This is a genomic window from Erwinia mallotivora, assembly GCF_000590885.1.
Classification (GTDB): domain Bacteria; phylum Pseudomonadota; class Gammaproteobacteria; order Enterobacterales; family Enterobacteriaceae; genus Erwinia; species Erwinia mallotivora.
In genome coordinates, this window is the sequence record NZ_JFHN01000054.1 from 1 (window position 1) to 57,671 (window position 57,671).

Annotated in this window: 52 protein-coding genes, 1 rRNA gene and 1 pseudogene (1 of these 54 running past the window's edge); 20 read left to right on the forward strand and 34 right to left on the reverse strand. The window is 52.5% G+C overall.

The window, feature by feature from the left end; genetic code table 11:
* From BG55_RS14235 to pepQ, 5 genes are all read right to left on the reverse strand, one after another.
* A 16S ribosomal RNA gene (locus BG55_RS14235) occupies positions 1 to 186 on the reverse strand; the annotation flags it as partial.
* A gap of 398 nt (positions 187 to 584) precedes the next feature.
* Entirely contained in the window at positions 585 to 1,121 is a 537-nt protein-coding gene (gene hemG, locus BG55_RS14240) for a menaquinone-dependent protoporphyrinogen IX dehydrogenase (protein ID WP_034938783.1), read from the reverse strand.
* Positions 1,122 to 1,139: 18 nt separating this feature from the next.
* Positions 1,140 to 2,591 carry a Trk system potassium transporter TrkH gene (gene trkH / locus BG55_RS14245; RefSeq protein ID WP_034938786.1) on the reverse strand — a complete coding sequence of 484 codons (1,452 nt, stop codon included), beginning with the start codon at positions 2,589 to 2,591 and terminating at the stop codon, positions 1,140 to 1,142.
* Between the two features lie 30 nt (positions 2,592 to 2,621).
* Complete coding sequence (locus BG55_RS14250) at positions 2,622 to 3,233, reverse strand: IMPACT family protein (RefSeq protein ID WP_034938789.1); 612 nt, start codon at positions 3,231 to 3,233, stop codon at positions 2,622 to 2,624.
* Positions 3,233 to 4,564, reverse strand: coding sequence for a Xaa-Pro dipeptidase (gene pepQ / locus BG55_RS14255; RefSeq protein ID WP_034938791.1), 1,332 nt, complete (start codon positions 4,562 to 4,564; stop codon positions 3,233 to 3,235). The genes BG55_RS14250 and pepQ overlap by 1 nt, the downstream gene beginning before the upstream one ends.
* A 177-nt stretch (positions 4,565 to 4,741) precedes the next feature.
* On the opposite strand from pepQ, the gene fadB reads away from it, so the two are divergent.
* Both fadB and fadA read left to right on the forward strand, forming a co-directional pair.
* Positions 4,742 to 6,925, forward strand: coding sequence for a fatty acid oxidation complex subunit alpha FadB (gene fadB, locus BG55_RS14260; protein WP_034938793.1), 2,184 nt, complete (start codon positions 4,742 to 4,744; stop codon positions 6,923 to 6,925).
* A gap of 10 nt (positions 6,926 to 6,935) precedes the next feature.
* On the forward strand, positions 6,936 to 8,099 hold the full coding sequence (fadA, locus tag BG55_RS14265; protein ID WP_034938796.1) for an acetyl-CoA C-acyltransferase FadA: 1,164 nt from the start codon (positions 6,936 to 6,938) through the stop codon (positions 8,097 to 8,099).
* A gap of 91 nt (positions 8,100 to 8,190) precedes the next feature.
* On the opposite strand, the gene fre is transcribed toward fadA, so the two are convergent.
* Together fre and ubiD are read right to left on the reverse strand one after the other, a co-directional pair.
* Positions 8,191 to 8,892 (reverse strand): NAD(P)H-flavin reductase, encoded by a 702-nt coding sequence (fre, locus tag BG55_RS14270; protein WP_034938798.1) that lies wholly within the window; start codon positions 8,890 to 8,892, stop codon positions 8,191 to 8,193.
* A gap of 25 nt (positions 8,893 to 8,917) precedes the next feature.
* The gene (gene ubiD / locus BG55_RS14275) at positions 8,918 to 10,420 is read right to left on the reverse strand and encodes a 4-hydroxy-3-polyprenylbenzoate decarboxylase (protein WP_034938801.1); all 1,503 of its coding nucleotides are present in this window, start codon (positions 10,418 to 10,420) and stop codon (positions 8,918 to 8,920) included.
* Positions 10,421 to 10,698: 278 nt separating this feature from the next.
* On the opposite strand from ubiD, the gene rfaH reads away from it, so the two are divergent.
* Positions 10,699 to 11,187, forward strand: a complete 489-nt coding sequence (gene rfaH, locus BG55_RS14280; protein ID WP_034938803.1) for a transcription/translation regulatory transformer protein RfaH — start codon at positions 10,699 to 10,701, stop codon at positions 11,185 to 11,187.
* Positions 11,188 to 11,211: 24 nt separating this feature from the next.
* Here rfaH and tatD read toward each other — a convergent pair whose 3' ends face one another.
* From tatD to udp, 9 genes are all read right to left on the reverse strand, one after another.
* Positions 11,212 to 12,006: a 3'-5' ssDNA/RNA exonuclease TatD gene (gene tatD / locus BG55_RS14285; RefSeq protein ID WP_034938806.1), complete on the reverse strand. Its 795-nt coding sequence runs from the start codon at positions 12,004 to 12,006 to the stop codon at positions 11,212 to 11,214.
* Positions 12,007 to 12,083: 77 nt separating this feature from the next.
* Positions 12,084 to 12,842, reverse strand: a complete 759-nt coding sequence (gene tatC, locus BG55_RS14290; protein WP_034938809.1) for a Sec-independent protein translocase subunit TatC — start codon at positions 12,840 to 12,842, stop codon at positions 12,084 to 12,086.
* A 2-nt stretch (positions 12,843 to 12,844) separates the two neighbouring features.
* Positions 12,845 to 13,519: a Sec-independent protein translocase protein TatB gene (gene tatB, locus BG55_RS14295; protein ID WP_034938812.1), complete on the reverse strand. Its 675-nt coding sequence runs from the start codon at positions 13,517 to 13,519 to the stop codon at positions 12,845 to 12,847.
* Between the two features lie 3 nt (positions 13,520 to 13,522).
* On the reverse strand, positions 13,523 to 13,768 hold the full coding sequence (gene tatE, locus BG55_RS14300) for a twin-arginine translocase subunit TatE (RefSeq protein WP_034938814.1): 246 nt from the start codon (positions 13,766 to 13,768) through the stop codon (positions 13,523 to 13,525).
* A gap of 115 nt (positions 13,769 to 13,883) precedes the next feature.
* Positions 13,884 to 15,521, reverse strand: a complete 1,638-nt coding sequence (gene ubiB, locus BG55_RS14305; RefSeq protein WP_034938817.1) for a ubiquinone biosynthesis regulatory protein kinase UbiB — start codon at positions 15,519 to 15,521, stop codon at positions 13,884 to 13,886.
* Complete coding sequence (ubiJ, locus tag BG55_RS14310) at positions 15,518 to 16,123, reverse strand: ubiquinone biosynthesis protein UbiJ (protein ID WP_034938819.1); 606 nt, start codon at positions 16,121 to 16,123, stop codon at positions 15,518 to 15,520. Before ubiJ ends, ubiB begins: the two co-directional genes overlap by 4 nt.
* A gap of 12 nt (positions 16,124 to 16,135) precedes the next feature.
* On the reverse strand, positions 16,136 to 16,891 hold the full coding sequence (gene ubiE / locus BG55_RS14315) for a bifunctional demethylmenaquinone methyltransferase/2-methoxy-6-polyprenyl-1,4-benzoquinol methylase UbiE (protein WP_034938822.1): 756 nt from the start codon (positions 16,889 to 16,891) through the stop codon (positions 16,136 to 16,138).
* Positions 16,892 to 16,965: 74 nt separating this feature from the next.
* Entirely contained in the window at positions 16,966 to 18,492 is a 1,527-nt protein-coding gene (gene rmuC / locus BG55_RS14320; protein WP_034938823.1) for a DNA recombination protein RmuC, read from the reverse strand.
* Between the two features lie 280 nt (positions 18,493 to 18,772).
* Positions 18,773 to 19,534, reverse strand: a complete 762-nt coding sequence (udp, locus tag BG55_RS14325; RefSeq protein WP_034938826.1) for a uridine phosphorylase — start codon at positions 19,532 to 19,534, stop codon at positions 18,773 to 18,775.
* Positions 19,535 to 19,811: 277 nt separating this feature from the next.
* Between udp and BG55_RS14330 the strand changes: the two genes are divergently transcribed.
* The 3 genes from BG55_RS14330 (at position 19,812) to BG55_RS14340 (ending at position 22,556) form a co-directional block, all read left to right on the forward strand.
* Positions 19,812 to 20,639, forward strand: coding sequence for a dienelactone hydrolase family protein (locus tag BG55_RS14330; protein WP_034938828.1), 828 nt, complete (start codon positions 19,812 to 19,814; stop codon positions 20,637 to 20,639).
* Between the two features lie 163 nt (positions 20,640 to 20,802).
* Positions 20,803 to 21,957 carry an AAA family ATPase gene (locus BG55_RS14335; RefSeq protein ID WP_034938831.1) on the forward strand — a complete coding sequence of 385 codons (1,155 nt, stop codon included), beginning with the start codon at positions 20,803 to 20,805 and terminating at the stop codon, positions 21,955 to 21,957.
* Positions 21,957 to 22,556 carry a DUF4276 family protein gene (locus BG55_RS14340; protein WP_160170861.1) on the forward strand — a complete coding sequence of 200 codons (600 nt, stop codon included), beginning with the start codon at positions 21,957 to 21,959 and terminating at the stop codon, positions 22,554 to 22,556. Before BG55_RS14335 ends, BG55_RS14340 begins: the two co-directional genes overlap by 1 nt.
* A 31-nt stretch (positions 22,557 to 22,587) precedes the next feature.
* Here the strand turns inward: BG55_RS14340 and metE are convergent, their stop codons facing one another.
* Positions 22,588 to 24,858: a 5-methyltetrahydropteroyltriglutamate--homocysteine S-methyltransferase gene (metE, locus tag BG55_RS14345; protein ID WP_034938836.1), complete on the reverse strand. Its 2,271-nt coding sequence runs from the start codon at positions 24,856 to 24,858 to the stop codon at positions 22,588 to 22,590.
* Positions 24,859 to 24,993: 135 nt separating this feature from the next.
* On the opposite strand from metE, the gene metR reads away from it, so the two are divergent.
* From metR to BG55_RS14360, 3 genes are all read left to right on the forward strand, one after another.
* On the forward strand, positions 24,994 to 25,932 hold the full coding sequence (gene metR, locus BG55_RS14350; RefSeq protein ID WP_034938839.1) for an HTH-type transcriptional regulator MetR: 939 nt from the start codon (positions 24,994 to 24,996) through the stop codon (positions 25,930 to 25,932).
* A 96-nt stretch (positions 25,933 to 26,028) separates the two neighbouring features.
* Entirely contained in the window at positions 26,029 to 26,508 is a 480-nt protein-coding gene (locus BG55_RS14355) for a YehS family protein (protein ID WP_034938906.1), read from the forward strand.
* Positions 26,509 to 26,694: 186 nt separating this feature from the next.
* The gene (locus BG55_RS14360) at positions 26,695 to 26,943 is read left to right on the forward strand and encodes a hypothetical protein (protein ID WP_034938841.1); all 249 of its coding nucleotides are present in this window, start codon (positions 26,695 to 26,697) and stop codon (positions 26,941 to 26,943) included.
* Between the two features lie 63 nt (positions 26,944 to 27,006).
* Here BG55_RS14360 and BG55_RS14365 read toward each other — a convergent pair whose 3' ends face one another.
* A complete protein-coding gene (locus BG55_RS14365) occupies positions 27,007 to 27,861 on the reverse strand; it encodes a carboxylate/amino acid/amine transporter (RefSeq protein ID WP_034938844.1) in 855 nt (284 codons plus the stop codon).
* Between the two features lie 366 nt (positions 27,862 to 28,227).
* Between BG55_RS14365 and glpT the strand changes: the two genes are divergently transcribed.
* Both glpT and glpQ read left to right on the forward strand, forming a co-directional pair.
* Positions 28,228 to 29,574: a glycerol-3-phosphate transporter gene (glpT, locus tag BG55_RS14370; RefSeq protein WP_034938847.1), complete on the forward strand. Its 1,347-nt coding sequence runs from the start codon at positions 28,228 to 28,230 to the stop codon at positions 29,572 to 29,574.
* 1 nt (position 29,575) lies between these two features.
* Positions 29,576 to 30,616, forward strand: a complete 1,041-nt coding sequence (gene glpQ, locus BG55_RS14375) for a glycerophosphodiester phosphodiesterase (RefSeq protein ID WP_235192767.1) — start codon at positions 29,576 to 29,578, stop codon at positions 30,614 to 30,616.
* A gap of 40 nt (positions 30,617 to 30,656) precedes the next feature.
* On the opposite strand, the gene yigL is transcribed toward glpQ, so the two are convergent.
* Together yigL and pldB are read right to left on the reverse strand one after the other, a co-directional pair.
* A complete protein-coding gene (gene yigL / locus BG55_RS14380) occupies positions 30,657 to 31,457 on the reverse strand; it encodes a sugar/pyridoxal phosphate phosphatase YigL (protein WP_034938853.1) in 801 nt (266 codons plus the stop codon).
* A 47-nt stretch (positions 31,458 to 31,504) separates the two neighbouring features.
* Positions 31,505 to 32,548 carry a lysophospholipase L2 gene (gene pldB, locus BG55_RS14385; protein WP_052018864.1) on the reverse strand — a complete coding sequence of 348 codons (1,044 nt, stop codon included), beginning with the start codon at positions 32,546 to 32,548 and terminating at the stop codon, positions 31,505 to 31,507.
* An 85-nt stretch (positions 32,549 to 32,633) separates the two neighbouring features.
* On the opposite strand from pldB, the gene rhtB reads away from it, so the two are divergent.
* Positions 32,634 to 33,257 carry a homoserine/homoserine lactone efflux protein gene (gene rhtB / locus BG55_RS14390; protein ID WP_034938856.1) on the forward strand — a complete coding sequence of 208 codons (624 nt, stop codon included), beginning with the start codon at positions 32,634 to 32,636 and terminating at the stop codon, positions 33,255 to 33,257.
* A 34-nt stretch (positions 33,258 to 33,291) separates the two neighbouring features.
* Here rhtB and rhtC read toward each other — a convergent pair whose 3' ends face one another.
* The 3 genes from rhtC to pldA are packed head-to-tail and all read right to left on the reverse strand — an operon-like array spanning position 33,292 to position 36,699.
* Positions 33,292 to 33,918, reverse strand: a complete 627-nt coding sequence (rhtC, locus tag BG55_RS14395) for a threonine export protein RhtC (protein ID WP_034938858.1) — start codon at positions 33,916 to 33,918, stop codon at positions 33,292 to 33,294.
* Between the two features lie 21 nt (positions 33,919 to 33,939).
* The gene (gene recQ / locus BG55_RS14400; RefSeq protein WP_034938861.1) at positions 33,940 to 35,766 is read right to left on the reverse strand and encodes an ATP-dependent DNA helicase RecQ; all 1,827 of its coding nucleotides are present in this window, start codon (positions 35,764 to 35,766) and stop codon (positions 33,940 to 33,942) included.
* Positions 35,767 to 35,820: 54 nt separating this feature from the next.
* The gene (gene pldA, locus BG55_RS14405; RefSeq protein ID WP_034938864.1) at positions 35,821 to 36,699 is read right to left on the reverse strand and encodes a phospholipase A; all 879 of its coding nucleotides are present in this window, start codon (positions 36,697 to 36,699) and stop codon (positions 35,821 to 35,823) included.
* Between the two features lie 170 nt (positions 36,700 to 36,869).
* Here pldA and BG55_RS14410 point away from each other — a divergent pair, with 170 nt between their 5' ends.
* Together BG55_RS14410 and rarD are read left to right on the forward strand one after the other, a co-directional pair.
* Complete coding sequence (locus BG55_RS14410) at positions 36,870 to 37,343, forward strand: thioesterase family protein (protein WP_200871626.1); 474 nt, start codon at positions 36,870 to 36,872, stop codon at positions 37,341 to 37,343.
* 29 nt (positions 37,344 to 37,372) lie between these two features.
* Complete coding sequence (rarD, locus tag BG55_RS14415; RefSeq protein WP_034938866.1) at positions 37,373 to 38,278, forward strand: EamA family transporter RarD; 906 nt, start codon at positions 37,373 to 37,375, stop codon at positions 38,276 to 38,278.
* Between the two features lie 100 nt (positions 38,279 to 38,378).
* On the opposite strand, the gene corA is transcribed toward rarD, so the two are convergent.
* Positions 38,379 to 39,332 carry a magnesium/cobalt transporter CorA gene (gene corA, locus BG55_RS14420; RefSeq protein ID WP_034938915.1) on the reverse strand — a complete coding sequence of 318 codons (954 nt, stop codon included), beginning with the start codon at positions 39,330 to 39,332 and terminating at the stop codon, positions 38,379 to 38,381.
* A gap of 274 nt (positions 39,333 to 39,606) precedes the next feature.
* On the opposite strand from corA, the gene BG55_RS14425 reads away from it, so the two are divergent.
* Entirely contained in the window at positions 39,607 to 40,080 is a 474-nt protein-coding gene (locus BG55_RS14425; RefSeq protein ID WP_034938869.1) for a WbuC family cupin fold metalloprotein, read from the forward strand.
* Here the strand turns inward: BG55_RS14425 and BG55_RS21945 are convergent.
* The 10 genes and pseudogenes from BG55_RS21945 to BG55_RS14470 form a co-directional block, all read right to left on the reverse strand.
* Positions 40,081 to 40,356, reverse strand: a pseudogene (locus tag BG55_RS21945) (type II toxin-antitoxin system RelE family toxin).
* A complete protein-coding gene (locus BG55_RS14430) occupies positions 40,353 to 40,604 on the reverse strand; it encodes a type II toxin-antitoxin system Phd/YefM family antitoxin (protein ID WP_034938871.1) in 252 nt (83 codons plus the stop codon). Before BG55_RS14430 ends, BG55_RS21945 begins: the two are co-directional and overlap by 4 nt.
* A 124-nt stretch (positions 40,605 to 40,728) precedes the next feature.
* Positions 40,729 to 42,891, reverse strand: a complete 2,163-nt coding sequence (gene uvrD / locus BG55_RS14435; RefSeq protein ID WP_034938874.1) for a DNA helicase II — start codon at positions 42,889 to 42,891, stop codon at positions 40,729 to 40,731.
* Between the two features lie 57 nt (positions 42,892 to 42,948).
* Positions 42,949 to 43,665, reverse strand: coding sequence for a 5-amino-6-(5-phospho-D-ribitylamino)uracil phosphatase YigB (gene yigB, locus BG55_RS14440; RefSeq protein WP_034938876.1), 717 nt, complete (start codon positions 43,663 to 43,665; stop codon positions 42,949 to 42,951).
* The gene (gene xerC / locus BG55_RS14445; RefSeq protein ID WP_034938879.1) at positions 43,665 to 44,564 is read right to left on the reverse strand and encodes a tyrosine recombinase XerC; all 900 of its coding nucleotides are present in this window, start codon (positions 44,562 to 44,564) and stop codon (positions 43,665 to 43,667) included. Before xerC ends, yigB begins: the two co-directional genes overlap by 1 nt.
* Complete coding sequence (locus BG55_RS14450; protein WP_034938881.1) at positions 44,561 to 45,265, reverse strand: DUF484 domain-containing protein; 705 nt, start codon at positions 45,263 to 45,265, stop codon at positions 44,561 to 44,563. Before BG55_RS14450 ends, xerC begins: the two co-directional genes overlap by 4 nt.
* Positions 45,262 to 46,086, reverse strand: coding sequence for a diaminopimelate epimerase (gene dapF / locus BG55_RS14455; RefSeq protein ID WP_034938918.1), 825 nt, complete (start codon positions 46,084 to 46,086; stop codon positions 45,262 to 45,264). The genes BG55_RS14450 and dapF overlap by 4 nt, the downstream gene beginning before the upstream one ends.
* Before the next feature lie 26 nt (positions 46,087 to 46,112).
* Complete coding sequence (lptM, locus tag BG55_RS14460; RefSeq protein WP_034938884.1) at positions 46,113 to 46,313, reverse strand: LPS translocon maturation chaperone LptM; 201 nt, start codon at positions 46,311 to 46,313, stop codon at positions 46,113 to 46,115.
* 213 nt (positions 46,314 to 46,526) lie between these two features.
* Positions 46,527 to 46,847 (reverse strand): cupin domain-containing protein, encoded by a 321-nt coding sequence (locus tag BG55_RS14465; protein WP_034938886.1) that lies wholly within the window; start codon positions 46,845 to 46,847, stop codon positions 46,527 to 46,529.
* 195 nt (positions 46,848 to 47,042) lie between these two features.
* Positions 47,043 to 49,598 carry a class I adenylate cyclase gene (locus tag BG55_RS14470; protein ID WP_034938889.1) on the reverse strand — a complete coding sequence of 852 codons (2,556 nt, stop codon included), beginning with the start codon at positions 49,596 to 49,598 and terminating at the stop codon, positions 47,043 to 47,045.
* A 284-nt stretch (positions 49,599 to 49,882) separates the two neighbouring features.
* Between BG55_RS14470 and hemC the strand changes: the two genes are divergently transcribed.
* From hemC to BG55_RS14500, 5 genes are all read left to right on the forward strand, one after another.
* Positions 49,883 to 50,824 carry a hydroxymethylbilane synthase gene (hemC, locus tag BG55_RS14475; protein ID WP_034938891.1) on the forward strand — a complete coding sequence of 314 codons (942 nt, stop codon included), beginning with the start codon at positions 49,883 to 49,885 and terminating at the stop codon, positions 50,822 to 50,824.
* Positions 50,821 to 51,561, forward strand: a complete 741-nt coding sequence (gene hemD / locus BG55_RS14480) for a uroporphyrinogen-III synthase (protein ID WP_034938894.1) — start codon at positions 50,821 to 50,823, stop codon at positions 51,559 to 51,561. Before hemC ends, hemD begins: the two co-directional genes overlap by 4 nt.
* 23 nt (positions 51,562 to 51,584) lie before the next feature.
* The gene (gene hemX, locus BG55_RS14485; RefSeq protein ID WP_034938896.1) at positions 51,585 to 52,715 is read left to right on the forward strand and encodes a uroporphyrinogen-III C-methyltransferase; all 1,131 of its coding nucleotides are present in this window, start codon (positions 51,585 to 51,587) and stop codon (positions 52,713 to 52,715) included.
* Between the two features lie 2 nt (positions 52,716 to 52,717).
* The gene (gene hemY, locus BG55_RS14490; protein ID WP_034938898.1) at positions 52,718 to 53,908 is read left to right on the forward strand and encodes a protoheme IX biogenesis protein HemY; all 1,191 of its coding nucleotides are present in this window, start codon (positions 52,718 to 52,720) and stop codon (positions 53,906 to 53,908) included.
* 1,060 nt (positions 53,909 to 54,968) lie between these two features.
* Positions 54,969 to 57,671, forward strand: part of the annotated coding region (locus BG55_RS14500) for a non-ribosomal peptide synthetase (RefSeq protein ID WP_034938904.1) (this coding region is incomplete at its 3' end). The annotated region continues 3,886 nt past the right edge of the window; 2,703 of its 6,589 annotated nt are in view.

A 57,671-nucleotide genomic window follows, 5' to 3' on the forward strand; every position in this document is an offset into this window, starting at 1 on the left:
GACGTTATGCGGTATTAGCTACCGTTTCCAGTAGTTATCCCCCTCCATCGGGCAGTTTCCCAGACATTACTCACCCGTCCGCCACTCGTCACCCAAGGAGCAAGCTCCTCTGTGCTACCGTTCGACTTGCATGTGTTAGGCCTGCCGCCAGCGTTCAATCTGAGCCATGATCAAACTCTTCAATTAAAAGTCTGATTTGCTTCAACTCGTGAAGCGGTGCTCAGGAAAAACCGTAATGAATTACGTGTTCACTCTGAGGCTTGATATTTTTTGCATCCGGAGATGCGGATATCAATCCTGTGAGTGCCCACACAGATTGTCTGATAAATTGTTAAAGAGCGGTGCAACCGGCAGCGCTGCTGCTGTTGCGAGGTGGCGTATATTACGCTCTCCTCCTTCAGAGTCAACTTCTTTTTTAAGAGGTTTTCTCCGGCGGCTCAGCGTTGCTGAACCTCCTGACCCGCTGGCTTCTCAGCCGCTGTTCCGTGTCAGTGGTGGCGCATTATAGGGAGTTTTCAGGGCCTGACAAGGCTTTATTACAAATAAATGACCGACAGCGTCATTTTTCATCAAAACGCGTTTTTTTACTGCACTTTGCATGATATTGCAGCGAATTCATGGGCAAAGCGCCCAACCTGATCCCAGTCGGTGTAGTCCACTTCTTTAGTCGTATCCGTTTCTCCGCCGGTAAGGCGCATAATCATCTGGATCATCACACGGTCAAAAAAACCATAACGTGGGTAACGTAATGCCCCTGCGAACACCGTGCAACAGTCAGGCTGCCACGGCGATTGCAGCAGAAACTTACGTGTGTAAGCATTGGTTTGTGGTGTCCGTTTTTCAGGTTTACGCGCAGTCAAATTCACGGAGAAGAAGCCAGAAGGACGCTGACGCAATTCAGCCAGATGCAATTTTATGAACGCCATTAATTCAGAATGAAAATGACCATAACGAATTGAAGCTCCGATCAACACGCGATCGTATTTACTCCACTCGATATTACCGGCATGCAAAATGTTAAAGACATCGCACTCCAGCTTCTCTTTAAGCTGATTAGCAATATAAGAAGCAATCTCACGCGTCTGGCCATCACGGCTGGAATACAGAATTAACGCTTTCATATAAGCACTCAATGTAAGTTATTCGCGCCAGAATGTCGGCGTGAACAGGACTAACAGCGTAAAGACTTCCAGACGACCAAAAAGCATCGTCAGAATCAAAATCCATTTCGCCGTATCGTTCATGGTAGTGAAATTATCCGCTACCACCCCTAACCCTGGTCCCAGATTGTTAAGCGTTGCGGCAACGGCCGCAAAGGCCGAAAAATCATCCACACCCGTGGCAATGATAGCCAGCATACTTAACAAGAACACCAACGCATAGGCTGAGAAGAATCCCCACACCGCTTCAAGGATCCTTTCGGGTAAGGCTCGCTGTCCCAGCTTAATGGTATAAACCGCATTGGGATGGACCAGACGCTTCAGTTCACGGTTCCCCTGTTTGAACAATAACAGGATACGGATAACCTTTAACCCCCCCCCTGTGGAACCCGCACAGCCTCCAATAAAAGCTGAGCAAAGCAGGAGGACTGGCAGAAATAGCGGCCAGCGCGCAATGCTGTCGGTGGTAAAACCAGCCGTTGTCGCCATTGAGACAACCTGAAAGAAAGCCTGATTGATTGTTTGCATACCACTGCTGTAAACATTGTGAAACCACAGCACGACGGTACAGATGACGACCAGCGTAAACTGTACGCCAATAAACATGCGAAATTCCGGGTCACGCCAGTAAACCCGCAGGTTTCTACCGCTAAGTAACGAAAAGTGGAGGCCATAATTACAACCAGAGATCAACAGAAAGACGGCGATAATAGTGTTAATAGTGGGGCTGTTGAAATAGCCGATACTGGCATCATGGGTGGAAACCCCCCCAATCGCAATCGTTGAGAAGCTGTGTCCAATGGCATCAAACAAGGGCATCCCGGCCAGCCACAGGGCGAGTGCGCAGACAACGGTCAGTAATACATAAATCAGCCAGAGCGTTTTAGCCGTTTCCGCAATACGCGGGCGCATTTTGTTATCCTTCAACGGCCCCGGCATTTCCGCCCGATAGAGTTGCATTCCCCCCACCCCAAGGATCGGCAGGATAGCAACGGCCAGCACAATAATTCCCATGCCACCGAGCCACTGCAACATTTGCCGATAAAACAAAATCGCTTTAGGCAATGAATCCAGTCCCACTAACGTAGTGGCACCGGTGGTCGTCAGCCCGGAAAAGGATTCAAAAAAAGCATCGGTGAACGTCAGGTTCGGATGCTCGGCAAAAATGAATGGCATTGCCCCCACGCTGCCCAGCACTGTCCAGAATAGCACCACGATCAAAAAGCCTTCCCGCGGTTTCAGATCACGCTTCTGATTGCGATTTGGCCACCACAATAAAGAACCGATCAGCAGCGCCATGAAAAAAGTCTGAGTAAAGGCTCGCCCGGCACCGTCACGGTAGATTAATGCCACCAGTCCGGGAACGATCATCGTTCCCGAAAACAGAATGACCAGTAAACCCACAATGCGGGTAATAGCACGAAAATGCATGCAGCCGTTCCTTTCCTGACAATTAAAGTGTTATTTAAGCGGGACCAGATGGAGAGCCCCTCTGCTGAAATCGGTAAGATTTTGCGTAAATCCGGCAACCGAGGCATGAGGTAAGGCCAGCGTAAGCGAAACGCATTGCAGAAATTCGCTGTGCTGCAACTGGCCGTGGAACCGGCCAACCATTCTTTCTATCTCTGACAATTGAGCGTAGTCGCAGCACAGTGTAAAGGTCAGCATCGGCACTTTTTGCAAACGAGGCAGCGCTTTCAGCGCCTGCTGCACTCCCCCGCCATAAGCTTTTACCAGGCCGCCGGTGCCCAACTGAATACCCCCGTAGTAACGAACCACCACGGCAGTGATTTCGCCGATATGATTTCCCATCAACTGGGCCAGCATGGGTTTTCCAGCTGTGCCAGAGGGCTCGCCATCATCGGAGAAGCCCAGTTGCTGAGAGTCCGCAGGTGAACCTGCCACCCATGCCCAACAGTGATGGCGCGCAGCAGGATGATCACTTTTAACCTGCTGCACAAAGGCACGCGCTGACTCCACGCCTTCAGTGTGGGCTAACAGCGTAATAAAACGGCTTTTTTTGATTTCCTCACTAAAACTGAACAGCTCTGCGGGGATGTCATAAGCGTCCATCAGTCCAGCTTCAAATCCCGCGTCATGTTTTCCACACCGTGCTGATGGATAACGACATTATCCTCGATACGAATACCGCCGTAAGGCTTCAACGCAGCGATACGTGTCCAGTCAAAGTGCTGGCTGAATTTTCCTTCACGCCACGGGGCAAGCAGTGAATCAATAAAATAGATTCCTGGTTCGATGGTCAGCACCATGCGAGGCTCCAACACCCGAGTACATCGCAGATAAGGATATTTTTGCGGCGCAGCGAGATGTGTGCCCTGATCGTCCTGCATGAAACCAGCCACATCATGCACCTGCAATCCCAGCGGATGGCCAACGCCATGCGGCATAAAGGGCCCGGTAATATCTTCTGCCACCAGCGCTTCTTCGCTCAGCCCTTTTACCAACTGATGCTTAAGCAGTAGCCTGGCAATCCGCTGATGCATTTGCTGATGGTAATCGGTGTAACGCACACCGGCTTTAAGTGTAGCGATCAACGCCAGCTCTTCTGCGTTCATGTCCCTGATTAGCTCGGCATACTCACTATCATTTTTAGCAGCATAAGTGCGTGTTAAATCTGCTGCGTAGCCATGATATTCAGCGCCGGCATCAATCAGGAAGCTGTGGGTTTCCTCGGGTGGCAGAGGGGAAAGTTTGGTGTAGTGCAGCACTGCCGCATGTTCGTTAAGCGCAATGATATTGCCATAGGGCACATCAATGTCACGATGTCCGGTGGCACTGAGGTAAGCATTGTTGATATCAAACTCGCTCAGGCCAGACAGAAACGCTTCTTTTGCCGCACGATGACCGATAACGGCACTCTTTTGCGCTTCACGCATACAATACAGCTCGTAATCGGTTTTGTATGAACGATGGTAGTGCAGGAAGTCGAGCAAGCCTTTGGGGTTGATCTGCCCGGCTTTAATACCCAGCTGAGTCGCGCGTTCAGCTACCGGACCAATGTAGGCCACATTCTCCCGCCGTGAGGGCAGAAGCCTGGCCGCCTCATCAGCATTTCTTAACGGGATGATGTCGATTTCATCCGTCCAGAAGCTTTGCGGCAACGGCTCGACATTATGCCAGTAGTCCACAGGCGACCAGAAATAGAGTTGAGGCTTACTGACACCATCTGTCCACAACCAGCAGTTTGGTACGGAAGTGACCGGAACCCACGCCTTAAACTGCGGATTCACTTTGAACGGGTAGGCATGATCATCAAGAAAAGCCGTCAGCAGCTCGCCGTAGTGGATCAATACAGCATCCAGTTGAAAGCGGGCCAGGGCCTGTCGCGCCCGCGCCTGTAGCGTTTCGATATGCTGCTGATACAGCGTGACCAACGATCCCATCACATGCCTCCATTAACACCAAACTGAGCGCATCTTATCACGGCGATGACGTTTTGCCGTACCTGTGATCTTGTTTGCAAATAAGCAAAGTCTTGTTTGCAAATAATTAACAATAATCCCACACTTTCGCTCATCTGGTACGACCAGATCCCCTAACCGTGGCCTCAGGAGATTATCATGCTTTACCAGAGCGAAACGCTTACTCTGAACTGGCTGGACCAGGGCATCGCTGAGCTGGTCTTCGATACCAGCGGCCCGGTCAATAAACTGGACACCCAAACTGTTGCCAGCCTGGGTGAAGCGATTTCCGTGCTCGAACAGCAATCAGAACTGAAAGGGCTACTGCTCAGCTCAGGTAAACCGGCTTTTATCGTCGGGGCTGATATCACGGAATTTCTCTCGCTGTTTGCTGCCCCGGCAGAAAAACTCACCCAATGGCTCAATTTTGCTAACGACATATTCAATCGCCTTGAGGATTTACCTGTCCCGACCCTTTCTGCCATCAACGGCTATGCCCTTGGCGGCGGGTGTGAATGTGTGCTGGCAACAGATTTTCGCATCGCAACAGCGGATGCACGGATAGGCCTGCCTGAAACCAAATTGGGGATTATGCCTGGCTTTGGCGGTTCGGTACGTTTACCTCGCTTGCTTGGTGCAGACAGTGCGCTGGAAATTATTGCGGGTGGGAAAGATGTGGATGCAGCAAAAGCGCTGGCAATCGGTCTGGTTGATGCCGTAGTCGCCGCTGACAAACTGCGCGATGCCGGTATGAAAATCCTGCTTGAGGCAGTTGAAGGCAAACAGGACTGGCGCGCCCGACGCCATCTTAAGCAACAACCGCTTAAACTGAGCAAAATCGAAGCCGCAATGAGTTTCAACGTTGCCAAAGGCATGGTTTTACAAACGGTGGGTAAACATTATCCGGCCCCTCTGATTGCGGTAAAAACGATTGAAGCCGCCGCACACCTTAATCGTAACGAAGCCCTGCGGCTGGAAACGCAGGCTTTTGTACCACTGGCACGCTCTGATGAGGCCAGAGCGCTGGTCGGCATTTTTCTCAACGATCAGTTGATAAAAGCCAAAGCAAAAAAAATGATCCGTGAGGTGGCAACACCACGGCAGGTCGCGGTATTGGGAGCCGGGATTATGGGTGGCGGCATTGCATATCAGTCAGCATGGAAAGGGGTGCCGGTGATAATGAAAGATATCAGGCCGGAGTCACTCACCCTGGGAATGAATGAGGCGGCTAAGCTGCTTAACAGGCAACTGGAGCGTGGCAAAATTGACGGCATGAAGCTGGCAGGCGTAATGAGCGCCATCCAGCCGACGCTCCACTATGCAGGCTTCGAGCAGGTGGATATGGTGGTGGAAGCCGTGGTGGAAAACCCCACGGTGAAAGCCGGGGTTCTGGCCGAAACCGAGGCCTGTTTGCGTCAGGATGCGATTCTCGCCTCCAACACCTCAACTATCCCCATCAACAGACTTGCCGGGGCGCTTCAACGCCCGGAAAATTTCTGCGGCATGCACTTCTTTAACCCGGTACACCGTATGCCGCTGGTTGAAATCATTCGGGGCGAAAAAACCTCAGAGAGTACTCTGGCAAAGGTGGTGGCCTGGGCCAGTCAGATGGGAAAAACCCCCATTGTAGTCAATGACTGCCCCGGTTTTTTCGTCAACCGGGTGCTGTTTCCCTACTTTGCCGGCTTCAGTCTGCTACTGCGCGACGGTGCAGACTATCGTCAGGTGGATAAAGTGATGGAAAAACAGTTTGGCTGGCCGATGGGGCCCGCCTGGCTGTTGGACGTGGTGGGCATTGATACCGCTCACCATGCACAAAGGGTTATGGAGGAAGGTTTTCCGGAAAGAATGAAAAAAACCTGTCGTGATGCGATTGACGTACTCTTTGCCGCCGGACGCTACGGACAAAAAAATCAGCTTGGCTTTTATCGGTGGGAAACGGACAAAGGTAAGCCAAAAAAAGTGGCCGATTCAGCTACAGACGATCTGCTACGCACTGTCTGTCAGCCATCCAGAGTGTTCAGTGATGATGAAATCATCGCCCGCATGATGATCCCGATGGTCAACGAAGTCATTCGTTGCCTTGAAGAAAAGATTATTGCCTCGCCTGCCGAAGCCGATATGGCACTGGTTTACGGACTGGGTTTTCCACCTTTCCGGGGGGGCGTATTCCGCTACCTCGATACGCTGGGCAACGCCAGCTTCCTGCGCCTGGCAGAATCTTACAGCCAGACGGGCACACTTTATCTTCCGCCCGTCAGCCTGCGGGATAAAGCGCAATGCAATGAAAGCTGGTATCCCCAGGCAACGCCGCATGGCGATGTCACGACTAAAACGGCGTGAGGGTAAAAGAATGGAAAAAGTGGTCATTATTGATGCAGTACGCACGCCGATGGGCCGTTCAAAAGGCGGAGCGTTCCGCCATGTCCGTGCCGAAGACCTCTCTGCTCATCTGATGCGCAGCCTGCTGAGCCGTAATCCTGCTCTGACAGCAGAAAAGCTGGACGACATCTGGTGGGGATGCGTGCAGCAGACGCTGGAACAGGGATTTAATATTGCCCGCAATGCCGCTCTGCTGGCAGAGATTCCGCATCATGTGCCAGCCACTACTGTTAACCGGCTTTGTGGCTCATCGATGCAGGCGTTGCATGATGCAGCAAGAGCCATCATGGTGGGCGATGCCAGTGCCTGCCTGGTCGGTGGCGTGGAGCATATGGGCCATGTTCCGATGAATCACGGCGTCGATTTTCATCCTGGCCTCAGCCGGACCGTTGCCAAAGCTGCCGGGATGATGGGCCTGACAGCTGAAATGCTGGCGAAAATGCACAATATCAGCCGTGAAATGCAGGATCAGTTCGCCGCCCGCTCACACCAGCGAGCCTGGGCAGCCACTCAGTCCGGCCATTTCGCCAGTGAAATTATTGCCACCAGCGGACACGATGTAGAGGGTGTACTCAGGCGTTATGATTTCGATGAAGTGATTCGCCCGGACACCACCGTCCAGGGACTGGCGGCGTTACGCCCTGCCTTTGATCCGCTGAATGGCACAGTGACCGCTGCCAGTTCATCAGCACTATCAGATGGTGCTGCCGCCATGCTGGTGATGAGTGAATCGCACGCCAGTAGGCTCGGCCTCAGGCCGCGAGCTTATATTCGCGCTATGGCGGTTGTCGGCTGCGATCCTTCCATCATGGGATATGGTCCGGTGCCAGCCTCAAAACTGGCATTGCAAAAAGCCGGATTGAGCGTCAGTGATATCGATATATTTGAACTGAACGAAGCCTTCGCGGCACAAACACTGCCCTGCATTAAGGACCTGGGGCTGATGGAAAAACTGGATGAGAAGGTGAATCTTAATGGTGGCGCGATTGCGCTGGGCCACCCACTGGGATGCTCGGGTGCACGGATCAGTACCACGTTACTGAATCTTTTAGAACAGCGCGACGCTCACTTTGGCCTGGCAACCATGTGTATTGGTCTGGGTCAGGGGATTGCCACTGTTTTTGAGAGAGTCTGAAAGGTTGTGCTGGAAGTCTGACTGCTATTTTTCCCGCCTGTCAGGGGCGGTTTTGTGATCGGGGGCAGAGTGCTTTCTGCCCCCTGGTCTTTCAGATAAAAGCGAAAGCATCGCTGTACATCTGATCGACTTTCGCGCCACGTTCTGCGCAAAAACGTTCACGGGCAATTTTTGCCATCTCGAAACGTCCGGCGAGATAAATATCGTGCTCGCTGAGGCTACCATAATCATTCATCACTGCCGTTAACACTGTACCGCTGCGGCCTTGCCAGTCTGGCTCAGGTTGTTCGACAACCGGAATAATTTTCAGGTTGGGATGTTTCACCGCCAGCGCATTCAGCTCCTCAAGATCATAAAGGTGCTTCAGTTCGCGACCGCCCCAGTACAGCGCAATATTACGATCCGGCTGCTGTGACAGCGCCGTTAACAGGATTGAACGCGCATACGAAAAGCCCGTCCCACCTGCGACCAGGATCAACGGACGGCTGCTTTCTTCCCTCAGCCAGGCATCACCATGGGGAATATCCACGGTAATGCTGCGCTGCTGCTGGATACGTTCCATTACCGCCATCGCGTAAAGATTAAGCTCTGAAGCACCAATATGCAGCTCAATGATATCCTTTTCCATTGGCGTGGAGGCCAGAGAAAACGGTCGTTTATCCCGCTCATCCATCACTACCATCAGGTACTGACCGGCCCGGAAACTGAAGTCAGCTTCCGGCACCATGCGCACCCGGTAAACAGTTTCGGTAATCGTCTCTACCGAGATCACTTTACAGCTTAACGTTGTCATGCGTTCTCTCTGTCGGGTCGAACATTTATTTGCCAGACGCCGTGTTGCGTCCGGACGAGTCACTGAATATACCTAATTGATCCCAGATTTCATCGATGCGCTTAGTCACGGCCGGATCTTTGCGGATTGGCCGTCCCCATTCGCGCTGAGTTTCACCCGGCCATTTGTTCGTGGCGTCCAGGCCCATCTTTGAACCCAGACCTGAAACCGGCGAAGCAAAATCTAGATAATCAATCGGCGTATTTTCAACCAGAACGGTATCTCTGGCCGGATCCATGCGGGTAGTTATTGCCCAAATCACGTCATTCCAGTCACGAGCATTTACATCATCATCGCAGACGATAACAAACTTGGTATACATAAACTGACGAAGAAAAGACCAGACGCCCATCATCACGCGTTTAGCGTGACCAGCATACTGCTTTTTCATCGTCACCACCGCCAGTCGATATGAGCAACCTTCCGGCGGCAGATAGAAATCAACAATTTCAGGAAACTGCTTTTGCAGTATCGGTACAAACACCTCATTTAACGCCACCCCCAGCACCGCAGGCTCATCCGGTGGACGGCCAGTATAGGTTGAATGATAGATGGCATCACGACGCTGAGTAATATGGGTCACGGTAAATACCGGGAAGTTATCCACCTCATTATAGTAACCTGTATGGTCACCATAGGGACCTTCCGCTGCCATTTCCCCCGCCTCAATATAGCCTTCCAGCACAATTTCGGCGCTGGCCGGAACTTCCAGATCGTTAGAGATGCACTTTACCACCTCGGTTTTAGTACCGCGCAGTAATCCGGCGAAAGCGTATTCTGACAGTGTGTCTGGCACTGGCGTAACCGCGCCAAGAATGGTTGCCGGGTCTGCCCCCAGCGCCACCGCAACCGGAAAACGTTCACCGGGACGTTGCTGGGACCACTCCTGAAAATCCAGCGCACCACCCCGATGCGATAACCAGCGCATAATCAGCTTGTTCTTGCCTGTCACCTGCTGGCGATAAATCCCAAGGTTTTGCCGTTCTTTATGCGGCCCCCTGGTCACCGTCAGTCCCCAGGTAATCAGGGGTGCCGCATCTTCAGGCCAGCACTTCATCACCGGAATTCGGGACAAATCAACCTCATCCCCCTGCCAGATTTGCTGTTGACACGGCGCATCCCGCAGACGTTTGGTAGGCATATTTAATACCTGTTTCCACTGCGGCATTTTATCGAAAAAATCACGGAATCCACGCGGCGGTTCAGGCTCTTTCAAAAAGGCCAGCAGCCTGCCCACATCGCGAAGCGCGCTAACCTCTTCCTGTCCCATACCCAGAGCAACCCGCTGCGGCGTACCAAACAGGTTACAAAGCACAGGCATAGAGTGGCCTTTGGGGTTTTCGAATAACAGCGCAGGACCACCAGCTCGCAGAGTGCGGTCGGCAATCTCCGTCATCTCAAGATCGGTATCGATCTCCATGGTGATACGTTTTAATTCTCCGCGCTGTTCCAACAGAGAAATAAAGTCGCGTAAGTCGTGGTATTTCATGACTTCTCATCAATACGGTCAGTGAATCGGCCATTATAAGGAGGATTGTCACAGGATGCTTAATTTTTCGCTGCATCATGGGCCGGAATGCAGTCATTTTGCCAGAAAAAGTTACAATTGATACCAATAACTCTCCCGGCAAACAGAGCAAACTGCCTGTAGAGCATTCTGGTTCTGCTGTTGAAGTAAGCCTGAGTACCGCGTCTGACAGGGATGCCGCTATAACTCTTGTATCAATTTTGTTATTCTTACTGCCCCTGAAATTGTAAAGTGACGTTATGGAATCCTGGTACTTACTTTATTGCAAACGTGGTCAGTTGCTTCGCGCCAAAGAACACCTTGAACGCCAGGCAGTGCATTGTCTCAGCCCAATGATTGCGATAGAGAAACTGGTCCGGGGAAAACGCACCCAGGTGAGTGAACCCCTGTTCCCCAACTATCTGTTTATTGAGTTCGATCCCGAAGCCATTCACACCACCACGATCAGTGCAACCAGAGGCGTGAGTCATTTTGTACGCTTTGGCAACCTGCCAGCCACTGTACCAGAGGATGTCATTGCCGCTTTACAGACGGAAAGAACCGAAACGCTGGACGATCCGGACCTTCCACAGCCCGGCGATCAGGTCGTCATTACGGCGGGAGCTTTTGAAGGGCTGAAAGCCATTTTCACTGAACCTGACGGTGAAGCACGCTCAATGCTGTTGCTGAAGCTGCTTAACAAACAGATAGTACGTAGTCTGGACAACAAACAGTTCCAGAAAATCTGAAAGATTCCCCACCGCCATTGATGCTTAAGCAGGCTGCTCACCCAGCCTGAACAGCATCCTGGCATTACTCTCGCTCTGCCGTCCAAGGTCTGATGCCTCTTCTCCCCGTAATGCTGCAACCTGCCCGACAATATGCGGCAGAAAACAGGGTTCATTACGTCGGGAAGGAGGACGGGGACGCAGATCACGCGGTATAAGATAGGGCGCATCGGTTTCCAACAGCAACCGGTTCGCCGGGATCAAATGCACCAGCTCACGCAGTTCCTGCCCGCGACGTTCATCGCATACCCAGCCGGTGATCCCAATGGATAAACCTGCTGCCAGACAAGCTTCGAGCTCGGTTTTTGTGCCAGTAAAACAGTGGACAACCGCGCCGCTGAGTTCAGGTAGCCAGGGGGTGAGAATAGCCATAAAGCGTTCATGAGCTTCACGGCAATGGAGAAATACGGGCAAACTCAGTTCGGCAGCCAGCTCCAGCTGCGCGTTAAAGGCGTAAGCCTGCTGATCGGGATCGGAAACATTACGGTTGAAATCCAGGCCACATTCACCGATTGCCACAACCTGCGGGCTTTCAGCCAGGCGTTTTAGCGTCGCCGCTGTTTCGGCCGACCATTCACTGGCATGGTGAGGATGTACTCCCGCAGTCGACCAGCAATACCCCGGACTACGGGCAGCCAGGCTTTGTGCCTGCTGACTCTCCAGTGCATTAGTACCGGTGATCAATAAGCCGGTCACGCCAGCCTCTTTTGCACGTTTAACGACCCTGTCGCGATCTTTCGCAAACTGCGTGCTGGTCAGGTTAACCCCTATATCAAACATAACGTGTTCCAGACGGTAACCGCCCTTTCGGGCGGTTAATTCACTTCAACTGAACGCAAAGCGCATTTCACGCGTAGCTATTCTGTTCCGGATTCTTCCTTTTCATCATTTTCGCGCCCCTTGCCCACATAAAAACGGGAGAAAAACACCCCCACTTCAAACAGGCAGTACATCGGAATGGCCAGCAGCGTTTGGGAGAAAACATCCGGAGGCGTCAGCAACATACCTACAACGAAAGCCCCAACCAGAACGTAAGGACGCTTCTTTTTCAGCTCTTCAGGACCGGTTACCCCTGTCCAGCACAGCAGCACAATCGCCACCGGAACTTCAAAAGAAACACCAAACGCCATAAACAAGGTCATAACAAAATCGAGATATTTGTTAATGTCAGTGGCGATCTGGACACCCTGTGGAGCCGTTTTGGCAAAAAAGCCAAAGGCCAGGGGGAAAACAACAAAGTAGGCGAAGGCCATCCCCAGATAGAATAGGAAAGAACTGGAAAACAGTAATGGCATCACCAGCCGACGCTCATGACGGTACAGGGCAGGTGCGACAAATGCCCAAATCTGATGAAGGATCACCGGCACCGCAAGGAATACCGAAACGATCATCGTCAATTTAACTGGCGTAAAGAACGGCGAGGCAACATCCGTTGCAATCATACTTGCCCCGGCGGGCATCTGACTGATTAGCGGTGCAGCGATCAGGTGATAAATATCGTTAGAAAAATAGGCAAGACAAAGAAATATCGCCACAACGGCGATAATACAGTTCAACAGCCGCTTACGGAGTTCAATCAGATGACTGATCAGCGGTTGGGTATCTTCAACAGCCATGTTTAACGTTGCTCTCCTGGTTGAGTGGTGGAAACAGGAGCACGGCTGGAAAGAATCGACGTTGTAGCACTCACTGTCGTCACCGGTTCAGTGTCACTGACCGCCGATGTCGTTTTAACCACCGGAGGGCTGGCAGCCTGAGAGACATGGACTACAGGCGCAGGCTCCTCTGTCAGAGGTTGAGAGGCCGATAGCTGATCGGACGGCTGAACAGCAGCAGAGGATAAACCAGCTTGTGGATGCTCAGAGGCTAAGGGGGCCTGAACGGGCGAACTGGCCTGATGATCGGCAGTGGCTGGTGTCGCGCCATCATGAGCATCCGCAGGATTTTTCACCAGTGGATTATGGATAGTATGTGCTTCATCATCGGCTTTTTCGTTTTCACCCAGATAAGAGCGCTTCATCGATGCAGCCGACTGCTTGAGTTCTTCCATCGAAGCCTTCAGTTCTGGCGTCAGACTGTTTTTACTGGCCTCTTCAACTTTCTTCAGGCTGTCCTGTAACTCCTGCAATTTAAGTTCCTGAGCCAGCTCATTCTGAACGTTAGCCGCCAGTGAGCGCATCGCGCGAATCCAACCCACTACGGTTCTGACCGCCACAGGCAGGCGCTGGGGTCCGAGAACGACAAGCCCGATAACGAACACCAATATCAGTTCACTAAAGCCTATATCGAACACGGTTTATACCTTGTCGTTTCTGGATTCTTCTTTCGACGCATCTGCGGGCTTCTGGTCAGCCAGCCTGGCATTGAAGTCCGCATCATTAGCATGATTTTTTTCTTTCTCATCGTCATCGCTCATCGCCTTTTTGAAGCCTTTGATCGAAGAACCGAGATCGGAACCCAGTGTCCGTAACTTATTTGTACCGAAAAGAAGAACAACAATTACCGCAATAATTAACAATTGCCAGATGCTGATACCGCCCATGTTTCACCTCTGATAATTCGTTGTAATGTCAGCGATACCTGTATGCTGTCGCGCTATCGCTGCCGATAAAAAAATCAAACGACCGTTTCTACTGACCATTCCCCGTAGACCACTTTCAGACAGTCTTTTGCCATCCCACCAGCCATGTTACCAGCCCTGCTGCGATCATCCCCGCAGAGATGAGGTCCCATTGTGGTCGGGTTAAAAGAATAGCCGTGCCGCTCAGTAACAGTGTCGCACCAACACCAAACAGATAGCGTGACTGATGCTGTCTGACGCGCTCCCCTTTCAGATCGCTGGCCAGTTTATCAACGCTGTGCTGCAAATGTTTGTGCTGACGGAGGCTGTCATAAAACAGCTCGGGTAGTTCAGGCAATTTTTCTGCCCAGAATGGTGCCTTTTCCTTTAATGCCCGCACAATGGCCGGAATACCGATCTGATCTTTGATCCAGTCCTCAAGGAATGGCTTTGCGGTTTTCCACAAATCAAGCTGCGGATACAACTGCCGCCCAACGCCTTCAACATACAGCAATGTTTTCTGAAGGAGAACCAACTGTGGCTGAACTTCCATATTAAAGCGACGCGCAGTGTTGAACAGGTTCAGCAATACGTGGCCGAAGGAGATTTCCGCAAGCGGTTTTTCGAAGATAGGCTCACACACCGTGCGGATAGCAAATTCAAAATCTTCGACATTGGTATCGGGTGGTACCCAACCGGAATCCACATGCAGTTCCGCCACTTTGCGATAGTCGCGGTTAAAGAAAGCGATGAAGTTCTCAGCAAGATAGCGTTTGTCGCCCTTATTCAGAGAACCAACAATGCCACAGTCAATGCCGATATACTGAGGATCTTCCGGATGTTCATAGCTGACAAAAATATTGCCGGGATGCATATCTGCATGAAAAAAACTGTCGCGAAACACCTGAGTGAAGAACACCTGAACGCCACGTTCTGCCAGCAGTTTCATGTTGACCCCATGCTGTTCAAGCTGCACCACATCATTAACGGGAATACCGTAGATGCGCTCCATCACCAGCATGGTTTCGCTGCAATAATCAGAAAAAATTTCCGGAATGTAGAGCATCTTGTTGTTATCAAAATTGCGACGCAGCTGGATAGCATTTGCCGCTTCACGTAACAGGTTCAGCTCATCAATCAGTGTTTTTTCATAATCGGCAACAACTTCCTGCGGGCGCAGACGACGGCCATCGGGTAAAAGTCTGGGAACCCAGCGCGCCATCCGTTTGATCAGCTTCATGTCCGCTTTAATCACCGGCAATATATCCGGACGAATCACCTTAATGACCACCTGTCTCCCATTTTCTTTCAGAGTGGCAGTGTGAACCTGGGCAATAGAAGCGGAAGCCAACGGGGTGATGACAAAGTCATCAAAAAACTTTTCCAGCGGACATCCAAGCGACAGTTCGATCTGTTGCCTGGCCTTTACACCATCGAATGGCGCAACACGATCCTGTAGCATAGCCAGCTGATCGGCAATGTGCGGCGGAAAAAGGTCACGCCGGGTCGACATCATCTGTCCAAACTTAATCCATACCGGACCCAGCTGTTCCAGCGCCAGCCGCAAACGCTCACCGAGCGGCTGTTTTTTGTGTCTGTTTGGCATCCAGAACAGACACTTGCGCCACAGCCTGACAGGTATAGTGAGCCGGGTTTTAGGGATCAGCTCATCAAGACCGTAGCTAAGAAAAACACGAATAATAAAATAGAGGCGCCGCAATTCTCCGAAGGTCATTTTCCCTCCAGTGCTTCAAGTCGACTTTGCAGGGCAGTCAGATGAGCGGCAGTCGCATCAACTTCTTCGGCAAACCAGGCCAGCTCAAGTCCGCCAGGCGCCATTCGCCACTCTTCGGTCAGTGCCTGGCTGATATACCCCTGCTTACGCGTAAGATTAAGGCGAAAGAGCTGCATCCCCTTGCGGGCAAACTGGCCGATTCCCTGGGCCGCAATATCGCCAATCCACGGAGCCAGATATTCAGCCGGCTCAAGTTCAGCAAGGTCAATCAGGGCAGAAAACTGCTGTACAACCTGCAAATCCCCTTCGACTTCCAGCTCGCCACTGCGCAGCATACTGGTTAACAGTTGACGATCCCGCAATTTGTGCAATGTGCTTAAACGGGTTTTCACCAGACAATCAGGCGCGTCGTGCCATTCGCCCATTACATCGAGCTGTTTTTCACCAAAGATTAAGATAACTGGCTGAGCCAGTTCAGCCAGCTCGATCGCCAGACTTTTACCTGTAAGCCGTTGACGCGCCGCTTTCAGGCCGCGATCACGGTATAAAACCCGGTTCAGTGCCGTTTCCAGCCCCGCAGTTAATAGCGGCGTCAAAGTCATGCGCTTTCCTGTTTAGAACTTGAACCCACGGTGCAGCGCTACGATGCCACCAGTGAGATTGGAATAGGTGGTATTTTCGAACCCAACATCGTCCATCATCTGCTTGAGCGTCTCCTGATCCGGATGCATACGGATCGACTCTGCCAGATAACGATAGCTTTCAGAATCTTTTGCCACCCACTCGCCAATACGCGGCAGTACATGAAAAGAGTAGGCGTCATAAGCTTTGTTGAGTGGAGCCAGCAACGGTTTGGAGAATTCCAGCACCAGAAGACGCCCACCCGGTTTGAGCACACGGAACATTGAGGCCAGCGCCTTTTCTTTCTCGGTGACATTTCTCAAACCAAAAGCGATGGTAATGCAGTCAAAATAGTTATCCGGAAACGGCAGTGCCTCAGCGTTTGCCTGAACATAACTGACGTTGCCAATAATGCCCTTATTGCGCAGCTTTTCACGGCCAACTTTAAGCATTGAGCTGTTGATGTCAGCCAGCACAACTTCGCCAGTCTCACCGACCAGACGCGAGAATTTTGCTGTCAGATCGCCAGTACCCCCGGCAAGGTCGAGCACACGCTGGCCACGGCGTACACCGCTACAGTCGATAGTAAAACGTTTCCAGATCCGATGAATCCCGAATGACATCAAATCGTTCATCAGGTCATATTTAGCCGCAACGGAATGGAAAACGTCAGCGACCATTTCAGCCTTGTCGCTTTTCGCTACGGTGCGATAGCCAAAATGGGTGGTATCCTTTGATTCATCTGCCATTTGTTTTGCCTGCTCTGCAATCAATATTCTGCCAAGTGTATCAGAGTCCGGCAGGCCAGGCACGGCCTTGCCGCTTATTGATCCACCCGTGGCGAAGCACGGGTTGTGCCTGATACCGACAAATGAAGATTTTCATCATCTTCAGCTTCTTCGCCCTCTTCCGGCATCGCCTGCTCAACCATGCGGGGATTAATTGGACGTTTAACTTCCACGCCCAACTGACGGAAACTTTCGGTCTGGGCTATCAGATTACCTCGCCCTTCACTCAACTTTTTCATCGCCTGTCGGTAGCTGTCCTGTGCCCGGTCGAGGTTTTGTCCCATCGCTGACATATCATCAACAAAGAGTCGCATTTTGTCATAGAGCCTGGCCGCCCGGTCTGCAATACGCTGAGCATGGCGGCTTTGATGCTCATAACGCCACAGGTTGTTAATAGTGCGAAGCGCCACCAGAAGCGTGGTCGGGCTGACCAGCATGATATTCTGATTAAGCGCCTCACTGATTAGTTCTGGCTGCCTGTCTATTGCCAGCAAAAAGGCCGGTTCAACCGGAATAAACATCAGTACATAATCCAGCGAGCGCAATCCGGGTAGCTGTTGATAATCTTTTCGGCTCAGCAGACGCAAATGGTTGCGAATCGCAGCAATATGTTCACCGATTGCCACTTCTCTTGTGGCATCGTCGTCAGCATTAAAATAACGTTCATAAGCAACCAGCGTCATTTTTGCATCAATGACCACATCCTTACCTTGCGGCAGACGAACGATGACATCGGGTTGCATACGGCCATGCTGTTCAAGTTGCACGGTAACCTGTGTCTCATATTCATGACCTTCACGCAGTCCGGAGGCCTCCAGCACCCGACTGAGAACCACTTCCCCCCAGTTACCCTGCGTTTTGTTGTCGCCTTTCAGCGCCTTAGTGAGGTTAATCGCCTCCTGTGCCATCTGCGCGTTCAGTTGTTGCAGGTTGCGAATTTCATGGGAAAGCGTATGGCGTTCACGCGCTTCCTGCCCAAAGCCTTCCTGTACCTGGCGGCGAAAGCCTTCCAGTTGTTCACGCAAAGGAGCAATCAGTCCGTTCAGGCTCTGACGATTTTGTTCATCTACCCGACGCCCACTGTTTTCAAAGATACGGTTAGCAAGGTTCTCGAACTGCGCATTCAGGCGCTGTTCACTGTTAGTCAGCAGACGCTGCTTCTCCTCTGCCGCCATACGAGTTTCTTCCAGACGGATGGTGACTTCGCGAAGTTCGGCCTCCTGGGCACTGTTGATCTCCAGCTGGTTGCGCAATTCACGGGTCAGCTGTTCGGCCTCACTACGCCAGTGGTCCAGATGTTGCAGTTTTTCCTGCGCGGCAGAAAGCGAACCATAAAGCTGCCGTAACTCCAGCTCGTTCTGTTTTTGCTGCTGCTGCTGGCTCTCCAGCTGCTGTACCAGACGCTGACGATCCTGATGCAGCTGTTCAGAAGACTGTTGCAACAGTTGCCGTTCTGTTTCCTGCCTGGCCGACAGTTGCTGGCTTCTGAACCAGGCAATTAACCATCCCACCAGCAGGCCTGCCACAGCGATACAGACACCGTAAACGATTGTTGCATCCACGCTATTTCCTCCCGCATCTGATTATCCTCGGGAAAGGTAGAGTGATACTGTATAAATGTCCAGATAAAAAACGCAATGAAATCATTCAGAAAGCGATTACATTGAAATTTGCGAGCCAGCACGAAGAAAAATAAAAGTGACTGAAGTTCGCCATAAAATGACAATAACCACCAGCAATATCTGACCAACAATCACATAATTTCTCAGATGTCAGACAGAGTGCATGAATTGTATTCGGGATATGAGCGCAGGCTATAGCAGGCTGCGCTTGGCAGGTGAACTAAATCAGGCGCCGGGCAGCATCAACCACAATACGCACCGCATCGCTTTCTGTTTTTTTCATCATTTCCGCATCAGGAATTTCCTGCTGGGTACGATTAACGATCACCCCGGCGACCATACCGGCGCGTAATCCCTGGCTGGCACACATCGTCAGCAGGGTGGCCGATTCCATTTCATAGTTCAGCACCCCCATCTGCTGCCACTCTTTCATTGAGTTCTGAAAGCGGCTGACCACGCGCCCGGAAAAGGTGTCATAACGCTCCTGGCCCGGATAAAAGGTATCAGAGGAGGCAGTAATGCCAATATGGGTTGTCGCACCTGCGGCTTTGGCCGCTTCAACCAGCGCAGTGGTACAGGTGAAGTCGGCAACGGCAGGAAACTCAAGCGGAGCAAAGTGCTGACTGGCTCCATCAAGTCGTACTGAGCCGGTGGTAACCAACACATCCCCGACATTAATGCCAGGTTGAATTGCGCCAGTGGTGCCAACCCGCAGGAATGTTCTCACGCCCAGTTGAGCAAGTTCTTCAACGGCGATGGAGGTAGAAGGACCGCCGATGCCGGTTGAACAGATGATAACCGCTTTGCCCCCGATCTCCGCGCGCCAGGTTGTGAATTCGCGGTGTGAGGCCAGATGTACAGCATTATCCATCAGCACAGCGATCTTTTTGACCCGTTCAGGATCGCCTGGCACGATAGCCAGGCTGGCGCCCTGCAAATCTGCCTGTGTTAAACCCAGGTGAAAAACGTCTGATTTTGCCATTTCTGGCTCCTTTGCGGCAAAGTGTGGCGGATTAGAATCGGCAGAGTAACGGAAATTCACCGGATATTGTGTGAGAAATCTCACTATGCATCATGAAAATTACATTAACCCTGCACAAAAAAGTGATGGCAGTCACGTAAACGTGCTGTTCACTGCGACACCTCCGTTGTTTAGCCTTTCGGAAACCTTTTTGTCAGTGATAAAGATGAACAGAACAGCCCCAAACGGATCCTGGCTATAGTTAGCTGATTGCGCCAATGCATACCCGGAGAGGACAATGAAAACCGAAGATAATATGACTCAAATGAAGAGCAAAGATGGATTCGCTCCCGCCGTATCTCCTGCCGCATCAACCACTATTACTACCGGCAGTGAGGCAATTCAATCCGGAGAAACGTCTGTTCCAACGCAGGGCGAAAACATGCCCGCTTTTTATGCCAAACCGCGCAATGCCAGCGGTCCCCTGCCGGTCATTCTGGTGGTGCAGGAGATTTTTGGTGTGCATGAGCACATTCGCGACATTTGCCGACGCCTGGCGCTGGAGGGGTATATGGCAGTAGCACCGGAGCTCTATTTCCGCCAGGGCGATGCGTCGGCTTACTCCGATATTCCAACGCTGCTCAAAGAGCTGGTGAGTAAGGTTCCGGATAATCAGGTACTGGCCGATCTTGATCACGTTGCCAACTGGGCGTCACGCCACGGCGGCGATATGCGCAATATGGCGGTAACCGGCTTCTGCTGGGGGGGACGCATTACCTGGCTGTATGCGGCACATAATCCCCAGTTGAAAGCGGGTGTTGCCTGGTATGGCAAACTGGTTGGTGAAAAAACCATGCTGCAACAGAAACAGCCGGTTGATATTGCCCTTGATCTGACCGCGCCGGTACTGGGTTTGTATGGGGGAATGGATGACGGTATTCCACAGGATTCAGTCGATACCATGCGTCAGGCGCTGCGGGCAGCGAATTCCACATCCGAAATTGTGGTCTATCCCGAAGCGGGTCACGCTTTTAACGCTGATTATCGTCCCAGCTATCATCAGGAATCCGCGCAGGACGGCTGGCAACGGATGCTGACATGGTTCAGACAGCATGGGGTGCAGTAATCATTAAATATGCCAATAAGTTACTAATCAATTTTACTTATTGGCATAATTTTTTATCTCGGTTAAATTTAAGAACACTTGAACTTATTTATTAACTTGCATTAATTAATCGAAGTAATTATATTCTTGATCAGATTTATTAGTAATAAAAGGGAGTCGGTAAATGTATATCACACATTTAAAAATCAGGAACTGGCGTAATTTTATCGAAATTGATATTCCAATTCATGAATGCACCTGGCTTTTAGGTCCCAATGCATCTGGAAAATCAAATTTAATGGATGTGTTTAGATTTTTAAGAGATATATGCAAGCCACAAGGTGGTGGCCTTCAGAAGGCTATTTCAGATCGAGGAGGCATTCCTAAGTTAAGATGTCTTCATGCACGCCGCCCTCCAGAAGTCAGAATTGAAATAACTCTTTCAGATAATTTAGAGTCACCAAAGTCAATATGGCGTTACATATTATCTTTTGGCCCAGAAGGTAAAGGAGCTCAAAGAACGCTAATAAAAGAAGAACAAGTTTGGCATAATGAGATAAGAATAATTAATCGTCCAGACAATCTTGATATGAACGATCCGATGCGCTTAACACAAACCTCGATGGAACAAATCCAGGCGAATTCTGAGTTCAGGGAAGTGCCTGACTTTTTCAGCGATACCACATACCTCCATCTCGTCCCTCAATTATTAAAATTTGGTGATGTGATGGGGGGTAAGCTATTAGAAGATGACCCCTTTGGTCAGGGTTTTCTTGAGCGGCTCGCAAAAACAACAAAAAGAATTAGAGATAGTCGTCTAAAAAAAATAGAGAATGCGTTAAGCATAGCAATTCCCCAATTCAAACATATAAGATTTGTCCAAGACCCAATTACTGGCCGACCTCATCTGGAAGCCTTATATTCTCATCACAGACCAAATGCAGGATGGCTAAGAGAAGAACATTTCTCTGATGGAACATTACGATTGCTGGGTCTTTTCTGGTCAATATTAGACGGAACTTCGCTATTATTACTTGAAGAACCCGAACTATCTCTTAATGATTCGATTGTACGACAAATACCCGCTGTGCTAATGCGTATGCAAAGAGATAAAAAAAGAAAACGTCAGTTAATTATTAGCACTCATAGCGAGGCTCTTTTAAGTAATTTAGGTATTGATGCAAAAGGCGTATTAATACTTGAACCTAAATCGGAGGGAAGCAATATACGAGAGCTTAACCCCACTGAAACGGCAGCTATTACAAGTGGTTTTTCTGTCGCTGAAGTTGTATTACAAAAGACAAGACCAGATGATGTGGAACAATTAGGATTATGGTAATGGAATACATAACTATAGCAACTGAAGATGAGCTCAGTGAAGCAGTGGCTGTAAAAATCATTGAGCTAACTGATGGGAAATTTTCTGTCAATCAGAGATTGAGAAAAAATAGCTTCGGCTATCTCAAGTCAAAAATAAATAACTTTTGTAATCTGTCTGAACATTTCCATGTATTTATGATTACTGACTTAGACACATTGCCATGTGCACCAACTTTAAAAAAAACGTGGTTTAAAAACATCAACCAACCAGAAAAACTCATATTCAGAGTTGCAGTTAGAGAAATTGAAGCCTGGATAATTGCTGATCATGATGGTATGTATTCTTTTTTAGGAGACAAGATTGGGCGCATTCCAGTAAAACCTGATGAATTGCCCAATCCTAAAGCCACTTTACTCTCCTTAGCTCAAAAGGCCCCAAGAAAAATTAAAAATGGACTTATTGCTAAAAAAGGCACACTAGCTATTCAAGGTGTTGAATACAATTTATTACTTTGTGATTTCGTTAGAAAAAAATGGAATCCTGTAAAAGCTTCTGAAAGATCAGAAAGCCTGAAAAGAGCCATTACTCAGGTCCAATTTATTGCAAAACAATTTTAGAGAAGGGGCGCCAGGCGCCCCTTCATTCGCATCAGGCTTCGGTTTCACGCAGATTCTGCGCCGCCTTCACCATGTTAGCCAGAGCCTGGCGGGTTTCCGTCCAGCCACGGGTTTTAAGACCGCAGTCGGGGTTAACCCACAGACGCTCCACTGGGATACGCTTCGCAGCTTTGCGCAGCAATGCTTCAATCCACGCCACATCCGGCACATTTGGTGAGTGAATATCGTACACCCCCGGGCCAATTTCATTTGGATACTCAAACTGTTCAAATGACTCCAGCAGCTCCATGTCAGACCTGGAGGTCTCAATGGTGATGACATCGGCATCCAGCGCCGCAATGGAATCCATGATGTCATTAAATTCGCAGTAACACATATGGGTATGGATCTGCGTGTCGTCCCGTGCCACAGCGGCATTCAGGCGGAAGGCATCGACGGCCCATTCCAGGTACGCGGCCCAGTCTGACTGACGCAGCGGCAAACCTTCACGCAGGGCCGGTTCATCAATCTGGATAATGCCAATACCTGCTTTTTCAAGGTCTTCCACTTCATCACGCAGCGCCAGCGCAATCTGCTTAGCGATGGTTTCACGGGAAACATCTTCGCGGGGGAATGACCAGCACAGAATGGTCACCGGACCGGTCAGCATGCCTTTTACCGGTTTGTCGGTCAGTGACTGCGCATATTTCGCCCACTCAACGGTAATCGCCTGCGGGCGGCTGATGTCACCAATAATCACCGGCGGTTTCACACAGCGGGAGCCGTAACTCTGCACCCAGCCATTTTGGGTAAAAGCAAAACCATCCAGGTTCTCACCAAAATATTCCACCATGTCATTACGTTCAGCTTCACCATGTACCAGCACATCAAGCCCCAGTCGCTCCTGCTCAGTAATCGCCTGCCTGATATGTTCGGCAATGCCGGTGCGGTAGTGGTTGCCATCCAGACGCCCCTGTTTAAAGTCCAGCCGCAGGCCACGGATCTCGGTAGTCTGTGGGAAAGAACCAATGGTGGTGGTCGGCCATGCTGGCAAGCGGAATCGCTCACGCTGAGCCTGGGCACGCACGGCATAGCTACTGTCACGCTGGCTGTCTCTGGCAGTGATGCCGGCCAGCCGTTTGGCCACATCGGCATTGTGTACCCTGCCCGAATGACGGCGGGCGCGAATGGGTGCGCTCCAGGCCTCCAGAGAGTGTGGATCGTTGTTATTCAGTGCATTGCTAAGCAGGGACAACTCCGCACATTTTTGCAACGCAAAAGCGAACCAGCTTTTTACTTCATCATCCAGGCGGGTTTCGGCGCTCAGATCGATTGGGCTGTGTAACAATGAACAGGAGGAACCGATCCACAGCTGCCGCCGCTGAGCGGTTAACGGTTGCAGGCGTTCAAACCAGCTGCTCAGATCGGCACGCCAGACGTTGCGGCCATTAATCACGCCAACAGAGAGCAACCAGTCGGACGGGATGCGGGTATTGAGAACCGTGATATCATCCTTACCATGAACCAGATCAACATGCAGTCCCTGCACCGGCAGCGTGCGGATAGTGTCGATGTTGGTGGCGGCACTGTCAAAATAGGTGGTCAGCAGTAATTTAACTTTACCCTGCAACGTATCGTAGGCGGGTTTGAACGCCGCCAGCCAGTCTTGTGGCAGTTCCAGAACCAGAGCGGGTTCATCAATCTGAACCCACTCAATGTCACGCTGCGCCAGTTCAGACAGCAGCTGCTGATAAACCGGCAGAATGTCTTTCAACAGGCTGAGGCGATCAAATTGCTCACCTTTCACTTTGCCAAGCCACAGCCAGGTAACCGGCCCCAGCAGAACCGGTTTTACTTTATGACCCAGTGCCAGTGCTTCATCCACCTCTTCCAGAATCTGCGTCCAGGTCAGTTTAAATTGTTGGCCTTTAGTAAACTCTGGCACCATGTAGTGATAGTTTGTATTAAACCATTTGGTCATTTCAGCCGCCGCCGCTGGCTCACCGGTTGGTGCGCGGCCACGACCAATACGAAATAAGGTATCCAGATCGACAGAACCATCTTTATTCTGGTGACGGGCAGGCACATTGCCCAGCAGCAGGCTGGTTGTCAGTACATGATCGTACCAGGCGAAATCGCCAACCGGTACCAGATCAACACCAGCATCCCGCTGTTGCTGCCAGTGACGGGCGCGTAGTTCGCGGCCAACAGCCAGCAGCTCTTGCTGAGTGCTGTTACCCGCCCAGTAACTCTCCTGGGCTTTTTTCAGTTCGCGGTGCAGGCCAACACGGGGGAAGCCGAGCGTATGATTCAGAATGGTCATCAGTTCTTTCCTCAGTTACAGCCCGTCTTCATGTTTACCGGGCTTTTAGACGTCCAGATGTTTACACATCTATAATCCGCAGGTACTGTATTCACCACAAGCGCAATTTGTTCATTGTCGATGTGAAGGACTCTCATGATCGAACTTAAACACCTGCGGACGTTGCAGGCTCTGCGAAATACGGGTTCGCTGGCGGCGGCGGCGGCCCAGCTGCATCAGACGCAATCCGCCTTATCTCATCAGTTCAGCGACCTGGAACAGCGTCTGGGCTTTCGTTTATTCGTCCGTAAAAGCCAGCCCCTGCGTTTCACCCCGCAGGGCGATATTCTGCTTCAGCTTGCTGAACAGGTGCTGCCACAGATCCAGCATGCGCTTCAGGCCTGCCATGAGCCGCACCAGGCCACGCTGCGTATTGCTATCGAATGCCACAGTTGCATTCAGTGGTTAACCCCGGCACTGAATAACTTCCGCCAGAGCTGGCCGCAGGTGGTGATGGACTTTAAATCCGGGGTTACTTTTGATCCCCAGCCTGCGCTACAGCAGGGCGACCTGGACGTGGTGCTGACCTCCGATATTTTGCCGCGTAGCGGCCTGTTCTATTCGCCGATGTTTGACTACGAAGTCCGCCTGGTGCTGGCGACCGACCATCCTCTGGCGCAGATCGGTCATATTTCACCTGAAGATCTTGCTGATGAAGTGCTGATGATTTATCCGGTACAACGTCAGCGTCTGGATATCTGGCGTCATTTTCTGCAACCCGCAGGCGTCAGTCCGGCGCTGAAAAGTGTCGATAACACACTCCTGCTGATTCAGATGGTCTCTGCCGGAATGGGCATTGCGGCCCTGCCACATTGGGTGGTGGAAAGTTTTGAACATCAGGGACTGGTGGTGACAAAAACGCTGGGTGGCGGCTTGTGGAGCCGTTTATACGCGGCGGTTCGCGACGGCGAACAGCGCCAGGCCGTGCTCGACGCTTTTATTCGTTCAGCCCGTCAACATGCCTGTGAACATCTGCCAGGCGTCAGAGATGCCTCCCAGCCCGGCACGCCGCTACCTACTTCTTCACCACTTTGAAACCGCTGCCAGCGCTGTGCTGGCGGTTTCCACTGGTTATGCAGCCATTTGTCTCTATAATGCGCCGGATGCCACTTGTTTTCTGATGAGAATTTTATGACTAACAACGACGTCCTGCGCAGCGTGCGCTACATGCTGAAGCTGAATGATGCCCAGATGGTCGCCATTCTTGCCCTGGCAGAAAGCCAGGTTAACGAAGCAGAGATGGGGAGCTTCCTGAAAAAGGAAGATGAAGCAGGTTTTCGCCCCTGTCCGGATGTGATTATGGGCTACTTTTTAAACGGTCTGATATTTCAGCGCCGTGGCAAAAGTGAAGATGCTCCGGTGCCATCAATTGAACGTAAGATGACCAATAATATTATTATGAAAAAACTTCGCGTGGCCTTCGATCTGAAAACCACCGATATTATTGAAACGCTCAAACTGGCAGATTTCGCTGTTGGTCAGTCCGAAATTGGCGCAATTTTCCGTAAGCCCGGCCATAAAAATTATCGTGATTGCGGCGACCAGATATTGCGTAATTTTCTGAAAGGGATGACTTTAAAACTACGCCCACCCGTATCAAAAAATAATTAACTATCGGGCGACATTAGTGTCGCCATTAAATTTAATACATCCAGAAAAAGTGAAATATAAAAATAATAATATATTAACTCCCGCCCTGAAAATAAAAAACTTTAATTATTGACAATATAATTGTGCAGAAGCAGAATTATTGCCGGAGATATTCTCCGTTATTTTTTTGTATAAAGGATATACATTATGAAAGAATTAAACGCTGCACAAATTATGGAAGTCAGTGGCGCAGGGAAAATCCAGGATGGAGTTTCCAGCTGGTACGGCTCGCTTTTCTCCGGAATTTTTAAACTCACCTCTTCTTTTTCCAGTGCGTTAGGCGCGACTGAAGAAGCTGCAAAAACAAATGGCGAAGAGCTGGGTAGCAAAATTGGTGCGAAAATTGAAGACGCAATCAGCACATGGGTTGATCAACTCAGTGCGCTGATAAAATAAAACGCCCCTGATTTAATACGTAATGCCGGAAAAAACATTTCCGGCATTTATAACATTGCAGAATCAGCTTCTTTTTATTATCCACTGCCGGTGCACCCACAGCGAGGCAAAGATGACCGCAGAACCAATAATAAAACTCGGCCAGTGTGGTTTTTGTTGCCAGATAGCCAGATTAACCAACAAACCTGCCGGCACATGCATGTTATTCATAATTCCCAGGGTTCCTGCATCAACCTGCGTTGAGCCGTAGTTCCACATAAAATAACCTAAACCCGATGCCGCCACGCCAAGCCAGATTAGTATGCCCCACTGGAATGTGGTGGTGGGTAATTTATTGGGATTACCCCACAACAGCCAGGCAATAACCGCGACCACCGCCGCACCAATATAAAACCACGCAAAAGCGGTATGCTGTGGCACGGGCCGGGTTTCCTGGAGACGCTTATAACCCACCATTCCCACGGCAAAGCAGATATTTGCCAGCTGCACCAGCATCAAACCAAACCAGAAGTGATCGCTGACTTTGTCATAGCGAATGATTGCCGCCCCCGCCACCGCAAGCAGGGCGCTGACCAGGTAGCCAAAGCGGATACCACGACCACTGAGCAGATCATAAATCAGCGTAATATAGAGCGGCGTCATCACGGTGAACAACAACAGCTCAGATACGCTCAGGTAAAGATAGGCCTGGAAACTGATCAGATACATGATCCCCAGTTGCAAAGCGCCCACCGCCATATAGAGCAACAGAGTAGAGGCACGATAACCGCGCCAGCGCAGAAAGGGTAAAAACACCGCAGCCGCCAGTAGCAGACGGATTAACACCGAGAATACCGTGTCCACCTGTCCCGCCAGATATTCGCCTATCAGGCTGAATGAAAATGCCCACAATATTGTGGTGACAATCAGTAACGTCACAATCAGAAACTCTGCTAAGAAATGAGGCTCCAGTGTAACGAAGTTCGGCGAACGACAGGGAAATTTCTGGTTTACAATTGATTAATAAGCAATCAGATTGTTTTCATTTCTGTTTTTGAGAAAACAGTAAACGTTGCTGAACCGGAATCAGCCTCCGCAGAACAGCAGCTGTCGCACCGATCGGGCCTGTAAAAATGTTTTGTCATAAAAATGTAACATTTGCGTAGCTGTTCACACTCCCTCCTGGAATTTGCCCTTATCCTCTGCGCCGAAACCAACACATCGTGTTACCCGCCTGGATATTCAGTTTCCGTCCCACGCCAGCTGGCGTGAACAGAGAAATAAACTGCGCCATTGGAGGCCGCCATGATCACTATTTTTAAACCTGCGCCACATCGACCGCCAGTTGACGCCCGACACGTCGATCCGCTGTATCGCAAACTTCGCTGGCAAATTTTTATCGGCATCTTCTTCGGCTATGCCGCCTACTATCTGGTACGCAAAAATTTTGCCCTTGCCATGCCTTACCTGGTGGAGCAGGGATTTTCGCGCGGCGATCTTGGATTTGCGCTTTCCGGCATCTCCCTCGCTTACGGCTTTTCTAAATTTATTATGGGTTCCGTTTCAGACCGTTCTAATCCCCGCATTTTTCTGCCTGCCGGTTTAATCCTTGCCGCTGCCGTGATGTTGTTGATGGGATTTGTCCCCTGGGCCACGTCCGGCATCATGATTATGTTTGTATTACTGTTTTTGTGTGGCTGGTTTCAGGGTATGGGCTGGCCTCCCTGTGGCAGAACCATGGTCCACTGGTGGTCAAAAAAAGAGCGCGGCAGCATCGTCTCGGTGTGGAATTGTGCGCACAACGTCGGAGGCGGCCTTCCTCCCCTGCTGTTTTTGCTGGGTATGGCCTGGTTTAACGACTGGAAAGCCGCGCTCTATATGCCCGCATTTGCCGCCATCGTGGTGGCAATAATCGTCGGTGTATTGATGCGTGATACGCCACAATCCTGCGGCCTGCCGCCGATTGAAGAGTATAAACAGGATTTTCCGCCCGACTACGACGCAAAACATGAACAGGAACTGAGCGCAAAACAGATCTTTATGCAGTACATCCTGCCTAATAAGCTGCTGTGGTATATCGCACTGGCTAACGTTTTCGTCTATCTGTTGCGTTACGGCATTCTCGACTGGTCCCCCACTTATCTGAAGGAAGTGAAGCATTTCACCCTGGATAAATCCTCATGGGCCTGGTTTCTTTATGAGTACGCCGGTATTCCCGGCACACTCCTATGCGGCTGGATGTCCGACCGTGTATTTCGGGGTAATCGCGGGGCAACCGGCGTCTTCTTTATGCTGCTGGTGACCGTCGCCACGGTGGTTTACTGGCTGAATCCGCCCGGTCACCCCGGCGTGGATATGGCCTGTATGATTGCGATCGGCTTTTTAATCTACGGCCCGGTGATGTTAATCGGCTTACATGCGCTGGAGCTGGCACCGAAAAAAGCCGCAGGAACGGCGGCGGGCTTTACCGGTTTATTTGGCTATCTGGGCGGGTCGGTCGCTGCCAGTACGCTCGTCGGCTACACCGTGGATTACTTTGGCTGGAACGGCGGATTTATCATCATGATCGCGGGCAGTATTCTGTCGGTGCTACTGCTCATCCTCACCATGTTCAGTGAGAACAAACGTTCAGCGGAGAAAAATCATGCTTAGAATGCTGATATTAAGCTTTCTGACAGCGTCGTCGCTGTGTGTAATGGCGGCAGATACGGCAAAGCTGGTCATTGCACATCGCGGGGCCAGTGGCTATCTGCCGGAGCACACGCTGGAGGCTAAAGCGATGGCCTATGCTCAGGGGGCCGATTTCCTCGAACAGGATCTGGTGATGACCAGAGACGATCAGTTGGTGGTCCTGCACGACCACTATCTTGATCGGGTCACCGACGTGGCCGAGCGCTACCCTGGTCGCGCCCGGCAGGATGGTCGTTTTTACGCCATCGACTTTACGCTGAAAGAAATTAAAGGTCTGAAGTTTACCGAAGGTTTTACGCTTGAAAATGGTCACAAAATCCAGACCTTTCCGGGCCGCTTTCCAATGGGTAAATCAGATTTTCATGTGCATACCTTTGCGGAAGAGATCGAATTTATTCAGGGTTTAAATCACGCCACCGGCAAAAATGTGGGCATTTATCCTGAGATCAAAGCCCCGTGGTTTCACCGCCAGCAAGGTAAGGACATCTCCGCCAGGGTGCTGGATGTGCTGAAACAGTACGGCTACACCAGTAAAAGCGATCTTATTTACCTGCAATGTTTTGATTTTGATGAGCTGAAACGGATCAAAACGGAGCTGGAGCCACAGCGCGGAATGAATCTGAAGCTGGTGCAGCTGATTGCAAAAACAGAGTGGCAGGAGACCCGGCAACAACAGAACGGCAAGTGGGTTAATTACAGCTACGACTGGATGTTTAAACCCGGCGCGATGAAAATCCTGGCAAAATATGTCGATGGCGCAGGACCGGATTATCACATGCTGGTCAACAAAGATTCGGCTACAGGGCGTGTTCACCTGACAGAAATGGTTAAAGAGGCGCATGAAAGCGGCCTGGTGGTGCATCCTTACACCGTCCGCGCCGATCAATTACCTGACTGGGTTAACAATGTCGATCAACTCTACGAGGTGCTTTACCACAGGGCCGACGTGGACGGCCTGTTTACCGACTTCCCGGATAAAGCCGTGCATTTCCTGCATCGCTGAAACCTTTAGCCCCGGCATGAGCGGGGCAAAAGGGTGATGTTCAGACGTTATACAGCTTGCGCAGGTAGTCCGGCACAGCGTTATCAGCATTGCTGCCAATGACTTCCAGTTCCGGCAGTAAATCCTTCAACCGCTGATGCGCGTTGCTCATAATGCAACCTTTGCCCGCCATGTTCAGCATCTCTTTATCGTTCATGCCATCGCCAAAAGCGATGCAGTCCGCCAGGGAGTAGCCAAAAGAGTGCGCCACCGCATCCAGCGCATGTCCTTTAGAAACGCCACCCCCCATCACTTCCAGGCAGGTTGGCAGCGAAAAGCTGACGTTTACCCGATCGCCCCATCGGGCAACTAACGCCTCTTCCAGCGGGATCAATTTCTCTGCATCGTTACAGGTGAAAAAAACCTTACTGATGCCATCAGTCGGCAGCGAGCCCGGCTCATAGATCTGGTAGTTAAAGTTGGATTCACAGAAAAAGTCCATCTCTTCAGGGCGATGGCGGTTCAGATACCACTCATCATCCCGATAAATATTGGTGAAAATGTCCGGATTGCTGTAGTGCATGGCATAGAGGTCGCGGGCGATATCCTCATCGAGGTTATGGCTGAAAAACAGCTCTCCGGCCGTGTTGTGCACGCGCGCGCCGTTAGAGGTGATCATAAAAGCATCAATCCCCAGGCTGTCACGCATCTGTGCGACATCAATATGGTGACGTCCGGTGGCAAAGATAAAATTTACCCCTTTACGGGTGAGCTGTTGCAGCGTTTCACGGGCATAAGAGGAGAGACGGTGATTGGGGGATAACAGCGTGCCATCAAGATCGGAAGCAACAATAGGGTACATAAAACCTCTGGTTAATTTTGTCAGCAAGGGCGTTCACTCCCTCGTTATTAAGCCGTATCTGAGTGGTGCAAAGCGTGTCGCGCAAAAAAAGCCAGAATGGCCTCCAGCGCTTCGGTACGCATACTGTCTTTTTCAAATAAGATCTCATGACGCGCACCGGCGATAACCTGCGGTTTTCCTCCTTCACAGGGCTGCCCTGCTGCGGTCATCGCCTGGCAGAACTGATCCTGGGCCAGGTTATCAACGACTTTGTCTTCACCGGCCTGCAACAGCAGCAGCGGCGTGGAAATATCTTTTGCGGTAGTGAGAATACGTCTCCCTGCCTGAACACTCTCCCGCACCCAGTGCCAGGTTGGTCCCCCGACGCGAAGTCCGGGATCGTCTGCATAAAATCGCAGATTGCGGCGATAACGCTCACGGCTGTGAGTGAGCTGGTTGATGCTAAAAGGACGCGGCTGCCATTTTCCGGTGCCGACAGCATAGCCTTCCCGGAAAACGGGCCGTTTTTCAGCCCAGTCGAGGATTCGATGCGCCATCCACTGTGGCAAAGGCAGAGAAATACCAAACATCGGAGACGCCAGCACCGCAGCATCAAATGCTGACGGCTGCCTGGCAAGCATCAGCGTCAGTACAGCGCCTCCCATTGAGTGGGCCAGTGCGTAACGCTGACGATAGGGTCGGCTGGCAATCTCCCGTTGATACAGCGTTTGCAGATCGTCAACGTAGTAATCAAATAACTCCACATGACCACGATGCGAATCCTGTAGTAAGCGACCGGATCGGCCCTGACCACGGTGATCAATAATCACCACATCATAGCCAGAATGAAACAGATCCCAGGCCAGTTCGGGGTATTTAACGTAACTTTCAATCCGTCCGGGACTGAGCAGAATAACTTTGTCATGTTGCGGAGAGATGAAGCGAGCGTAGCGAATCATTACGTTACCCACGCCGGTAAATTCTCCCTCCTGCCGTTGCCGCCAGAAGTCCAGCAGCGGGCCGCTGGCAAACGCCGCAAAGGCTTTTTCACGTCTGGCCCAGCCGTTATTCTGCTTTTCCACAGGCTTTACGTCTCCCAGCTTTCGAGCCATGCGCCCCGCCCGCTTTCAGCCCGTAGCGCAACCGTCAACAATGGCGTATTGTGTCATACTTCTGCGCGTTCAGGGAGCGTTACCCATGACCATCGAATGGTGGCTGACCTATCTTTTAACTACCAGTATCTTAAGTCTTTCACCCGGTTCCGGCGCTATTAACACCATGAGCACGGGCATCAGCCACGGCTATCGCGGTACGGTTGCCTCTATCTCTGGTTTACAGGTGGGCCTGGCGGCGCACATTGTGCTGGTGGGAATTGGCCTGGGTGCGCTGTTTTCACAGTCGGTGCTGGCCTTTGAAGTGCTCAAATGGGCCGGGGCCGCATACCTGGTCTGGCTGGGCATTCAGCAGTGGCGAACCAGTGGCGCAATTGATCTCCAGGCGGTGGCAAAAGTCATGCCACGCCGCAGGCTGTTTAAACGTGCGGTGCTGGTTAATCTGACCAATCCCAAAAGTATCGTTTTTCTGGCCGCGCTTTTTCCACAGTTTGTTATCCCGCACCAGCCACAGGCAATGCAGTATCTGGTGTTGGGCATTACCACGATAGCGGTCGATATTCTGGTGATGATTGGTTACGCCACGCTGGCCACCCGCATCGCGGGCTGGATCAAAGGGCCGCGGCAAATGAAATTGCTGAACCGACTTTTTGGCGGCATGTTTATGGCGGTGGGTGCGTTGCTGGCCTCAGCCAGGCGCATCGCCTGAGTACGCCATGCACGGCGCGCTCAGGCAGTTTGACTCAGCGTGACAGGATCAGGTGAATACCGAATCCGGCAAACAGCACTCCTGCAAAACCATCAATCCATTTCGCCATGCGCTGATAACCACGGCGCATGGCGGGCAGAGCGAACAGGCTGGCAACCAGGGTGAACCACGCCAGGGTTTCCACCACAATCAGCAGAAACAGCCCCCAGCGCTGGCCTGCGCCAACGTCATCACCGACAAACAGCGAGAACACGCTGCCGAAGTAAACCACCGCTTTAGGGTTTGCCAGGTTGGTCAGAAGGCCGCGCAGAAAGCTGCGTCCTCCCTGAGCAAGTGCCACAACCTGCTCCTGCTGAACGGGCGGATTTTTGTGCTGCTGGCGCGCCGAACGCAGCATCTGCCAGCCCATCCACAGCAGGTACAATCCACCGGCAATCATAATTGCCTGGTGCAGCCAGGCCATCTTTTGCAGTAGCAGATTCAGGCCCATCAGCGCCACGCCAGCCCAGATCAACACGCCCATCGTGATGCCCAACACCCCGAGCATCGCCTCCTTACGGGAGCGGCTGGCTGCGGTTTGCGACACAAAGAAAAAATCCGGACCCGGGCTCATCAGCGCGACGCAATGCACCAACGCAACGGTAAGAAATAACATTAACATTCTGATTTCCTTAACAGATAATTACTCTTCTCCATCCACATGCTCGCGGATAACCAACATAAATGGCTTACCAAAACGCTCCAGCTTACGCTGACCAACACCGTTGATGCTTAACATTTCCGACGCGGTGAGCGGCATCTGCTCAGCCATTTCAATCAGGGTGGCATCGTTAAACACCACATAAGGCGGGATATTCTCTTCGTCAGCGATAGCCTTGCGTAATTTGCGCAATCGGGCAAACAGCTTACGGTCGTAGTTGCCGCCAAAGGATTTTTGAGAATTGCTGCGCGGCTTGATGCTGACCAGGCGCGGCACCGCCAGCATCAGCGGCGTTTCACCGCGAAGTACCGGTCGTGCCGCTTCCGTCAGCTGCAAAGCCGAATGCATGGCAATATTTTGCGTCACCAGGCCTAAGTGAATCAGCTGGCGCAGCACGCTAATCCAGTGCTCATGGCTCTGTTCACGGCCAATACCGTACACCGGCAGCTTGTCGTGCTGCATTTCACGGATGCGCTGATTGTTCGCACCGCGCAGGATCTCAACGATGTAGCCCATGCCGAAACGTTGTCCAACACGATAAATACATGACAGGGCTTTTTGGGCTTCAACCAGGCCATCATAACGACGCGGCGGATCGAGACAGATATCGCAATTGCCACAGGGTTGCTGCCTTCCCTCACCAAAATAGTTCAGCAATACCAGACGACGGCAGGTTTGTGCTTCGGCAAAAGCGCCCATCGCATTCAGCTTATGGCTCTCAATCTGCTGTAACTGCCCCGGTGCTTTCTCCTCCAGACAACGACGCAGCCAGGCCATATCTGCCGGATCGTACAGCAGCAATGCTTCGGCAGGCAGGCCATCCCGTCCGGCACGGCCGGTTTCCTGGTAGTAGGACTCAATATTGCGCGGGATATCAAAATGCACCACGAACCGAACGTTCGGCTTATTAATGCCCATGCCGAAAGCCACCGTCGCCACCACGATTTGTAAATCATCACGCTGGAAAGCCTCCTGCACCTGAGCACGGTGCGCATTGTCCATTCCGGCATGATAGGCTCCAACGCTCAGGCCGCGACTTTGCAGGCGCGCAGCGGTATCTTCAACTTTGGCGCGGCTGTTGCAGTAGATGATGCCGCACTTGCCGCGCTGATCCTGTACGTAGCGAAGTAACTGCTCGGTGGGTTTAAATTTCTCAACCAGCGTGTAACGGATGTTGGGACGGTCAAAGCTGCTGATCTGAATAAGGGGATCGTGCAGTTGCAGCAGGCGCACGATGTCGTTGCGGGTGGTTTCATCGGCGGTCGCGGTCAGCGCCATCACCGGCACGGCAGGAAGACGCTGCCGCAGTTGCCCAAGCGCACCATATTCCGGGCGGAAATCATGCCCCCACTGCGAAATACAGTGCGCTTCGTCCACGGCCAGCATCGCCGGATTCCAGCGCAGCAGGTTATCGAGGAAGTTATCCATCATCAGCCGCTCTGGCGCGATGTACAGCAAGCGGATCCGACCGGTGCGGCACCCCTCCAGCACCTGCTGCTGCTCTTCCCGCGTCTGGGAGGAGTTGAGGCAGGCGGCAGTAACGCCGTTAGCCAGCAACTGATCAACCTGATCTTTCATCAGTGAAATCAGCGGCGACACCACCAGCGTAAGCCCATCCCGCACCAAGGCAGGGATTTGATAGCAAAGAGATTTTCCCCCGCCGGTAGGCATCACTACCAGACAGTCACGCCCTTTCAGCGAAGCCTGAATAATAGTTTGCTGACCCGGCCGGAATTGCTGGTAGCCAAAGGTTTCCTGTAAAACCTGCTCTGCCAGCGCTTCCTGATCAATCACTACAGCCGTAGACACATCTTCCCCAAATCTGAGAGTGGCGAACTGAGAAATTCAGCCGCCAGAAAAGCATTAGAACAGGTCGTTCAACATCACACCAACCCCAATACGGGTCTGGCGGTGGTTGTAATCAATCAGTGATTCACCATAACCACTAAAGAGTTGCGTATAGAAGCGAACGTGTTCGCTCATTGGATAGCTCCAGCCCAGTTGGCCGCCGCCGTAACCGCTGTTCCAGTTGTAGTTACCTTGCAGGCTGAAGATGCTTTCACCCATCTGATAACCCACGGTCAGGCGATAATACCCCATGTACTTAGTGATATCAGGGTTGTCGTCATTATTTTCGCTTTCCGGGAGACGATACCAGGGTTTAGCTTCAACCAGCCAGTTACCGTTTTGCGCCATAAATCGGGCATAGACGCGGTTCCAGCTACGGGAAGTGGGTTCAGAGCGTCCGTTAGACTGGTGATTCAGACCCATCTCCACATCACGCAGCGTCCAGCCTGCAAAGCTGTAATCTGTTGCCCAGCCGAGAAAAATCTGTGGCTGATAGTCGGTTTCCCTGAAGGGAGAAGAGCCACCACGGTTGGAGAGCTGCCACCAGGAGTCCTGGGTATAGGAGGCGGCCAGCACAGAGTTATCGCCGAGGATGCCACGCCACAACGGAAACGCCAGGCTCAGCTTAAATTTAACTTCGTCATGCTTTGCTTTATCCGCCCAGTTATAGCTCTGTATGGCTTCTTTATTAATATTGCTGGTGTCGGTGTAAAGAATGTAGTTGCTTTCATAGGGATAAAGCACGAAAGGGTTGTCGTGTTTTTCCAGAAGATTAGCAATAATACTGCCGCGCACCGCAGGCTGGTCATGAACCTGAGTTACGGTGGCTTCTTGCGCCAGAACTAACGTGGGCAACAGGAGTGCTGCAACCAGCAATCCTTTCAGCATAGACATAGAATTCTCCGGGGAACTAATGGTGTTGTGTGTAAAAAGCACGCCATTTTACACACAAAAATGGAACGACATTAGCGATGTTTTTACTAAGTGGAAACCGCTACTCACAACGCTTAAAATAGCCTCTCGATTACACTTCGTTTCGCGTATTTCGCCGCAAAAGGAAACCCATGATCGCCAACGTGCCGCTGACCCAGGACGCTGTTCGCCACCTGGTTGGCGAGATTTTTGTTAATGACATGCCATTTAACCGTGCGCTCGGTTTGCAACTGGACAAACTCGATCCGGATTATGCCGAACTGAGCTTTGCCAGCCAGCCGCAGCTGATTGGTAATCTGGCACAGCAGATCCTGCACGGTGGCGTTATCGCGTCGGTGCTTGATGTGGCAGCCGGGCTGGTCTGTGTTAACAATGCCCTTTCTCGCCAGCCGGGGATGACTGAAGACGCACTGCGTCAGCGACTTTCGCGAATGGGCACCATCGATCTGCGCGTTGATTATCTGCGTCCCGGACGTGGGGAGCGTTTTATTGCCACCAGCAGCCTGCTGCGCGGTGGTAATAAAGTCGCCGTCGCCAGGGTTGAGCTGCACAATGATGCTGGTGTGTATATCGCCAGCGCGACGGCCACCTACCTGGTTGGCTGATTATTAACTGATTAAAGGAAAGACATTTCATGGATGCACAGCAAACCCGGCAGGGTGTGCTTTTTGCGCTGGGAGCCTACACAATCTGGGGTATCGCGCCTGCTTATTTCAAACTCATTCAACAGGTTAATGCCGATGAGATCATTACTCATCGGGTAATCTGGTCATTCTTTTTTATGCTGCTGCTGATAAGCTTCAGTCGCCACTGGAAACAGGTAAAGCTGACCTTACAACAGCCGAAAAAAGTGCTGCTGCTGGCGGTTTCTGCCACGGTAGTCGGCTGTAACTGGCTGATTTTCATCTGGGCAGTCAATAATCATCATATGCTGGAAGCCAGCCTGGGCTACTTTATCAATCCGCTGTTTAATGTGGTGGTCGGCATGGTCTTTCTCGGCGAGCGTTTTCGCCGGTTACAGTGGCTGGCCGTGCTGCTGGCAACCTTTGGTGTGCTGGTCCAGCTGTGGAAGTTTGGTTCAGTACCGATTATCGCCCTGGCGCTGGCGGTCACCTTCTCTTTTTATGGTCTGCTGCGCAAAAAGATTGGCGTGGATGCCAAATCCGGGATGCTGATTGAAACCAGCTGGCTGTTACCCGCAGCGGCAATTTACCTGTTTGGCATTGCCGACAGCAGTACCAGTCACCTGAGCCATAATCCCCTGTCACTCAACCTGTTACTGGTAGCGGCTGGAATCGTGACCACCATCCCGCTGATGTTTTTTACCGCCGCCTGTGCCCGGCTGCGGCTGTCAACCGTGGGCTTCTTCCAGTATCTCGGCCCGACGCTGATGTTTCTGCTCGCCGTGGTGTTTTACGGTGAGCAAATGACGGCAGATAAGGCCATGACCTTCAGTTTCATCTGGCTGGCGCTGGCGCTGTTTATCTTTGATGCACTCTGGACGATGCGCCGCAGAGAACCGCGGCTGGTAAGAAGCTAAGGGTTGTTGTCTGGTGCAGAAAATGGCGTTGAGGACAGAGCGCGGGCAGTCAAACTGAATCAGGCGGTTGTAGCATTGCTGCTACAACCGTTCTGTCTGATTACAGCCAGTTTTTACGTTTGAAATAAGCATAAGGTGCCAGACCCGCAAGGATCATCAGGCCGATAGCTCCCGGATAGCCAAAACTCCATTTCAGCTCCGGCATAAATTCAAAGTTCATCCCGTAGCTGGACGCCACCAGGGTAGGCGGCAGGAACACCACTGAAACTACCGAGAAGATTTTGATAATGCGGTTTTGCTCGATGTTGATAAATCCCATCGCCGCCTGCATCAGGAAGTTTACTTTCTGAAACAGCGATTCGTTATGCGGTAACAGGGATTCAATATCGCGCAGGATTTCCCGCGCCTGTTCCAGCTGATTAGCCGGCAGGCGAGCCTTGCGCACCAGGAAGTTCAACGCCCGCTGGGTATCCATCAGACACAGACGCACTTTCCAGCCGATATCTTCCAGTTCCGCCAGCGTCGATAATGCAGCATCAAATTCATCTCCCTGCTGCCCCTCCATAATCACCCGGCTGAGTTTTTCCAGATCGCTGTAAATGTTTTCGATTTCATCGGCCAGCTGTTCAATTTTGGTTTCGAACAGATCCAGCAGCAGCTCCCAGGCATTTCCGTCAATCAGCGTCTGATTACGGGCGCGCATACGGTACAGGCGGAAGGCGGGTAATTCCCGCTCTCGCAGGGTATAAAGGCGTCCCTCGCGGATGGTGAAGGCCACCGTAGAGTTACCTGCGTGATCTTCCGCATCTTCGTAGAAGAAAAATGAGTGGATATGTAAACCGTCTTCGTCTTCGAAAAAGCGGGCAGAGGCCTCAATATCCTCCAGTTCAGGACGGGTGGCCAGACTCTGACCCAGTTCAGTCTGGACGCGCTCTCGCTCGGAATCGACTGGCTCGATCAGATCGACCCAGACTGAACTGCTCAGTTCATCAACGGGTTCTTCCAGCTCAAGGCGAGTCAGACGGCTGTGATCAAGTTTAAATGCGCTCAGCATGGCTTTACTCCCAAATGCAATATCATGGGACTGACGCCTGAACACGAGGAGCTTCGGTCGATCTGACTCTGAGCGACGCGATGGAGGTCGCCAACAACCACGAAGGCTATCGGCAGAAGAGGATAGCCTTAGGAGTTGTACCTGTTGTACAGGTCAGTGAGCCAGTATCTACTGGGTGTGTCCAAGGCGAATGTCCTCTTAGGGTAATGGTGCGCGCATGTTACGCTGTGCCGAAAATGGCGTCAATAATAACCCCGGTATAATAAGGAGTAGAATGAAACAGATTTCCCGTTGCGACATAAAGAGCATGAGTGAGCAGGCCGCCAGCGTGCCCCGTCTGCGCGCCCACCGCACCCTGCATGAAGAGCTTAGCGATCCGGTTCAGCGCCTGGCGATTGCCATGGAGCCCGGCACCTATATCCGGCCACACCGTCATCCGCAGACCTGGGAGCTGTTAACGCCGCTGAAAGGACGCTTCGTGGTATTGCAGTTTAACGATGCGGGCGAGGTTACCGATCGGACGATACTGGGCGAAGATATTTTGTTACAGGAAATGCCCGCATTCACCTGGCACGCGGTGCTTTCTCTGGATGAAGGTGGGGTGATTTTTGAAGTAAAACACGGCCCTTATCAGGCGCTGACCGAAGATGACTGTATGCACTGGGCACCGCCGGAAGGTGGCGAAGGGACTGCTGAAGTCATGGCCTGGTATGCCAGCGCACAGCCGGGCGACCGCTTCCAGAAATAATTATCTTAATCTTTCACTCGCCAGGTTATAGACGCCGCTGCGCTCACGTTTGCCAACGGCTACCACGGCAATAATTAAAGCGTCGTTTATAACCTGATATACCAGTCGAAAACCCGAGGAGCGAAGTTTTATTATGTTGCAGTCCTTTATACCCCTAAGTTTTGCTGAAGGGATATGCGGGTTTTCACAGCATTTTTTTAACTTTCTGACGAACTGCTGCTAAATGGCTTTTTCCAGTTTGTGCCGCTCTTTCAGCGCATCTTCCCTGTAGATCATAGATAACTGTCCAGGTCCACATCAATAAGCGGTTGATTGCTGCGCTCGCTGACCAGTCTGGTCAGCTCCTGTTCATCAAGAGTATCCAACATCTTTTCGTAAAGCTCTGCCGGAACACAATAAAATGCTGGCTGGTTGCGATTCAGTATCGCTACCGGAAAACCCTGGCCGGCACCCACTGTCGCCATCAGATTTTTTTTCAGATCGCTGACACTGGCGCTGATATCACTCAAAATTTTGTCAGGCATGTGATACTCATAAAGACCGTTTAACAGGTCTTCATGTTAGCCATTTAGTGACCAGTTAACACGTCTCCCTGCGTTGTCATTCACCGTCAGACTTAATGTCCGGACACGCCAAAACGACGTTAATTCAGACCGTTTCCAGCTTCGCATAGGCGGCCACCAGCCATTTAATTCCCTGTCCCTGGAAAGCAACCTGTAAACGACTGTGTTCCCCGCTGCCCTCCAGATTGACGATGGTGCCTTCGCCAAATTTCGCATGACGCACCCGCTGCCCCAGAGAAAAACCACTGTCGTTACGGGCAACTGGCGTGCCCATACGCTGGTGGCTGGCCGGTCGGCTGACGCTGGCCCGCAAACGGACCTCCTCAACGCATTCTTCAGGCAGTTCGCCGACAAAGCGCGAAGGCCGGTGATAGACCTCTTTGCCATATAAACGGCGGGTTTCCGCATAGGTCAGAGTGAGTTTCTGCATGGCGCGTGTCACACCGACATAGGCCAGGCGACGCTCCTCTTCCAGCCTGCCGCCTTCCTCCAGCGACATCTGGCTGGGGAACATCCCCTCTTCCATGCCGACGATAAACACCTGCATAAACTCCAGGCCTTTCGCAGAGTGCAGAGTCATAAGCTGCACCGCGTCCTGCCACTTATCAGCCTGACCTTCCCCCGCTTCCAGTGCGGCATGCGACAGAAAAGCCTGCAACGGCATTAAATCTTCATCCTCGTCCTGATAGCTGTACTGCCGCGTGGCGTTGACCAGTTCCTCAAGGTTTTCAATGCGCGCCTGACCTTTTTCACCTTTTTCCTGCTCATACATCAGCCACAAACCGGAGTCTTTGATTACCCTGTCGGTCTGGACATGCAGCGGCAGTTCGCTGGTTTCCTGAGCTAACGAATCCACCAGTTCGGTAAAACGTTGCAGCGCCGAGGCGGCGCGCCCGGCCAGCGCTTTTTCCTGAAGCAGCGCGCGGGCCGTTTGCCACAAGGTCAACTGACGCTCACGGGCCGTCTGGCGCACCACATCCAGCGTCCGGTCACCAATGCCCCGCGCCGGTGTATTCACCACGCGCTCGAAAGCTGCATCGTCATTACGGTTAGCAATCAGCCGCAGATAGGCCAGTGCGTCTTTAATTTCCTGACGCTCGAAGAAGCGCATACCGCCGTAGATGCGGTAAGGCAGGCTGGTCTGCAACAATGCCTCCTCCAGCACGCGCGACTGGGCGTTACTGCGGTAAAGGATGGCGCAGTCCTTCAGCGCACCGCCGTTTTCCATCCACACTTTGATGCGGTTGACCACAAAGCGGGCTTCGTCCAGCTCGTTAAAAGCGCAGTAAATGGCGATCGGCTCACCGTCACTGCCATCGGTCCACAGCTCTTTCCCCAGCCGTCCATTATTATTGGCAATCAATGCGTTAGCTGCTTTAAGAATATTACTGGTCGATCGGTAGTTTTGTTCGAGGCGAATGGTCTGTGCGCCGCTGAAGTCGTTAAGAAAGCGCTGGATATTTTCTACCTGCGCCCCACGCCAGCCGTAAATCGACTGGTCATCATCGCCAACGATCATCACTTTTCCCGACTCTCCCGCCAGCAGACGTATCCAGGCGTACTGAATGCTGTTGGTATCCTGGAATTCGTCCACCAGAATATTGCCGAAACGTTCGCGGTAATGATTGAGGATGTGAGGTTTGTTCAGCCACAGTTCATGAGCGCGCAGCAGCAGCTCCGCAAAATCCACCAGCCCGGCGCGATCGCAGGCTTCCTGATAGGCCTGATAAATGCGCAGCCAGGTCTGTTCAACCGGATTGCCGTAACTCTCAATATGTTTCGGGCGCAGACCTTCGTCTTTTTTGCCCCCGATGTACCACATCGCCTGGCGGGCCGGCCACTGTTTATCATCCAGATTCATCGCTTTAATCAGGCGCTTCAGTAAACGCATCTGATCTTCACTGTCGAGGATCTGAAAATCCTGCGGCAGCCCCGCATCAAGATGATGCGCCCGCAGCAAACGATGGGCCAGACCGTGGAAAGTACCAATCCACATGCCGCCCTGGCTGGTGCCAATCAGCTCCCCGATACGGTGACGCATTTCAGCAGCGGCTTTGTTGGTAAAGGTGACTGCCATGATTGAATAGGGCGAGCAGTTCTCAACGGCCAGCAGCCAGGCAATCCTGTGCACCAGTACGCGGGTTTTGCCACTGCCTGCTCCTGCTAACACCAGCAGGTTGCTTCGCGGTGCGGCAACGGCATCGCGCTGTTTGTCATTCAGGCTGTCGAGCAGGTCAGAAACGTCCATAAGCACCGTCAGTAAATAGGGAGTGATCGCGACTCAACTGGATATTTAACCAGTATATTATATCAGCGCAGTCAGCGATGCCAACTGCGAAATTTCCAGCGTGGGCAACAGGCGACTGTCAGCAATATGCAGCAGATTCCCTTCACGCAGATTGATCCAACAGGCCTGCATACCGCAACGAACCGAGCCTGCCACATCTGTAGTCAGGTCATCACCGATATGCAGGATATTTTCCAGCGGCAGGTTTAACCGCTCTGCCGCCAGTTGGTACATATCATCAAAAGGCTTGGCGCGGCCATCCGGCCCTGCCCGCAGAATGAACTGGAAGTATTTGTCCAGACCGAACAGGTGAGGTTCAGCATTACCATTGGTAATCGCCACCAGTGGGATGCGTTGTGCCAGGGCACTCAAGGTGCGGTGTGTCTCCTCCGGCACCTCAATTTTACTGCGCCAGCTGGCGAAATGGGCCATCACCTCCTGTGAGCCTTTTTCCGCTTCACGCTGACTGAGGCCAACATTCAGCATGGCCAGTTCGACCGCGCGACGACGCCATTCACTGACATCGTGGTAAATATCCGGCTCCTGCTGGCGCAAATCGTCACGCAGTTGCTGATACTGCTCCACGCTGAAGGTGCTCAGGGCTGGATGCCAGGCTTGCAGGAAAGCATGGGATTGCTCGGTGGTACGGCGGATAACCGGCGCGTTGTCGTATAAGGTGTCATCCAGATCGAAGGTCATGGCTGAAACAGGTCGTAACGGGCGGTAAAAGTGCATCAGGATTTTCCTCGTTTCGCACGGGGATGAGCGGCATCGTAAACCGACGCCAGGTGTTGGAAGTCCAGATGCGTGTAGATTTGCGTGGTGCTGAGATTGGCATGGCCCAACAGCTCCTGTACCGCTCGCAGATCGCCACTGGACTCCAGCATATGCGTGGCAAAAGAGTGCCGTAGCTTGTGGGGATGAATATGGCTGGAGACGCCCTGCCGGACGCCCCATTCCGCAAAGCGCTTCTGCACATTGCGCAACGAGATGCGTTTTCCCGTTTTCGACAGAAACACCGCCTGATCCTGCGGGGCAAACAGATCACGCATTTCCAGCCAGTGCTCCATCCACAGTACGGCGGTACGGCCAATGGGCAGACGACGCTCTTTACTGCCTTTGCCGACCACCCAGACTTCACCAGAGTCCAGATCAAGATGGCCGGTATCAATGCCGACCAGCTCAGAAAGACGTAAACCGGCACCGTACATAATCTCCAGCATCGCCCGGTCACGCACCGCCAGCGGGTCGTTGATATCGATATCCAGCAGGCGATTCACCTCATCCACATCAATATTTTTCGGCAGGTGACGTGGCGCACGCGGGCTGGCGATGCCTCTGGCGGGATTTGCCTTCAGCCAGCCCTGGCTGATTTGCCAGTCGAGAAAACTGCGTAAGGCAGAGAGCCGCAATGCCAGACTGGCAGGTTTCAACCCGGCACGACGACTGCGCGCCGCCAGAGAGCGAACCTGAGCCGCATCAAGCTTGTCCCAACTGCTGAGTTTACTCTCTTCCAGCAGGACAATGCAGGCAGCCAGCTGACGCTGGTAATTGATTTGCGTTAACGGGCTGAGCTGCCGCTCCACTTTCAGATAACGCAGAAAGCCCTCTACGGCTGACGCCAGCGGTGTCATGCCCGTTCCACCCAGCGCAACAGCAGCTCCGGCAGCATCTGTGAGAGATGCTGGAGCAACACCGTTCCCATTCCCGACTGATAATGCTGATTGTCGCGACTGCTGAAGATCAACACGCCCAAATCCCCCTGTTCACCCATCAGCGACATGGCAACGGAACCAATCGCCTTCGCCTGAGGCAGTAACAGCAACAGTTCGGGGCCATTCAGGCTGCCCAGGTAGTGACGTTTTTCACCCAGACGCTGAATACGCAGCGGCTCAAAGGCCTGACGCGGCAACGCCAGTTGGGTGAAATCGGATGGCGCGCCAATGCGCCATTTTTCGCTGAACAACCGTACGTTTGCACCAGCCAGCCCCAGCTCACGTGCCCAGCGATGCAGACGATTGAGCATGTCATGCAGGCTGGAAGCTGAAGCCAGGCGGGACTGTAACGACAGCAGACGGTCAAACAGCTGCTGATTGGCGCTGGCCTGCTCCATCAGCAGTGTAATTTCTTCTTCCAACTGCGCGATATGGTTGCGTTGACGGGCTAACTGCCACTCCACAAGGGAAACCGTGCCGCGAATCGGGTGCGGAACCAGCATTTGCTCAACCTGGCGGGCATTACGAATAAAAAAGTCCGGATTTTGCAGCAGGTAGTCACTGACTGCACGATCGTTCAGCAGCTCGCTGAGCGCCTGTTGTTCTCCGACATTTTTCATAGATGAATAAATCCGTCATAAACGTGAGTGGCAGGCCCGGTCATGTACAGCGGCTGGCCGGGACCTTTCCAGGCGATATTCAGGCTGCCGCCGGGCAGATCCACACGGACTTTCTCCGCCAGCAGCGTCTGCTGGATCCCCACGGCCACGGCCGCACAGGCACCGCTGCCACAGGCTTGCGTCTCACCTGCACCGCGCTCGAAAACCCGCAAACGGATATGTTCACGGCTGACCACTTCCATGAAACCCACATTGACCCGCTCAGGAAAACGTTCGTGGCTTTCCAGTACCGGGCCAAGCGTTTCAACCTGCGCAGTTTTCACACTGTCTACCTGAAGTACACAGTGCGGATTGCCCATTGAAACCACGCCACACATTATCGTCTGCTCGGCGGCGCGCATCAGATAGAGGGTTTCCGCTTTGTTAGCGCGAAAAGGCACCTGTTGCGGTTCAAAATTGGGCTCCCCCATATTGACGCATACCAGCTCATCCGGCGTGACGCTGAGTACCATGCGCCCCGTCTGGGTGCTGACGCGGATATCGCTTTTGTTGGTCAGCCCTTTCAGACGCACAAAGCGGGCGAAACAGCGCGCGCCATTACCACACTGCGCAACTTCGCTGCCATCAGCATTAAAAATGCGGTAATGAAAATCGAGGTCGGGATCGTAGGGAGGTTCCACAATCAGCAACTGATCGAAGCCGATCCCCAGATGACGATCCGACAGACGACGGATCAGCTCAGGGGAAAAATAGACATTCTGCGTCACGGCATCAACGACCATAAAGTCATTACCCAGACCGTGCATTTTGGAAAACTGCATTTTTGGCTCCGGTGGCTGCATCATCGTTACTGAGCCGCTTGTTGATCCGAACCTGTGGCGGTGACCGTTGACTGCTGTTGCCCTTTGCTGGTTGTCGGTTTGCTGGCAGCAGGCGTCTGTTTCTGAGGTTGCTCCGGCGGCGGGAAATATAACGGCCCTTTCAGTCCACATCCTGCCAGGCTGCTCACAGCCAGCACCAGCGCCATCCGGCAAATCATTTTGTTCATGCTCATTCTGCTCGTTATTGATGCCCGTATGGTTGACTATCATCGCAGGTGAAGTGTTAAAAGCAACAGGAAAAGGCGATCGATTTACGAAGAAAGAAATACCCTGCGCTGATGGCCCGCAGCGTTTCAGGAAAGCCTCGTTTGCATCGCACCGCCTCGCCTGACTGCATTGTTCAGTAGAGGCGGTTTCACCCTGGCAGTGTTCAGACGGGCTTAAAGAAGGTCATGACGATGCGGGGTGAACATATCCACCAGCACACCACTTTCCAGACAAACACAACCGTGCACAATGCCCGGCTTGTTATAGACCGTATCCCCGGCCCGAACCTGATACTGCTCGTCGCCGACGGTGAAAATAAAAGTGCCGCTGCGAACATAAGTCAGTTGTTCATGCGGATGGGAATGCTTCGGGCCGATAGCCCCCTGCTCGAACCTCACCTCGACACACATCATCTTGCCGCCGTGGGCCAGCACACGCCGGCTTACCCCTTCACCCACTCGCTTTACCGGGGAATCTTTATGAAAAAAGAACATGCATGCTCCCTGTCAGACTGGACTCAACCCCATTATTCTGGTCAGCACAGCACGGTTTGCCATCATGGCGCGGAGGAAATGTGACTGGCGTCAACGCTGTTTGCAAAAAAATGCGACGCCATCTGGCAGCGTTAAGGCGGTCTTTATACGCCGGTGAAGCAGAGCCAGAAAGGAGGAGCGCTAATGCTGTCGCGGTCAATGCATCTGGAAGCGCTGATCGTAATTCGCGCCGGGATCGTTATCTGACAGGGGGGTGCGGAGTTGCGCCAGCGTCTGACTGCGGAAAGGAATCACCTGGAAACGTCCATCCGTCTGCACAATCTGGTAGAACTGGGGCAGATTAAAGTTGATAAAGCTGGAGCCGTAGGTAAAACGATCGTGTGAAGAAGAGTAAAAACGGCTGACATCACGCACCAGCTCTTCTTTGCTTCCTTCACAATGGTGGTAAACCTCCACCCGATTGCTTTCATCAAGTATGTAGATATTAAAGCCGTGGTCGTCCTGCGTATCCTCAAAGAAAAACTGGATGATCCCTTCGCTGGCGTGACCATTAACCACCACGGGCAACTTCGCGTGGTCGGTTTCCACCTTGATTGATAATCCGTGCAGCTTGTTATTTGAGATTGCGCCATAGAATTCGACCGCATTTTCCAGCTTTTGCACTGAGACACTGAGCCGCTCAAAGAACAGTCCCCAGGTCTGGCCCGCCACGCGTACCGCTTTAAACCGGCCTGGCTCCTGGCGGGTGCTGGAGAGACGTAGCTCAATGCATTCTGACACCAGCTGCTGCACGCGGGTACGGATCAGACCACGCAGATGCTGGCTGTAGCAAAACACCTCAACCGCATCTGGCGGCGCTGCATCCTGATGCATTTTGCCGAGAATGGTTTTCAGCCCTTCGATCATTGCCTGCTCAGCGCTGAAATGCAGAGTACGCACTTCATTCCACGAATTGCGATAGAGCAGATCGATACTGCCGATCAGGCACTGCTGCTGCTGCCCGAAGCTGAAAACATCCAGCTTGCGGAAGTCAAAATGCACCACCTGATTGCGAAAGGCCGCCGTAGGATCGTGTTCCAGATTGACGATAATCGCCAGGTGACGGATTTCACAGGGGCTGTAGAGTGCTTTTGCCGATGGCGCCGGAATGCGCAGCGGAAAATGGTGCGACACGTCTGCCACCAGCTCCTGCAAACGCGCCAGATCGCACAGCTCATTACCTTTAATATGCAGACGGGTTTTGCTGGTCAACAAGCCGTTAAACCACGCCCAGGCCACCAGTTTGTTGAGATAGCGATTATATTCCAGCGGTTGATGGCTGATAATTGACTGCATATCCGGCGACTGATTATACAAATACCAACCTGCACGATTAGCACGACCATGCGGCACATGAATAAAGGTCAGATGCGGTTCAGAAAGATCGGGCGAAATCTGCGGGTTAAATAGCGTAACCTTACCCGGCAGCGCTTCGAAAACAGCATAAAGTTTACGGGTCAACACCCCGATATCCTGCGGGCTGGCGCTGCCGCTGAGATTGTTACGGCGGGCAAAGCGGATCAGGTTGCGATAACTCTGCATCATCGCATCGAGCAGTTCATTGTGTGCTTCGCGGACACGCTCAATTTTCCAGTCAGCGCGACTGTCGAGAATGGCGATACGCTCCGCGCTCCAGCCCCACTCACTTACCAGCTGACCGAGGATCTCACGACGCCAGCCGGATTCGCCACTCTGCTCTGACAATTTCTCACACACTTTCAGATAGAAACAGCGCCGGACGAGATCGAGGCGGGCAAAATCATCAATGCTGGTAAGATACCGCGTCACCCTTTCCAGCATCATGCAATAGGGATCAAGACCATAGCAGACAATTTCGCCATCATGCAGACGCTGTTTGATATCCATTGCCAGCAACCGTGTTGACGGGTATTCCCATGAGTAGGCTTCCAGCAACAGCGTTTTCAGCACGGCCTTGTAGGGCGAGTCAATACTCTTGTACAGCTGCCACAGGCTGGCACCGAAATACTCTTCGGCAGAGAGCGTATCCAGACCGCCGAGATCCAGCCACTCGTTCGGCGTCAGCACCCCTTTCTGATACAGCGACATCACATAGTCGTCGTAGTGCTCTTCTTCCTCGTCAGGCACCATATTCCACAGGATGCGCTTGCCCGCCAGGCGAACGGCAGTACGGTAGAACTCATCCAGCAACAGTATATGCTGGGTCGAACCGCAATCTTCGCCGCCGAGGCTGCCGCTTTCATTGTGACGGAAGCGATTTTCATCAATCAGAAAGAAGCTGACTTCAACCCCCATCGCTGCACACCATTTCTGTAACAGCGTACATTTCTGTTGCAGACAGAGGCGTTCTTCGTTATCCAGCCATGACTGATGGCAGACCCAGATATCCAGGTCTGATATGCTGTTTTGCCCGACAGAGGAGGTGCTGCCCATAGAGTAGACGCCGGTTATTGGCATTTCACTCTGTGGAGGAAGGATGGGAGTCGACGCCGATTTGCTTTCCAAATCATCAAGCCAGGCCGTCTGGTTTTCATCAGGCGTGTAAAAGCTGATGCCATGTGGAACGTTACCCTCAAGGTAACCCGGCATCAGCGGATGATGATAATGCAATAAGGTTGGCAGCAGACTGTAAACCTGTTGAAACGCAGGTCCCATGGCAGCAAGAGCGCGATCGACACGCAGTTGGTTGATGGCATCCAGTCTCTGTTTCAGTGTCTCTATATAGAGGTACAAGACGTCTCGCCTGATTGTCCCAGTGCTTACAAAAACCGTGTTTCCCGAATCCACCGCTTGGTTTAGAAGTAGTCGTGCAGATTAATGCCGGAAACGTGATCAATCTAACATCTGGCAGATTGACCGTAAAGAAAGTTGCGTTACCACAGTTTAGCACGTTTTGAAATCAACCTGATGGGTCAGAGCGGCAATCCCTCTCTTTAAGCCGGTCCTGCCTGTGGAAACTGACAGCCTTCACCTGTCGATGTTAGGATAATGATTGAACGATAAAAACGGTAACAAGCATGTTAGACAAAATCTTAAGAATTGCCACCAGGCAAAGCCCGCTTGCATTATGGCAGGCACATTATGTTCAACAACGTCTGATGGCCTGTCATCCGGGGCTTCGGGTGGAACTGGTGCCGATGATCACCAAAGGTGATGTCATCCTTGATACCCCTCTGGCAAAAGTGGGCGGCAAGGGTTTGTTTGTTAAGGAACTTGAACAGGCGCTGCTGTCCGATCGCGCCGATATTGCCGTGCATTCGATGAAGGATGTGCCGATTGCCTTTCCTGAAGGACTGGGGCTGGTAACAATCTGTGAACGTGAAGACCCGCTTGATGCCTTCGTTTCCAACCATTACGACTCTGTCGATGCCCTGCCACAGGGTGCCGTCGTCGGCACCTCCAGCCTGCGTCGCCAGTGCCAACTCAGCGCACGACGTCCCGACCTGATTATTCGCTCTCTGCGTGGCAACGTGGGCACCCGGCTCTCTAAACTCGACGCGGGTGACTACGACGCGATCATTCTGGCCGTCGCCGGGTTGAAACGTCTGGGATTGTCCGAACGTGTTCGTCATGCCATGCCCGCTGAAGAATCATTGCCCGCAGTAGGCCAGGGCGCGGTGGGAATCGAATGCCGTCTTAATGACAGTCCGACTATCGCCCTGCTTGCGGCACTGAACGATGACGATACCGCAGTACGGGTGAAAGCCGAACGGGCGATGAACACCCGCCTTGAAGGCGGCTGCCAGGTGCCAATCGGCAGCTTCGCCGTGCTTCAGGATAATCAGCTGTGGCTGCGCGGGCTTATCGGCTCGCCGGATGGCAAAGCGATGATCTGTGGTGAACGCCGTGGCCCACGTGAAGATGCCGAGAAGATGGGCATTTCACTGGCAGAGGAGTTACTTGATAACGGTGGCCGCGAAATTCTGGCCGAAGTCTATCAGGGGAACCCTCCGGAATGAGCATCCTCGTAACCCGCCCCGCTCCGGCTGCTGAACAACTGGTGGATCGATTACGCCTGGCGGGAAAGGTTGCCTGGTCAATGCCACTGATAGAATTTACGCCAGGACGCGGGCTGGAAAATTTAGCCGCTCAGCTCAACGCGCTGCAAAAGGATGACCTGGTGTTCATCGTCTCGCAGCAGGCCATCCACTATGCGCAACCCGCTCTGGCAAAGACCGGGACGATATGGCCCGTTAACCTGAACTATTATGCTATAGGGCGCGCAACCGGACTGGCCTTTCACACCGCCAGCGGGCGGGAGGTCGTCTGGCCTGAGGAACGTGAAACCAGCGAAGTACTGATACAATTACCCGCATTGCAAAAGGTTGCCGGTAAGCGGGCGCTAATTCTGCGTGGTAATGGTGGACGTGAACTTCTGGCGGAAACCTTGCAACAGCGCGGGGCTGATGTACAGTTTGTTGAATGCTATCAACGTAGTGCAAAGCATTATGATGGCGCAACGGAAGGACGCCGCTGGCGGGACCGGGGCATTACCACCCTGGTGGTAACCAGCGGGGAAATGCTGGAACAGCTCTTTTTGTTGTTCCCCAATATTGATCGTGAGGAATGGCTTCTTCATTGCCGGGTGATTGTCGTCAGTGAACGTCTGGCCACCCGCGCCAGGGAACGGGGCTGGAGTGATATCAGGGTGGCCGATGGGGCCGATAACGACGCTTTGCTGCGGGCGTTACAATAAACTTAAATATGGGATATGCCACAATGACGGAACAAAAAGATTCCTCTGCCATGGTTGATGAGACTGCCTCAACGGGAGAGATCTCATCGCCAGCGCCAAAGCCTCAGCGCCAGTCGCGCAATACTGCGACAGCACTGGCCGTTCTGGCTATTGCCATCGCACTGGCTTCAGGCGTTGGACTTTATATTAACGGTAAGCATCAGACAGAACAGCTGGCTGCGGCAAATCAGACGCTGGCTAATCAACTTTCCGAACTTCAGCAGCAATCGGCCAGCAGCAGACAGACTCTGCAACAACAGCTGACCACGCAAACCGGCGCATTAGACACCGCCCGTCAGCAGCAGGCCGCGATGAGCCAGCAGCTTGACCAGTTAAAAGAAAAGGTTGCCACCATTTCCGGTAACGATGCCCATACCTGGATGCTGGCGCAGGCCGATTATCTGGTGAAACTGGCTGGACGTAAGCTGTGGAGCGACCAGGATGTAACCACGGCGGCCGCCCTGTTGAAAAGTGCTGACAACAGCCTGGCAGAGATGAACGACCCGAGCCTGATAGAGGTACGTCGGGCGCTGACCAATGACATCAGCTCACTCTCAGCCATCAGTCAGGTCGATTATGACGGCGTTATTCTCAAGCTGAATCAGTTATCTAATGGCGTGGATAACCTGCGCCTGGCGGACAGTGACAACAGCGACTCTCCAATGGATTCTGACAGCGGGGAGCTCTCTTCATCCCTGCGCGAATGGCGACAGAATCTGGTTAAAAGCTGGCACAACTTTATGGATGACTTTATTACCATCCGTCGCCGCGACACCACGGCCGAGCCGCTGTTGGCACCGAATCAGGAAATCTACCTGCGTGAAAATATCCGCTCAAGGCTGCTGGTTGCTGCCCAGGCGGTTCCGCGTCATCAGGATGAGATCTACAAACAGTCTATCGATACCGTGTCCGCCTGGGTCCGGGCATGGTTTGATACGCACGATCCGGCCACCAAAGCTTATCTCAGCCAGCTTGACGAGCTGAGCCAGCAAAGCATCTCGATGGACGTGCCTGATGCGCTGCAAAGCCAGCCAATGCTGGATAAACTGATGCAAACGCGCGTGCGCAACCTGCTGGCCCAGCCTGGTGCCGGACAACAGCAGCAGGGAGAATAAGCATGCTTAAGGTCCTGATACTCTTTTTATTACTGATGGCTGGGATAGTGCTGGGTCCGATACTGGCCGGTCATCAGGGCTATGTCCTGATCCAGACCAGTAACTGGAATATTGAAACCAGCGTCACCGGGCTTGCCATTATTCTGATCCTCGCCCTGCTGGTCATCCTGCTGATTGAGTGGGTGTTGCGCCGTTTGTTCCGCACCGGTGCCCGGACACGCGGCTGGTTTCTGGGCAGAAAACGCAATCGCGCCCGCAAGCAGACCAACGCTGCATTGATGAAACTGGCCGAGGGCGATCATCGTCAGGTTGAAAAACTGCTGTCAAAAAATGCCGATCACGCCGAACAGCCGGTGGTTAACTACCTGCTGGCAAGTGAAGCTGCCCAGCAACGCGGGGATGAGATTCGCGCCAATCAGCACCTGGAAAGAGCGGCTGAGCTGGCGGGTGACGATCAGCTACCGGTTGAGATTACCCGTGTACGCATTCAACTGGCCCGCAATGAAGACCATGCGGCCCGACACGGCATTGATCGCCTGTTGGAAATTGCGCCGCGCCACCCTGAAGTTCTGCGGTTGGCCGAACAGGCTTATGTGCGCACCGGCGCATGGAGTTCCCTGCTGGATATCCTGCCGGCGATGAATAAGGTGCAGATCTTTGATGAGGCTCACCGAGCGACGCTGCAACAGGAAGCCTGGCTGGGCCTGATGAACCAGGCTATGGCCGAACAGGGGAGTGAGGGGCTGAAGCGCTGGTGGCAAAATCAGAGCCGCAAAACCCGCCATGACACAGCGTTGCAGGTTGCCATGGCAGACCATCTTATTGTCTGTGACGATCACGAAACGGCGCAGGAAATTATCCTTGCTGGTCTGAAGCGCAATTATGACGATCGTCTGGTCCTGCTGATGCCACGCCTGAAAACCGGTAATCCGGAACAGCTGGAGAAAGCGCTGAATCAGCAAATCAAACAGCACGGTGCCACGCCGCTACTTTACAGCACGCTGGGGCAATTGCTGATGAAACACGGCGAATGGCAGCGGGCCAGCGAGGCCTTCAGGGAAGCGCTGAAGCAGCGTCCTGATGCTTTTGACTACGCCTGGCTGGCAGATTCGCTGGATCGTCAGCAAAAGCCAGAGGAAGCCGCAGAAATGCGCCGTGACGGACTGTTACTGACGCTGAAAAATAATCCCTGAATTCAGTTCATGGTCATCATCAGCCGGGTTAAATGCCCGGCTTTTTATTGCCTGAAGCTACCGTGGCGGCAAAAAAAAACCTGCCAGTCCGGCAGGTATAAAGTTCAGGTCGGTAAGACAATTTGACTGATACCTGACTCAACGTAGTGCCCTTTACCATTAAGATCTCGCGACGATAGTGGTGGCTGGACAACAGGTATCGTAAACGGCTCTGCATCATTCCCAGGTTTATGAAGCTTGCGCAAACATAAGAGGTGGAATGAGCATCTACAAAGTTGTTATTGCATTAACTGTGCCACCAGAAAATAAACCCATAGAAATAAATATAATCAATTGATTAATATGATTTTATTTAAATCAGCCCGCGCACTATCCGTGGGCGGCAATGTTTTCTGTTGTCAGACGGGGACGCGATCTGTCGCAGTATGGCGACAGGCTACAGACAGACAATTAAAAACCTTTAAAATCATTATATTAACTGTCTCCCAAATGAGACAGGGTGTCTCTTAACGGCTTTCTGTCAGTCAGACTGACAATCGCCGTCAACATGAAAAGGCAGGCATTTCCTGTTCTCAGCCTCTCTCAATACCCCCACTTCTCTCTTTTGCCAGCCGCCGCCGAACCTGCCGAACTCTCCCCGGAGCATGATGCTCATTACCTTCCGTACCCTTTTTTGGGTATTCAATGCACCGTTATTTGTAAAGAAAAAATTAAGTAATTTTAAAAAAATGGTAATTTTTCTTATATATTCACCGCCTATTTATCGCAAGAATAAGCCACAAACGCGGATTCAAGCGGAGTGGCAGGCTATAAAACTCCGCTTTTTCTTATAAATAGATATGGAGAAACTGGATGTTGCCTTACCTGTTTACCCCCTGGCACCATATTTTATCCTGCATAACGACTCTCTTCCCGCCCCTTCTGTCTGTCAGCCAGAAAAATACAACCTGCCGGTAAAACGGCTCACCGTTACCTGATGCAGACGCAACGCTGTCGGGCAGGTTGTTTTGCCCGCGCAGCAGTAAATATCGCAAACAAAAAATAAGGTCATAACATCAAGATGAATGCGAACACCCCGGTTTTACCTTCTTCCAGTAACCATCAGCCGCACATGACAGCCTCCACCCTGGCTCAGGAAGAGATCTTCCTGATTGAGGAAACTCATCAGCAGGCGAATTGCTGGCTTTCCTTCTCACTGGATATCAACGGGCGACTGGACGTCGATAAACTTGTCCAGGCGCTGGAACATCTGCATCAACAGGTTCCTCAGTTGCAAACGCGTCTGCATTGTGAGGATGGTCGCTTATGGCAACGGCGTGCTGCTACGGACCCGCTGATACCTGAACAGACTGATTTACGTCATCTTCAGGCACCTGAAGAAGAACGCCTGCATCAGCTGACGCAAAACCCGCCGGAGGGTAAATCTACCGATGGCGCGCTGAGTTATTTCAGGCTTTTCCGGCTTGGCAACCAGCGTTATTGTCTGGTCGCCTGGCTGCATCACAGTCTTACCGACGTACGCTCATGGATGGTGCTGAAATCCCTGCTGGCCGAGAGCTATAACGCGCTGGTCAACGGTTCAACCCCGCCGACATTTCCGTGGCTGGACACCGCTGTGCTACCGCAGGAGGAGCAGACCTGGCTCACTTCCCCAGCCAGCAAAGAGGATGCTCAGTTCTGGCAGCGCTATGTCAGCAGGCTGCCCTCTGCGGCGATGACGCAACGTGTCATCGGTGGAGAGAGAAAAGCGCTCAATGTGCGACATCGCCAGACTCTGGCGGCAGAAAAACGCGCACGTCTGAGCGCGTCAGCCAGCCAGCAGCAGGTGAAAGAGCCGGTTATCTGGCTCAGCGCCGTCGCACTGCTGATGCGCCACCTTACCGGCCAGGAAACAATCAGCCTCAGCCTGCCGGTAAAAGGCACACAAAACACCGAACAAACGGGCATGACCTCCAATGTTATTCCGCTTATTCTCACGCTCCCCGCGCAGGCTGACTTAACACAAATTCTGGCCCTGGTGAGGGAAGAACTGCACCGGGTGCTACCTCGCCAGCGCTATCGTGCGCAGGCGATCCAGCGCCTCGCCGGTCTGAGTGCCGGACAGGGATTTGGCCCGCATGTAAACATTATGCTGTTCGACCACGGGACACCTTTTCAGGATTGCCAGACGCAGGCACACTTCGGACGCCATATCCCCAGCAGCGATATGCACTTTACCTTCTGGGCCGATTCGCAGCAGGGTGAAATGGAAATCCTGCTGGATGACGCCGCTGAAGGGCACAACGCCGCGCAGCTTGCGGCAATCGCCAGCCAGTTGGATTTTTTCCTGCAACAGCTGGCGGAGGCGCGGGACAGGACACTGGCCCAACTTGATGAGGTGGCCGATGAGTATGCCGATCCCAGACTGGCGCAAAGTTTTTATGCCCTGCGTCGCCGCCCGGCCTGCGCAGGCGTAATGCGCTGGGACCGGCCCGTCGATCGGCTAGTCAGGCAGTTTTATGCTCACCAGTGGCCTGCCACGACCAACAGCCCACTACCGGCCTGTAAAATTTGGCTGGATAACACCTTCATCAGCTTCAGTAAAATGTCTCCGTTGACTGGCGTGGCGAAGGCCGAACCGGGTAGCGTGCTGAATGCAGACCAGCACGGCTGGCAGATTGCCGTTGCCGATGGCGCGGTGCAGCTTAGCGGATTTTCCGCTGTTGACGGCTCCCCCTGCTGCCCGCTTGCCCTGGCCCAGTCAGCCGACATCAGGCCAGGTTCGGTATTGAAAATCATTAACGATGAGCAGGCCTGGCAACTGACCGGGGCATGGGAAGAGGCGGCCACACACCAGCGCTGGTGGAACGAGCACCTGAAACCCTGTGACAGCGGCTGGTTATCCGCAGCCCTGCCTGAGCAATCGTCTGTTACGCCACGCTGGCAAACTACCGCCTGGTCTGTCACGCCTGTCAAGCCCGGAGGCGCACTGACTGCGCTGCTGAGCGCCTGGCTGATTTATCTTGCCCGCGACACCCGCCTGCCATCGCCGCAGATCGGCATAAGAATAAGTTCTGTAGCGCATCACCATCCCAGCGGGCTGTTCGCCGGGAAGGTTCCCTTTGCCGTCCCCATCGATCTCTCACGCTCGTTCAGCCATATTGAGCAGGCGGTGAGTGAACAATTCCAGGCTCTTCTTGCCCATCTGCCCTGCCCGGCGGAGTGGCTGCACGTCCCTGGTGGAACCTCTCACGCCTTCACACTGAGCATTGTTGACGACGGGGATGCAGCAGATAATGACAGCTCGCCGGGTCACCTGCTGACGCTGCAATACCACCGCCAGCGCAATGCTGTACGCTGGCGCTACAACGCCACTCTTCTTGCTGAGGAAGAAGCAGAACAGCTGACCGATCGCCTGTACACGCTGCTTAATGCGGCAATGCGCACTGAAAACGTCGCCATGCCCGCGGCCACCTTGCCGATACTCACCACCGCTGACCGTCAGCGGCTGGACGCCTGGTATGCACCGGCGAGCACGCCGCTGTCGGCGTCTCGTCTGACACAAATGTTTGAAGCTCAGGTACAGCAGTGCCCCGGCAACGTGGCGCTGGTCAGCGGTGAACAACAACTGACCTACGCCGAACTTAACCAGCGTGCCAACCGGCTGGCCCACTGCCTGCTGGCGCGCGGCGTTTCGCCGGAAGATCGCATCGCCTTCTGCATGAAACGGGGAACAGAAATGGTCGTCGCCATGCTCGGTATCCTTAAGGCGGGCGCGGCGTAT

What these genes read in the sequence shown, in the direction of transcription:
- yigL (WP_034938853.1), bottom strand. Translation starts at nt 31,457, where the DNA reads ATGTACCCTATTGTTGCTTCCGATCTTGATGGCACGCTGTTATCCCCC.
- uvrD (WP_034938874.1), bottom strand. Translation starts at nt 42,891, where the DNA reads ATGGACGTTTCTGACCTGCTCGACAGCCTGAATGACAAACAGCGCGAT.
- BG55_RS14465 (WP_034938886.1), bottom strand. Translation starts at nt 46,847, where the DNA reads ATGTTCTTTTTTCATAAAGATTCCCCGGTAAAGCGAGTGGGTGAAGGG.
- rfaH (WP_034938803.1), top strand. Translation starts at nt 10,699, where the DNA reads ATGGAATCCTGGTACTTACTTTATTGCAAACGTGGTCAGTTGCTTCGC.
- BG55_RS14425 (WP_034938869.1), top strand. Translation starts at nt 39,607, where the DNA reads ATGAAACAGATTTCCCGTTGCGACATAAAGAGCATGAGTGAGCAGGCC.
- rhtC (WP_034938858.1), bottom strand. Translation starts at nt 33,918, where the DNA reads ATGTTAATGTTATTTCTTACCGTTGCGTTGGTGCATTGCGTCGCGCTG.
- fre (WP_034938798.1), bottom strand. Translation starts at nt 8,892, where the DNA reads ATGACAACGTTAAGCTGTAAAGTGATCTCGGTAGAGACGATTACCGAA.
- tatD (WP_034938806.1), bottom strand. Translation starts at nt 12,006, where the DNA reads ATGTTTGATATAGGGGTTAACCTGACCAGCACGCAGTTTGCGAAAGAT.
- BG55_RS14330 (WP_034938828.1), top strand. Translation starts at nt 19,812, where the DNA reads ATGAAAACCGAAGATAATATGACTCAAATGAAGAGCAAAGATGGATTC.
- yigB (WP_034938876.1), bottom strand. Translation starts at nt 43,665, where the DNA reads ATGCACTTTTACCGCCCGTTACGACCTGTTTCAGCCATGACCTTCGAT.
- BG55_RS14250 (WP_034938789.1), bottom strand. Translation starts at nt 3,233, where the DNA reads ATGGACGCTTATGACATCCCCGCAGAGCTGTTCAGTTTTAGTGAGGAA.
- hemC (WP_034938891.1), top strand. Translation starts at nt 49,883, where the DNA reads ATGTTAGACAAAATCTTAAGAATTGCCACCAGGCAAAGCCCGCTTGCA.
- pldA (WP_034938864.1), bottom strand. Translation starts at nt 36,699, where the DNA reads ATGTCTATGCTGAAAGGATTGCTGGTTGCAGCACTCCTGTTGCCCACG.
- BG55_RS14450 (WP_034938881.1), bottom strand. Translation starts at nt 45,265, where the DNA reads ATGAAAAATGTCGGAGAACAACAGGCGCTCAGCGAGCTGCTGAACGAT.
- dapF (WP_034938918.1), bottom strand. Translation starts at nt 46,086, where the DNA reads ATGCAGTTTTCCAAAATGCACGGTCTGGGTAATGACTTTATGGTCGTT.
- metE (WP_034938836.1), bottom strand. Translation starts at nt 24,858, where the DNA reads ATGACCATTCTGAATCATACGCTCGGCTTCCCCCGTGTTGGCCTGCAC.
- ubiD (WP_034938801.1), bottom strand. Translation starts at nt 10,420, where the DNA reads ATGAAATACCACGACTTACGCGACTTTATTTCTCTGTTGGAACAGCGC.
- metR (WP_034938839.1), top strand. Translation starts at nt 24,994, where the DNA reads ATGATCGAACTTAAACACCTGCGGACGTTGCAGGCTCTGCGAAATACG.
- BG55_RS14430 (WP_034938871.1), bottom strand. Translation starts at nt 40,604, where the DNA reads ATGCCTGACAAAATTTTGAGTGATATCAGCGCCAGTGTCAGCGATCTG.
- hemY (WP_034938898.1), top strand. Translation starts at nt 52,718, where the DNA reads ATGCTTAAGGTCCTGATACTCTTTTTATTACTGATGGCTGGGATAGTG.
- fadB (WP_034938793.1), top strand. Translation starts at nt 4,742, where the DNA reads ATGCTTTACCAGAGCGAAACGCTTACTCTGAACTGGCTGGACCAGGGC.
- hemX (WP_034938896.1), top strand. Translation starts at nt 51,585, where the DNA reads ATGACGGAACAAAAAGATTCCTCTGCCATGGTTGATGAGACTGCCTCA.
- glpT (WP_034938847.1), top strand. Translation starts at nt 28,228, where the DNA reads ATGATCACTATTTTTAAACCTGCGCCACATCGACCGCCAGTTGACGCC.
- BG55_RS14360 (WP_034938841.1), top strand. Translation starts at nt 26,695, where the DNA reads ATGAAAGAATTAAACGCTGCACAAATTATGGAAGTCAGTGGCGCAGGG.
- pldB (WP_052018864.1), bottom strand. Translation starts at nt 32,548, where the DNA reads ATGGCTCGAAAGCTGGGAGACGTAAAGCCTGTGGAAAAGCAGAATAAC.
- pepQ (WP_034938791.1), bottom strand. Translation starts at nt 4,564, where the DNA reads ATGGGATCGTTGGTCACGCTGTATCAGCAGCATATCGAAACGCTACAG.
- BG55_RS14410 (WP_200871626.1), top strand. Translation starts at nt 36,870, where the DNA reads ATGATCGCCAACGTGCCGCTGACCCAGGACGCTGTTCGCCACCTGGTT.
- lptM (WP_034938884.1), bottom strand. Translation starts at nt 46,313, where the DNA reads ATGAACAAAATGATTTGCCGGATGGCGCTGGTGCTGGCTGTGAGCAGC.
- corA (WP_034938915.1), bottom strand. Translation starts at nt 39,332, where the DNA reads ATGCTGAGCGCATTTAAACTTGATCACAGCCGTCTGACTCGCCTTGAG.
- fadA (WP_034938796.1), top strand. Translation starts at nt 6,936, where the DNA reads ATGGAAAAAGTGGTCATTATTGATGCAGTACGCACGCCGATGGGCCGT.
- BG55_RS14355 (WP_034938906.1), top strand. Translation starts at nt 26,029, where the DNA reads ATGACTAACAACGACGTCCTGCGCAGCGTGCGCTACATGCTGAAGCTG.
- tatC (WP_034938809.1), bottom strand. Translation starts at nt 12,842, where the DNA reads ATGGCTGTTGAAGATACCCAACCGCTGATCAGTCATCTGATTGAACTC.
- hemD (WP_034938894.1), top strand. Translation starts at nt 50,821, where the DNA reads ATGAGCATCCTCGTAACCCGCCCCGCTCCGGCTGCTGAACAACTGGTG.
- ubiB (WP_034938817.1), bottom strand. Translation starts at nt 15,521, where the DNA reads ATGACCTTCGGAGAATTGCGGCGCCTCTATTTTATTATTCGTGTTTTT.
- tatE (WP_034938814.1), bottom strand. Translation starts at nt 13,768, where the DNA reads ATGGGCGGTATCAGCATCTGGCAATTGTTAATTATTGCGGTAATTGTT.
- udp (WP_034938826.1), bottom strand. Translation starts at nt 19,534, where the DNA reads ATGGCAAAATCAGACGTTTTTCACCTGGGTTTAACACAGGCAGATTTG.
- hemG (WP_034938783.1), bottom strand. Translation starts at nt 1,121, where the DNA reads ATGAAAGCGTTAATTCTGTATTCCAGCCGTGATGGCCAGACGCGTGAG.
- ubiJ (WP_034938819.1), bottom strand. Translation starts at nt 16,123, where the DNA reads ATGACTTTGACGCCGCTATTAACTGCGGGGCTGGAAACGGCACTGAAC.
- rhtB (WP_034938856.1), top strand. Translation starts at nt 32,634, where the DNA reads ATGACCATCGAATGGTGGCTGACCTATCTTTTAACTACCAGTATCTTA.
- BG55_RS14340 (WP_160170861.1), top strand. Translation starts at nt 21,957, where the DNA reads ATGGAATACATAACTATAGCAACTGAAGATGAGCTCAGTGAAGCAGTG.
- BG55_RS14335 (WP_034938831.1), top strand. Translation starts at nt 20,803, where the DNA reads ATGTATATCACACATTTAAAAATCAGGAACTGGCGTAATTTTATCGAA.
- trkH (WP_034938786.1), bottom strand. Translation starts at nt 2,591, where the DNA reads ATGCATTTTCGTGCTATTACCCGCATTGTGGGTTTACTGGTCATTCTG.
- glpQ (WP_235192767.1), top strand. Translation starts at nt 29,576, where the DNA reads ATGCTGATATTAAGCTTTCTGACAGCGTCGTCGCTGTGTGTAATGGCG.
- rarD (WP_034938866.1), top strand. Translation starts at nt 37,373, where the DNA reads ATGGATGCACAGCAAACCCGGCAGGGTGTGCTTTTTGCGCTGGGAGCC.
- xerC (WP_034938879.1), bottom strand. Translation starts at nt 44,564, where the DNA reads ATGACACCGCTGGCGTCAGCCGTAGAGGGCTTTCTGCGTTATCTGAAA.
- ubiE (WP_034938822.1), bottom strand. Translation starts at nt 16,891, where the DNA reads ATGGCAGATGAATCAAAGGATACCACCCATTTTGGCTATCGCACCGTA.